This is a genomic window from Streptomyces sp. NPDC047971 (genome assembly GCF_040653355.1).
GTDB lineage: Bacteria > Actinomycetota > Actinomycetes > Streptomycetales > Streptomycetaceae > Streptomyces.
Map to the genome: position 1 here is coordinate 57,672 of NZ_JBEZNW010000005.1, position 57,671 is coordinate 115,342.

Sequence of the window (57,671 nt, forward strand, 5' to 3'; positions counted from 1 at the left end):
CGCGCTCCAGGGCTCCCTCGCCGCGCTGCACGACCCCGAGCAGGCCTCCGCCGCGCGCGTCGTCCACGAGCTGGCCTGGGCCCGGGAGATGATCGCCCGCGAGGACGCCCTGATGAGCGCCGTACAGGCCGCGGGCCGGATGGATCCCGCGCAGTACCGCGAGTTCACCGGCTCCGCCCACACCCAGCGCCGGCTGCTCGCCACGGCCGTGGACGACCTGCGGTCCGAGGACGCCGCCGCGTACCGCGGGGTCCTGACCGGCGCAGAGATGCGCTCCCTGCGGACCGTCGAGGACCGGATCCTGGCGGCCGGCGGCGCCACCGCGGCCAGGACGGCGACCGAGGCCGCCCGCTGGCAGGAACCGGCCCGTGCCGTCCTGGAACAGCTGGGCGCGGCGCAGGCGGAGGCGAGCACGGCCGCGGTCGAGCGCGCCGACCCCCTGTCCTTCGCCGTACTCGGCGGCTCCGGCATCGCCGTCGTCCTGGGCCTCGTCGGTGTGCTGCTCTCGCTCCTCATCTCGGTCCGCATCGGCCGGGGACTCGTCGGCGAACTCACCGACCTGCGCGACTCGGCCCTCACCCTCGCCGACCGCGAACTGCCCGAGACCATCAGGCGGTTGCACGCCGGCGACTCCGTCGACCTCGACGACGTCGCCCCGCGCCGCGAGCACCGGGACGACGAGATCGGACAGGTCGGCGCGGCGCTTGCCGCCGTCCACCGGGCGGCCGTCGAGTCGGCGGCGGAACGAGCCCAGGTGCTGCACGGGATCTCCGGCGTCTACGTCAATCTGGCCCGCCGCAGCCAGGCCCTCCTCCACCGTCAGCTCACGCTGCTGGACACCATGGAACGCCGCAACGAGGACCCGGTGGAGCTGGAGGACCTCTTCCGGCTCGACCACCTCACCACCCGGATGAGGCGGCACGCCGAGAGCCTGATCATCCTCTCCGGCGCGGCGCCCGGCCGGGGCTGGCGCCGTCCCGTCGGCATGATGGACGTGGTCAGGGCCGCCGTGGCCGAGGTCGAGGACTTCGGCCGGGTCGAGGTCCTCGACGTCCCGCCCGTACGGCTGCACGGCGCGGCCGTCGCCGACCTCACCCATCTCCTCGCCGAACTCGTCGAGAACGCCACCGCCTTCTCACCGCCCCACACCAAGGTCCGGGTGCGGGGCCAGCGGGTCGGGTCGGGGGTCGTGCTGGAGATCGAGGACCGCGGCCTGGGCCTGAGCCCCGAGGGTCTGGCCGAGGCCAACCGCCGGATCGAGGACACGGGCCGGATCGATCTGCTCGACAGCGGGCAGCTCGGACTGTTCGTGGTGAACCGTCTCGCCCACCGGTTGGACGCCCGCGTGGCGCTGCGCCCGTCGGTGTACGGAGGCGTCGTCGCCGTGGTCCTGCTGCCGACGGCCCTCCTCGGCGAGGACGCGCGGGACGCGGAGCCGGAGGAGACCGGCACCAGGTCAGGACTTCCGCACCGGCGCCCGCCGGGGCGGCATGCCGTCCGTCCCCAGGTCGTCCGCGACGCCCCGGGGACGGACGCGGGGGCGCCCCGTCCGGCGCCCCCGCACCCGGGAGCGCCCGCGGAGCCCCCGGCGCCGCCGCGGCAGGCGGCGCCCGTGGTCGCCGCCGAGTACGCGCCGCTCCCGGCACCCCTCGTACCGCCGCACCCCGTAGCCCCTCCGGCGTACGCGCCGCCCGTGGCGCCGGGGCCCCCGCCCTCCGCCGCGGATCCGGCTCCCGGGCCGGCGTCCGGCGGCAAGGCTCCCCTGCCCCGCCGCGCCCGCCGCCGTGACCTGGAGGGGCAGGACACGCCCGAGACGTACGAGCCGCCGACGGAGCACGGTCCCCGCTCCCCGGAGCAGGCGCGCGCCACCCTCGCGTCGTTCCGCGCCGGCTGGGCGCGCGGCACGGGGGACCGCCCGACGCGGCCGGGTCCGACGGGCGAGGACAAGCCAGAACGTGAAGGAGAGAGCCGATGAACGGCAACGGCAACCTGTACCGGTCAGGTGACCTCGGCTGGCTGCTGGAGGAACTGGTCACCCACGTACCGGAGATCAGACATGTGATCGTGCTGTCCGGCGACGGACTGCCGGTCGGCACCTCGGCCCGGCTGAACCGGGACGAGGCCGAGCGGTTCGCCGCCATCGCCTCCGGGTTCCACAGCCTGGCCAAGGGAACCGGCCGGCACTTCGGCGCCGGCGGTGTCATCCAGACCCTGGTGGAGCTGGAGGACGGCTTCCTGTTCGTCGTCGCGGCCGGAGAGGGTTCCTGTCTCGCCGTCTTCAGCGAGGCGAGCGCCGACGTGGGCCTCGTGGCCTACGAGATGGCCCGGCTGGTCAAGAGGGTCGGCGCCCATCTGGGCACCCCGGCACGCGATGCGGCGGCCGCCACGTCACGCGTCGATGAGTGACGACGACCGACGCTGGTACGACGACGAGGCCGGCCCGCTCGTCCGCCTCTACGCGATGACCTCGGGCCGCGCGCGGCCCGCCGGCGGAGAACGCTTCGACCTGATGACCCTCGTCCACGGCTGCCCGCCGCCCGAACGGGCCCCGCTGCTCTCGCCCGAGGAGGCACTGCTCCACCGCCTCTGCGCGTCGAGGCCGCAGGCCGTGGCCGACATGGCCTCCGACGCGGAGCTGCCGCTCGCCGTCGTACGGGTGCTGCTCGGGAACCTGCTGCAGGCCGGTCTCATCCGCGTCACTCCACCCGTCCCTCCCGCCCGACTTCCCGACCCGCGCATCCTCAGGAGAGTGATCGATGGACTCCGAGCCCTCTGACGTCCCCTTCCTCGCCCTGAAGATCCTCGTGGCCGGCGGATTCGGGGTCGGCAAGACCACCCTGATCGGATCGGTCAGCGAGATCCGGCCGCTGAACACCGAGGAGACCCTGACCGAGGCCGGCCGCCCGACGGACAGCCTCGACGGCGTCGCGGAGAAGCGCACGACCACCGTGGCCCTGGACTTCGGACGCATCACGCTCTCCGACGACCTGGCGCTCTACCTCTTCGGCACGCCCGGACAGAACCGCTTCTGGTTCCTGTGGGACGAACTCGCCCGGGGCGCGCTGGGCGCGGTGGTCCTCGCGGACACCCGCCGACTGGTCGATTCCTTCCCCGCGATCGACTACTTCGAGCGCCGTCGGCTGCCGTTCGTCGTCGCGGTCAACTGCTTCGACGGCGCCCGGGACTACAGCGAGCAGGAGGTGGCGTACGCCCTCGACCTGGACCCGGGGACTCCGGTGGTGCTGTGCGACGCCCGCGAGCGCGAGTCGGGCAAGGACGTCCTGATCTCCCTGGTGGAGTTGGCCGGCCGCCAGGTGTGACCCCCGGACGCGGGGCTCGAACGTGCGGGGCGCCCGGAGTCGGCGCCGGACGCCCCGCACTCCCACACCACCCCGCACCCGGGTGTCAGTCGACGTCGGCCCGCGTCGTGCCCATCTTCAGGCCGTCGACCCAGTGGACCGACTCGACGCCGACGATGGTGGAGCCGTACGAGCCCCAGCGGGGCACGTTGCCCTTGAGGTCCCAGGTCCTGGCGTTCTGGCGGTCGACGACCAGCTGGCCGTTGACGTACAGCGCGAAGGAGCCGCTGGTGGAGGTCCGGGCGTCGATGCCCAGTTCGATCTTGTTCCAGGTGCCCGGCGTCCAGGCGACGCTGCCGGCGGAGATCCACTGCTCGCCCGGGGCGACGTACCAGATCTTCAGGCGGCTGTCCTCGACCTTCATGATCACCGGGTAGTTCTGCTCCTGCTCCTCGGCGGTTCCCCAGGACTTCCACTGGAAGACCGTCTGGGCGTTGCCAGTCTTGGTCATGGACTCCCAGCCGAACCAGTACGTCCTGCCGGAGGTCAGCGTGTGGCCGGCGACGCCGTGGCCCTCGCACCGCTCGGAGCCCACCGCCTTGGTGAAGCCGAAGATCTTCCCGCGGCCGTCGGCCCAGTCCGGCTGGTACACGTACGACGGGGAGTCGCAGAGGATCGAGTCGAACACGGCGGTGCCGCCGTTGTCCGCGTCGCCGTTCCACTCGACGGTGGCATGCGCGGGTGTCGCCAGGACGAGGGAGAGGGCCGCGGCGAGGGCCGTGGGGACGAACAGCCGCCCGCGCCGCGGACGGCTGCCCGAGCGGGAGAAGAGGGCGAGGCGGGAGGTGCCCGGGGCGACGCTGTGCTGCATGGAATCCTCCGGTGGGGAGAGGGCGGATGGCCGCGGGAGATGCGCGTCCCCGTGCGGATGTGGGGGCGGGAGCGCGCGGCCGCGCGGGGGAGTCGCGCGTCGTCGGTGCGGAGCCGACGACGCGCCGTCGGCCGGTCGGCCGGTCGGGTGCGGGGGAGGGCGCCGCCCTGGACGCGCGGGCGCGGGCCCGGCGGCGCCCCCCCCGTGCGGGGGTCAGCCGAGGCGGACGGTGATCCTCTGAGGCGCGCCGGCCTGCCCGGTGAGGTCGCCGAAGACGAGCCTCAGAGACGAGCCGGTGGTCGCCGCGGTGACCGTGCCGGGCTTGGAGAGCACCGTGCTCACCCGGCGGTTCCAGACGACCTCCAGTGAGGTGGCCTGCCGTGCGGGGTCCGAGACGACGACGGTGGCCGTGCCGTTGCGGTGCTCCCGTACGAGGACGGAGGCGGGGGCGCTCGCGCGGACCTTGTCGACGGTGCCCGCCGCCCAGAAGTTCACGGCGGTGAGACCCAGCTTCTGGACGCGCACCCCTTGCTGGTCGGTGGAGTTGGCGAGGATCCGCAGCCACCCCCGGTCGCAGGCTCGGTGTGCGGTGGTGGCGGCGCTCGCTCCCGGCAGCAGCACATAGGCGTAGTCACCGTCGGTCGGATCGACGCCGTGGTCGGTGAAGAGGGTCAGGTAGCGGCGGGTGACCGGGTCGGGGGAGCCGCCCGTGTTGATGTCCCGCCAGGAGCCGGTGCGCTCCTCGCGCACCGCGGTGAGCTCGGCTCCGCCGGGGAAGACATAGCCGGCCTGCCCGGCGATGTGGGCCCACTCGGCGTCGCCGAAGGCGGCCGTCCAGCCCTGCGTCACGGGCTGCGTCCTGCCGTCGACGGTGAGGACCGGCGCGCCGGTGGCGCCGAGGGCGCGGTTGTCGACGGTCGTCTCGACGGCGTGGCCGTCCGTGGAGGTGATGCCGGCGCCGAGGCAGACGATCGAGTCGTCGAGGCAGAACCAGGACTTCTTGGCGTTCATCGTGCTGGAGATGCCCTTGAGGTGCTGGCCGATGGCGGCGTACTCGCCGTCCGTGGTCCCGCCGACCCAGGCGGCGTCCGGCATGGGCTGACCCCAGTTGCCGCCCTCGCCGTCGGCGAGCGGCTTGCGTGAGGCGGTGATGCCGGGGAGACGGTACGGGTCGACGGTGGGCCAGTAGGCGTCCGAGTACTGCTCCAGACCGAAGTCGCCGCCCCACCACGAGAGCCACCCGGCGCCGGTGTGGTAGCCGCGGGCGTGCTCCCCGTTGCCGAACTCGTAGTGGGCGATGCGGCTGGAGGCCATGGAGATCGAGGCGGCCCAGTCGCGCCTGCGGTGGGTCGCTCGTGCCATGTTGTGGAACAGCCGGTGCTCCACCGGCTCGGGGGCGGCCTTGACGGAGGTGTCGTCCTGCAGGGCCTGCAGGAGCGATGCCCTGATCAGGCTGAGACCGGGGTTCTTGAGCGCGGGGTAGTAGTAGTCGCGCTGCAGCCAGCCCTTGACCATCGCCCGCCAGCGGGCGTTCTCCTCGGGGCTCGCCCCCTGGCCGACGAGGAGGATGGTCGCCATCAGGCCGTGGGCGCGCTGGTGTTCGTCGGTGCCGATGCGGCTGATGCCCCGGCTGCTGACGTTGTCCATCATCAGACCGTTGTAGATGAACGGTGCGACCGCCTTCTCGATCGTGTCGAGGAAGAGCTGGGTGCCCGGGTCCGTCACTTCCCAGCTCGAACCGCGCAGCAGGGCGAGCAGTCGGCCCACACCGTCGTGCAGTACCGCGCCGTACCCGCCGATGTAGGGGACGTTGCGGTGCTGGACGAACGAGCCGTCGTCGTAGAAGCCGTCGCCGGAGGTGACGTAGGGGAACACCGGGGCCAGCGCCTGGGACGCCAGCGCGATCCTGCCCGCGTCCTTGCCGACGATCCCGCGCAGGATCACTCCGCGGCACAGGTCGACCCGGTTGGCGCCGGTGCTGGTGCCCGTGTACGAGGCGAAGACCGAGTCCGGCACGAACGCGTCGACGGCCCGGCAGTAGGCGGCGATCTGCGCCGCCGACAGGTGGTCGTACATCAGCACGCAGGTGTCCATCAGCGCCTGGGGCGCGCCGATCTGCCAGTTGTACCAGTTGCCGTACCGCGCGGTGGTCTCGTTGTAGACCTCGGCGTAGAGGTGGTCGAGGCCGGTGAGGACGGCGTCGCGGAGTCCGGCGTCCCCGGTCAGCCCGGTGCCGGGCTGCGCGTACGCCTCGGCCATGGTGCGCAGCCGGTTGTAGCTGTCGTTCATGACCGCGGAGAAGGCGTACGACTCCGCGTCGAGGTCGGGCTCCGGGTCGGTCCAGACGCGGCCGGGCCAGAGCGAACCGCTCGCCCGCGCCATGGTCGCCCGGTAGCCGGCCGCGGTCGTGCCGAGGTTGCCGAGGATGGTGCGGTACGGCTCGGCGGTGGGGCTGAAGCCCGTGCCGAGGATGAGGTCGCGCCACTTGCCGCGCAGCGCGTCGAACTCCGTGTCGAGGGCCGACGCGTCGACGGCCCGCAGGGCCTCCGAGGCGTGGGACGGGTGGGCGAGGGCGCCGGTCAGTCCGAGGGCGAGCGCGCCCCCACCGGCGGCGTGGAGGAAGGTGCGGCGACGCCAGGGAGATGGCATGGGAGACGACCTTTACGGGAGGAGCGCGTCGTTGCCTCGGCGCTGTCGCTGGCTCGTAAGCGTGGGGTTTCTAACACGCTTAAAAGCAAGAGAGCAACGGTTTGGACAAGAACCGCCATCATCTATCTCTTCAACAAGAAAACGACAGAAACGATCGCCGGGTGGCTACACTGCGCCTGAACTGGGATGTCGCACGAGGGGAGCGGGGAAAGTGCACGCGGAACACAGGCACCAGGCGATCCTGCGCAGGCTGCGGGAAGAGGGCTCCCTGCGGGTCAGCGACTTCGCCGCCGAACTGGGCGTCTCCCCGGTCACGATCCGCCGGGACGTGGAGGCCCTCGCCGACCGCGGCCTGGTCGCCCGCGTGCACGGCGGGGCCATGCTCCCCGAGACCTGGGCGGAGACCGCGCCCGCCGAAGTGGATCCGGCCGCCCCGGCTCGCGGCCGCGAGCGCGTCATCGGCCTGATCGTGCCGTCCGCCGACTACTACTACCCCGAGGTCATCAAAGGCGCCCGCGAGGCCGCGACCGGCCACAACGTCCGGCTGGTGCTGGACATCTCGGGATACGACGCGGACGAGGAGCGCACACAGGTCGAGCGGATGATCGCCGACGGCGTCGACGGCCTGCTGGTGGTTCCGACCGGCCCGCGCGGCTGGTACGAGCAACTGCCCGTTCCCGTCGTGATCGTGGAGCGCCGGCCCGAGGCGGACGAGGCCGCCGGGATCGACCACGTCGTCTCCGACCATGTCCACGGGGCGCGCCTGGCCGTGCGGCACCTCGCGGAGGCGGGCCGCACCCGCCTCGCGCTGCTCGTGCGGGGCACGAGCCCGACCGCGCAAGGGATCATCGAGGGTTTCGAGGCCGGCGTGCGCGCGGCCGGGCTCGAAGCCCCCCTCCCGGCATCCGTCCTGGACACCGCCGGCGCGCGCCCCGGAGAACCGGGGAGCGGCGACCCGGTCGAGGCGCTGCTCGACGCCGCGGCGGCCGGCCGCGTCGACGCCGTCGTCGCCCATCCGGACAACGAGGCGCTCGCGCTGCTGAGGAGGCTGCGCGCCCGGTCGGTGCAGGTCCCGGGCGACGTGGCGATCGTGGCGTACGACGACGAGGTGGCCGGACTCGCCGACATCCCGCTGAGCGCCATCGCCCCGGCGAAACACGAAGTCGGCGCGTCCGCCGTGGAGTTGCTGGTGCGCAGACTGGCACAGCCCGACGCTCCCCGGCACCGGCTGTTCGTGCTCCCGCGGCTGCGGGCGCGCTCGTCCAGCGGCGGCTGACGCGGCCGGCCCTCCTGCTTTCCCGTCCCCGGAAGGCCCGGTCGGGGTGGCCTCCGGCGTAGGTCCGGTCGGGGTTCGCTTCTCGTGCGTCGCCCGGGTCGGGGTGATGTCCTCCGGCGTCAGTCCGGGCCGCCCGCCCTGGGGCCGGGCTCCTGGCGCCGGATCCGGGCGAGGACGACGACGGCGTCGTCGGTGGGCGCGTCCGGCAGCAGACGCTCCAGGATCCCGTCCGCCGTCTCCTCCAACGTGCCGGTGGCGCCGGCGAGTTGTGATCGCAGAGCGGCCACTCCCTCGTCGATGTCGACGCCGCGCGCCTCGACCAGGCCGTCGGTGTACAGCGCGAGGGTGTCGCCGTCGTGGAGCTCGATCTCCGTCGTACGGAAGGGCACGTCGCCGACGCCCAGCGGCACCCCCAGCACCTCGTCGATGGACTCCACGGTGCCGTCGGCCCGGCGGCGCAGCGGCGGCAGGTGACCCGCGTTGGCGATGCGGGCCAGGCCCGTCGTCGGGTCGTAGCGGATGTAGAGGCAGGTCGCGTACGCGATGCCGGCGTCCTGGGCGCAGGCGTCGAGTTCCGTGAGGAGACTGTCGGGTTCCAGGTTCTGGCGGGCCAGCGCCTTGGCGGTGATGCGCAGGCGCCCCATCGCCGCCGCCGCCGGCACGCCGTGCCCCATCACGTCACCGACCACCAGCGCCACCCGGCCGCCCGGCAGGTCGATCACGTCGTACCAGTCGCCCCCCACCTCCGTGGCGTGACCGCCGGGCAGGTAGCGGTGGGCGACCCGCACGGCCGGGCTGCTCGCCAGGGCGGTGGGCAGCAGCTCCCGCTGGAGGGTGAGCGCGATGTCCTGGACCCGGCTGTAGAGCCGCGCGTTGTCCAGGCACAGCGCGGCCCGCGAGGCGAGCTCGCCCGCCAGGCTGAGGTCCTGACCGGTGAAGACGGGGCGGGAATCGGAGCGGCCGAACATGGCGATCCCCTGCACGGTGCCCCGCGCGATGAGGGGCGCGATGAGCAGACAGGTCAGACCGCTGTCGATCAGGAGCCGGGCGCGGGCCTGGTGGATGACCGTCCGGGTCATGAAGTCGGCGTTCACGGGTACGCAGACGGGCCGGCCCGTGGTGAGAGTCTCGTGGATGCTGGAGCCGGGCGGATAGGTCACCCGCTCCAGGCCGCCGACCAGCTCGGGGGCGGGCGGCGGGAGGCAGGTGCCGGCCGCGATCCGGCGGGTCACCAGCACCGATTCCGGATCGAACACCTCGCGTTCGTCCTTCCACTCCACGACCTCCACCACGGAGGCGTCGCAGAACTCGGGCACGACGGCCTCGACCAGTTCGCGGGCGGTGACGTTCACGTCCAGCGTCGTACCGACGCGGTTCGCGGCCCGGTCCAGCAGCGCCAGCCGCTGCCGGCCGGCGGCCGCCTCCACGATGGCCTGCTCGCGGTCGGTGACGTCCACGAGGAGACCGCCCAGGCCGGGGCGCGTGCCGACGGCCCGGCTGAGGGGGAAGAAGCTCACGGAGCGTACCTGGTCACGGTCGGGGCGGCCCGGGGTGCGCAGGACGACGAGGGTGCTCACGACGGGCCCGCCCCCGTCGGCGACGGCCCGCAGCATGCGCTGGTACTCGCCCCCGTCGGAAGTGATCATGAACTCTTCCATGGTCCGGCCGATGTGATCCTCGACGGGGATCCCGTCCATGTCGGCCAGGGCCTGGTTGAGATGGACGTAGCGCAGGTTCTCGTCGAGCATCACCAGGCCGATCGGGCACGTCTCGAAGAGCGCGTCGAGAAAGGCGAGGTTGGTCTTCACCCGGTCGAGCCCCTCGCTCTCGCTCGCCAGCCCCAGGATGACGGAGCCTCCCTCGGCCCCGGTCACCGGGAAGACCCGGAACCCGCAGTCGAAGACCCTGCCGTCCCGGTGCAGCGTCGGCACGCGGGTGCGCCAGTAGCCCAGCGTGCGGCCGCGCTCGGCGAGGCGTTCCGCCGCGCCGGCCCCGTCGAGGGGAGCGGCGGGAAAGAGGAGGGCGGCCGGCCGGGACAGGACGTCCACGGCCCGGTGACCGAAGAGCCGCTGGGCACCCGGCCCCCAGTAGCAGATCCGGCCCTCCTCGTCGATGCCGAGCACGGCCACGGCCACGTGCTCCAGCAGCGTCCCGGGCTCCGACCAGAGAGGTCCGGGAGCCTGCTCGTCCGGCGGTCGACCCCCCGGTCGAGGCGAGGACACCGGGCCCCCTTTCCGGAACGGACGGCGGGCGAGCGCGCGACGCACCCGCGGAGCGGGACTCTCACGTCAATTCTGCCCGCGCTCCGTGGTTCGGACATCAGGAGTCGGGATCGGAGCCCGCGAAGGTCCGTCATGGCCCCGCAACGCGCGGCGGCCGGAACCCCCGGACGCAACGCGCGGCGGCCAGGACACCTGTCTGTGTCCCGGCCGCCTCACGACGCGTGCCTCACCCGATCTCGACGAGGAGGTCGCCGCCTTCCACCTGCTGGATCCTGCTGATGGCCAGGCGGGACACCCGCCCGCTCCTCGGAGCGGTGATCGCCGCCTCCATCTTCATCGCCTCGATGGTGGCCACCGTCGCACCGGCCTCCACCTCGTCGCCCTCGGCGACGGCCAGCGTCACCACACCGGCGAACGGCGCGGCCACATGCCCCGGGTTCGCCCGGTCCGCCTTCTCGGTCACCGGGAGGTCGGCGGCCGCCGCGTCGTCGCGCACCTGGATCGGCCGCAGTTGGCCGTTCAGGGTGGACACCACGGTGCGCATGCCGCGTTCGTCGGCCTCGCCGATGGCCTCCAGTTCGATGAGGAGCCGTACGCCGGGCCCGAAGTCGACGGTGTACTCCTTCCCGGGGCGCAGCCCGTAGAAGAAGTCCTTGCTGTCGAGCACGCTCGTGTCGCCGTACGCCTGACGGTGCGCCTCGTACGCCTTCGTCGGACCGGGGAACAGCAGCCGGTTCAGCGTCGCGCGCCGGTCCTTGGCCAGACCGGTCCTGTCCTCCGCGGTGAGCTCCCGCATCGGCTTGGGGCCCGCGCGGCCCTCCAGCGCCTTGCTGCGGAACGGCTCCGGCCAGCCGCCCGGAGGCGTGCCCAGCTCGCCGTGGAGGAAACCGACGACCGAGTCGGGGATGTCGAAGCGGTTCGGCGCCGCCTCGAAGTCCTCGGGCGCCACCCCGGCACCCACGAGGTGCAGCGCGAGGTCGCCCACCACCTTCGACGACGGCGTGACCTTCACCAGCCGGCCCAGCATCCGGTCCGCGGCGGCGTACGTCGACTCGACGTCCTCGAACCGGTCGCCGAGACCGAGCGCGACGGCCTGCGTGCGCAGGTTGGAGAGCTGCCCGCCGGGAATCTCGTGGTGGTAGACGCGTCCCGTCGGCGAGTCGAGACCCGCCTCGAAGGGGGCGTAGACCTTGCGGACGCTCTCCCAGTACGGCTCCAGATCGCCGACCGCCTGCAGGTCGAGGCCGGTGGGCCGGTCGGAGTGGTCGGTCGCGGCGACGATCGCCGAGAGCGACGGCTGCGAGGTCGTACCGGCCATGGAGGCCACCGCGCCGTCCACCGCGTCCGCCCCGGCCTGGATCGCCGCGAGGTAGGTGGCCAGCTGACCGCCCGCGGTGTCATGGGTATGGATGTGCACCGGCAGGTCGAACTCGCTGCGCAGCGCGGAGACGAGCCTGGCCGCGGCGGGGGCCCGCAGCAGGCCCGCCATGTCCTTGACCGCCAGCACGTGCGCGCCGGCGTCGACGATCTTCTCGGCCAGCCGCAGGTAGTAGTCCAGGGTGTACAGCTTCTCCGCCGGGTCGGAGAGGTCGGAGGTGTAGCAGAGCGCGACCTCGGCCACCGCCGTCCCGGTCTCCCGTACGGCCTCGATGGCGGGACGCATCTGGTCGACGTCGTTGAGCGCGTCGAAGATCCGGAAGATGTCGATGCCGGTGGCGGTGGCCTCCTGCACGAAGGCGTCGGTCACCTCGGTCGGGTACGGGGTGTACCCCACGGTGTTGCGGCCGCGCAGCAGCATCTGCAGGCAGATGTTCGGCACGGCCTCGCGCAGGGCCGCCAGGCGCTCCCACGGGTCCTCCGCGAGGAAGCGGAGCGCGACGTCGTAGGTGGCGCCGCCCCAGCACTCCAGGGACAGCAGCTGAGGCAGGTTGTGCGCCACCGCGGGGGCGACCGCCAGCAGATCCTTGGTCCGCACCCGGGTGGCGAGGAGCGACTGGTGGGCGTCACGGAACGTGGTGTCGGTGACCCCGATGGTCGGCGACTCGCGCAGGCTCCGGGCGAAGCCCTCGGGGCCCAGCGCGAGGAGCTTCTGCCGGGAGCCGGCGGCCGGCTCACCGGCGGACAGCGCGGGCAGCTTGCCGGCCGGTGAGGCCAGCTCGGGCCGAGGACCGTGCGGCTTGTTCACGGTCACGTCGGCGAGGTAGGTCAGCAGCTTGGTGCCGCGGTCGGCGGAGTGACGCGCGGTGAGCAGGTGCGGACGCTGTTCGATGAAGGCCGTCGTGACGTGTCCCGCCTGGAAGTCCGGGTCGTCGAGCACCGCCTGCAGGAAGGGGATGTTCGTGGACACGCCCCGGATGCGGAACTCGGCCACCGCGCGCCGGGCCCGGTCGACCGCGGTCCCGAAGTCCCGGCCCCGGCAGGTCAGCTTGACCAGCATCGAGTCGAAGTGGGCGCTGACCTCCGTACCGGCATGGGTGGTGCCGCCGTCGAGCCGGATGCCGGAGCCGCCGGGGGAGCGGTACGCGCTGATCATGCCGGTGTCCGGGCGGAAGCCGTTGGCCGGGTCCTCGGTGGTGATCCGGCACTGCAGGGCGGCGCCGCGCAGGACGACGGACTCCTGCGCCAGGCCGAGGTCGGCCAGCGTCTCGCCCGAGGCGATCCGCAGCTGCGACTGCACCAGATCGACGTCGGTGACCTCCTCGGTCACCGTGTGCTCGACCTGGATGCGCGGGTTCATCTCGATGAAGACGTGGTTGCCGTCGCGGTCGAGCAGGAACTCCACGGTGCCCGCGTTGCGGTAGCCGATCCGCCGGGCGAAGCGCACGGCGTCGTCGCAGATGCGCTCCCGTACCTCGGGGTCGAGGTTCGGGGCGGGAGCGAGTTCGATCACCTTCTGGTGGCGCCGCTGCAAGGAGCAGTCGCGTTCGAACAGGTGGATGACGTTGCCCTCGGCGTCGGCGAGGATCTGCACCTCGATGTGGCGCGGGTCGACGACGGCCTTCTCCAGGAAGACCGTCGCGTCGCCGAAGGCCGACTCGGCCTCGCGGGCCGCCGCCTCGATGGACTCGCGCAGGGTCGCCGGGTCCTCGACCCGTCGCATGCCGCGCCCTCCGCCGCCGGCGACGGCCTTGACGAACACCGGGAAGCCGATGTCCTCGGCGGCGGCCACCAGCTCGTCCACGTCGGTGGAGGGTGCCGAGGAACCCAGCACGGGCACGCCCGCCTCCCGGGCGGCGGCCACGGCCCGCGCCTTGTTACCGGTCAGCTCCAGGGTCTGCGCGTCCGGGCCCACGAAGGTGATGCCCGCCTCCTCGCAGGCGCGCGCGAGTTCCGGGTTCTCGGACAGGAATCCGTACCCCGGGTAGACGGCGTCGGCACCGGCGAGGCGGGCCGCCCGGATGATCTCCTCCACGGAGAGGTACGCCCGCACCGGATGTCCGGGCTCACCGATCTCGTACGCCTCGTCGGCCTTCAGACGGTGCAGTGAGTTGCGGTCCTCGTGGGGGAAGACGGCGACCGTGCGCGCACCCAGTTCGTAGCCGGCGCGGAACGCGCGAATCGCGATCTCCCCGCGATTGGCCACCAGTACCTTGCGGAACATCATGATCCCTTCACCCTGCCGGTGATGAGCAACGGGTCGCCGGCATCTCCCCGCGTACCCAGTGCCCAGGGAGGCACTCGCCCGCGTCGCGCCCTGCTCGTTTCGGCAACGCTAAGGGCTGCGCCGTGGCCTTCTGAAGGTCCCACGACAGTGACATGGATCATCGCGACGCGGCTGTCTGTGCCATGCGTGGAGGGGGTATCCGCCCGGGCGCCCGTGACCGTCGGTCCGGGGCGGTGCCGCAGAGCGGCGCGAGTGCTCTGCCGACGGCGGAAGAATCCTTTTCCCATCATGCAACCCATTCGGGTGATATTTGACTGTCCCCATATTTTTCAGTGCCTATGATCCACCGTTGTGACAGAGAGTCAGTACGCCCGGGTCGCCCAGGACTCGGCTGATGTGGTCATCCTCGGGGCCGGCCCGGCCGGCCTGGTGCTGGGCAACCTCTTACTTCGCGACGGCATCGACTGTGTCGTCCTGGAACGCGCGGGACGCGAACATGTCGAGAACCGGGCGCGCGCCGGCTTCCTCGCCGCGAACACGGTGCGGATCCTGGAGCGCCACGGTCTGGACGAGGGAGTGCGCAGGCGCGGGCGGGAGCACAGCGTCTGCGAGTTCCGCACCGAGGACGGCCGTTTCCGCCTGGACTACCGAGAGCTCGGCCGGGGCGAGCCGCACACCGTGTATCCCCAGCACGAGCTGGTCGCCGACCTGCTGGCCCGGTACATCGACGCCGGGGGGCGGATCCGGTTCGGCACCGAAGCGGTCGCCGTGTCCGACGCCGACGGTCCCACCCCCACGGTGACCGTGCGGGACGAGGACGGGCGCCCCGGACAGTGGCGAGGACGGTACGTCGCCGCCTGCGACGGCCGCCATGGGGCGGGACGGCGCTCGCTCCCGCCCGGCGCGGCCCGCCACCACCGCGACCACGGAGTGTCCTGGCTCGGCCTGCTCGCCGAGGCGCCCCCGAGCCTGGACGCCGTCGGCTACGCGACCCACCCCCGCGGGTTCGCCGGGCACATGGCCCGCTCCGCCGAGATCACCCGCTACTACCTGCAGTGCGAGCGCGGCACCCGGGCGGAGGAGTGGACCGAGGACCGGGTCTGGGACGAACTCGACCTGCGCATGCGCGCGACCGAGTACGGGCCCCTGCTGCGGGGCCGGATCGTCCAGCGCGCCGTCGTCGACCTGGAGTCCGACGTGCTCGAACCGCTGCGTCACGGCTCGCTGTTCCTGGTGGGCGACGCGGCCGCCCTCATCAGCCCGTCCGCCGCGAAGGGCGCCAACCTCGCGGTGCTGGAGGCGGAGATCCTGGCCCGGGCCCTGAGGGCCGACCTCGCCCACGACGACCCCGAGCCCCTCGCCTCGTACTCGGATCGCTGCCTCGCCCACATCTGGCGTGCGCAGGAGTTCTCGCACTGGATGATCCGTCTCCTGCACGACGACCCGGGCTCGGAGGACGCCTCTCTCTTCCAGCGACGTCTGCGCCACTCGCGGATCGCCTCGCTGCGTGCCTCGCGCACCCAACAGGACTGGTTCGCCGAGAACTACGTCGGCGTCTGACCGGCCCTCGCCTCGCTCCTCCCCTCGCCTTTCGTCCCGTTCCTCCGGGCCACGCCCCGGGCCGACCGTGCCTTCGCGCGGCGTGCTCCGGTGGCCGGGCCCGGGCCTCCCCCTTCACCCACGGACAGGGAATGCATTCCGACCATCCCTTCACCATGCCCGCGGCCACGCCCACGCCCGCGGCCACTGCCACGAACGCCATGCCCGTGACCACCTCGACGGCGCGCGCCGCCGGCGACGCGGAACGGCTCGGCGCGACAGCGGCGTTCGTCCGGGAACAGGACACCTCCGTCCTGCTCTCCCGCGTGCTGCCCGGCCTCGACGGTCCCGAACTGCGGGCCCTGACGGACCAGTGCCGCTTCGCGCACGCCGCCGTGCTGGTCTTCCCGCCCGACGAGCCGACGCTGCGGACGGAACTGACCGCTTGCGGCCTCGCCGACACACGGGCGCAGCCGAGCGTCGTGGTCCGCGAACGCCTCGCGGCACGTCACCGCCGCAAGCCCGAGGATCTTGACGTAAGGATTCTCCGTCCCCTGGTCCGCGGCCCCGCCGGAGAGCCTCGGGCGGTCGAGGTGTTCGCGCTGACGGTGCCCCCCGGCTCCGAACTGTCCGGGATCGCCGCCGAGGAACGCCGTCTTGACCGCGAGGCGCACCTCGCCTTCGACGTCGTACGCCCCGATCCGCTGGTCCTGCGCGGGTTGTTGGCGAGCTTCGCGCGGCACGGCGCCGCCGCCGACGGAGGCGGCTACAACCCGCACGAGGACGGCACGGTCTTCTACTTCACCGCTCCCGCCGACACGAAGACCGCTTACCGGCGGGTCGAGCTGTACGCGAGCGGAGACCACCGGGACGTACTGACCGAGCACCTCGGCCGCGCCCACGCCCCGGTGGGCCCGGCAGGACAGACCGACGCGTCAGGGCCGGGGGAAACGCTCCTGTGGCTGCTGACCGGCGCCTGGACGACCCAGGCGCTGGCGGCCTGCGCGACGCTGCGGCTCCCGGAGGCCATGAACCGCCACACCGGGGTCGACAGCGCGGAGCTGGCCCGGACCGTCGGCGCCGACCCCCAGGGCCTGGCGACCCTGCTGCGGTACCTCGCCATGCTGGGCGTGGTCCGTGAGGGCCCCGACGGATTCCGCCTCACCGGCGTCGGCGCGCTCCTCGACGAGGACGCCCCGGGCTCGATGCGACCACTGGCCCTGATGTACGGCGGCCCCTTCTACCAGTCCTTCGCCCACCTGACCCACACCGTACGCAGCGGACGCCCCGGCTTCGAGCACCTCTACGGCGAGAACCACTTCGACCACTTCGCCCGCGATCCCGAACTCGCCGCGCTCTTCGACCGGTCCATGGTGTCGAGCGCCGCCATGTTCGACGCCCTCCCCGCGCACCCGGTCCTGACCGCCGCCGCCACCGCCCCCGGACGCCCACGCACCGTGGTCGACATCGCGGGCGGCACCGGAGAGCTCCTCGGCCGCGTCCTGACCGCCCATCCCACCCTGCGCGGCATCCTCCTCGAACGCCCCCAGGTCCTCGCCGCGGCGCGCACGTACCTGGCCGCCACCGGCGTCGGCGGGCGATGCGACTACCGGGCGGGCGACTTCGCGGACGTACCCCCGGGCGGCGACGTCTACATCCTCTCCCGGGTCCTGCACGACTGGGACGACGACCGCTGCCGGACCATCCTGCGGCACTGCGCCGAGGCGATGCCCGAACACGCGGACCTGCTCATCGTCGAGCGCCTGCTGCCGGACGGCGCCACCCCTTCGCTCGCCACCGCGTGGGACCTCCACATGATGTGCAACACCGGGGGCCGTGAGCGTACGGCCGGCCACTACGCGGGACTGCTGGACGAGCACGGCCTCGAACTCGTCGGCCACACCCCGCTCGCGCTGGGCGCCCACGCCCTGCACGCCCGCAGGCGCTGACGCGTCGGCCTGGAGGGGGCTTCGGAGCTCCCCCTCCAGGCCGACGGGCCGAACCGGGCCCGGAGCCGATGGCCCCGGGTCGGTCCGTCGCCGGTCGTCGCGCGCCCCGACGCTCGTCCGGAGTGGCCTCCTATCCCAGCCCGGCGGGCAGGCGGTCGAGGATCGCCACGAGGTCCGTGCCCGACGGCAGCGTGCCGAAGGCCAGGCCCCGGTCGCCGGCCAGCCGGGAGGCGCAGAAGGCGTCCGCCACGGGAGCGGGGGCGTGCCGTACGAGGAGGGAGCCCTGCAGCACCAGCGCGAGGCGTTCCACCATGCGCCGGGCGCGGAGTTCGGCGTCCTCCGGTCGCGCCAGCTCACCGCGTACCTCCCGCCACGCGGCGTCGAGACGGGCGTCGGCGCCCGCGGCCGCCTCCACCTCGGCACGGAACGCCTCCAGGGACTCCGGCTCCCGCAGCAGCGCGCGCAGCACGTCGAGGGCGTTGACGTTGCCCGATCCCTCCCAGATGCCGTTGAGCGGCGCCTCCCGGTAGAGCCGCGGCATGCCCGACGCCTCGTCGTAGCCGTTGCCGCCCAGGCATTCCAGGGCCTCGGCCACGGCCGCCGGCTGGCGCTTGCACACCCAGTACTTGCCGACCGCCGTGGCCAGGCGGAGGAACGCCCGCTCCCCGGCGTCGCCGCGCTGGGCGCGGTCGGTCGCACCCGCGACCCGCAGGGCGAGGGTGGTGGCCGCCTCCGACTCCAGGGCCAGGTCCGCGAGGACATTGCGCATCAGCGGCTGGTCGATGAGCTTCGCGCCGAACACCGAGCGGTGGCGGGCGTGGTGCGCGGCCTGCGCGAGGGCGGCGCGCGTGCCGGAGGCGGAGCCGAGGATGCAGTCCAGGCGGGTCATGGTGACCATGTCGATGATCGTCCGCACCCCCTTGCCCTCGGCGCCGACCAGCCAGGCCACGGTGTCGTCGAACTCGGGCTCGCTGCTGGCGTTGGAGCGGTTGCCCAGCTTGTCCTTCAGCCGCTGGATACGGAAGGTGTTGCGGCTGCCGTCGGGGAGCACGCGCGGGACGAGGAAGCAGGACAGGCCGCCCGGCGCCTGGGCGAGGACGAGGAAGAGGTCGTTCATCGGGGCGCTGGTGAACCACTTGTGCCCGCGCAGCCGCCAGCTGCCGTCGGCCGTCGGCATGGCCGTCGTGGTGTTGGCGCGGACGTCGGTGCCCCCCTGCTTCTCGGTCATGCCCATCCCCGCGAGGAGTCCGCGCTTGGCGCCGGGCGCCTTCAGAACCGGGTCGTAGGCGCGGGCGGTCAGCAGCGGCTCGTACTCCTTGGCCAGTTCGGGGGAGTGGCGCAGGGCCGGCACCGCGGCGTACGTCATCGACACCGGACAGCCGTGTCCCGCCTCGGCGGAGCTCCACACCATGAAGCCCGCGGCGCGTGCCACATGGGCGCCGGGCCGCTCGTCGGCCCAGGGCGCGCCGGCCAGCCCCTCGCTGATCGCGACGTCCATCAGGGAGTGGTACGAGGGGTGGAAGTCGACCTCGTCGACACGGTTGCCGTAGCGGTCGTGGGTGCGCAGCACCGGCTCGTAGCGGTTGGCCTCCTCGGCCCAGCGCTGGACCTCCGCGCTGCCGGTGCGTCGGCCGATCCGGTGGAGGTCGTCGAGGTACCACTCGGCGCCTTCCCGGCGCACGCCCTCCAGCAGGACCGGGTCCTCGGCGACGTCGTGGCCGACCAGCGGCGGCGCCTGGTTGGTCACCTCGTGGGTGCGGGCGGTGGGGTCGCTGACCGGCCGGGAGTCGGCGGTGGTGGTCATGAGCGTGTCCTTCGGAGTCGTCGGGACGAGGGGCGGAGCCGTGAGGAAGGGGTGCGGTCGGGTCGGGGTGCGTCGGGAACGGCCGGTCAGCCGACCGGCGTTCGTCCCGCGCCCAGGCAGCGCAGGGACATCGCGGTGAGTTCGGCGACGAGCTGGTCGGGGTCCCCCTCGGAGCCGCCCAGCGGGTCCACCAGCACCTCGCCGATGGCGCCGGTCAGGGCGGCCGCGGTGACCTCCGGGTCCTGTGGGGGCAGCGCGCCCGAGGCCACCCCCTCGCTCACGACCTCGGCGAACAGGGTCCGGTACCGGCGCCGGAAGTCCAGGCGCTCGGCACCGACGGCCGGCTCGGCGGGCGCCGCGAGCAAGGCGTAGGCCAGGCCGCGGCGTTCGAGGGACCGCCGGGCGAACACCTCCACGCCCCGCGCGAGTCGCTCGACCGGATCGCCCGGGCTGCGGAGCACCTCGCCCAGCACCTCGACCTCACGGCCCGAGGCGCGCCGGAACACCTCGACGGCGAGCGCCGCCTTGGACGGGAAGTGCTGATAGACCGAGCCGGCGGCGATCCCGGCCGCGGCGGCGACGGCGGTCACCGACGCCTGTGCCCAGCCCACATCGGCCACGACATCGGTGGCCTGCTGGATCAGATGCTCCCGTGCGCTGCTGAGCCGAGCCAGCTCGGCCGGGGTCTTGCGGTACGCCATACAAGCAGTGAATCACCGTTCAGACCTTCACGCCAGAGGGCGGGCACACCCCGGCGGGAAGGATCAGGAGCGCGTGAGGCCCCTCGGTGCCCCGCGACCCGACGGCCCGCCGTGCGCACGGCGCCCCGTCGGGTCGCTCCGCCGGATTGGATGATCATCGTCGGCGCCCGTAGGGTCGGGTCATGGTCGACGAGCAGGTGGGTCGGGGCGGCGGGCGGGGTCCCGGGCGGCCCCGGGAGGAGCGGGTCACCCGGGCGGTGCTGGACGCCGTGGTCGAGCTGGTGGCCGAGCAGGGCATGGGGGCGGTCACGATGGACGCGGTGGCCGCCCGGGCCGGGGTCAGCAAGCCGTCGATGTACCGGCGTTGGCCGACCAAGCAGGACCTCGTCCTCGCCGCCGCCGAGTCGCGCGTCGGTCCGCTGTCCGTTCCGGACATGGGGGACTTCCGCGCCGAGCTGCGCGCGGTGCTCACGGCGCGTCTGGAGGCGTACCGCACGCCGGGCGTCGACCGGCTGCTGGCCGGTGTGATCGCCACCGCGGCCGACCCGGGCGGCGATCGCGGGGCGTACGGCGAGTACACCGCGCGGGTCGCGCGGGAGACGCGGAACATCATCGAGCGCGGGATCGTGCGGGGCGACGTCCGTCCCGGCATCGACGTGGACGCGGCGGTGACGCTGGTCGCCTCCTCGCTGGTGTTCAGGATGGTCGCCGAGCAGCGCATGCCCGACGAGCGGCTGGTGGACTCGGTGGTGGACCTCATGGGCCGCGCCATCGGCGTCACCGGCTGACGACCTTCCCCGGCGTGCCGGTCGCGCCTTCGGCGTCACCGGCTGACGGGCCTCCGTGGCGTACCCGGTCGCGCCCTCGGCGTCACCGGCTGACGGCCTCCCCGCGTACATCCGGCAGGTTCCCGGGCCCCTAATTCGTTACCGCCAGTTTTGAATTTATGGTCCGCACCCCTTGCCGACGCGCGACCACATATCAATACTGCCGGTATCGAATTTTCGAGCCGTTCGGAGGGACCATGGACGCCACCGTCGCCGCCCCCAAGCCCGTACTCGACAAGCCCCTGATGCACTACGGGACACGTGTGCTGGACCGGGTGTCGCCCGGCACCCCGGAGACCCGCTACGAGATCGTCGAGATCACCCCGCTCACTCCGCACTTCGGTGCCGTGCTCGGCGGGGTCGACCTCACCCAGGAGATCGGCGAGGCTCTCGCCGAGGAGCTGCGGCAGGCCCTGCTGGAGTGGAAGGTGATCTTCTTCCGCGGTCAGGCCGGGTTCACGGCCGAGCACCAGCTCGCGCTGGCCGGACTCTGGGGACCGCCGGAGCCCAATCCGTTCTTCCCCGGCACCGAGCACGTCGGGGTCTCCCGGCTCGCCAAGGACGCCAAGGCCCAGGGGAACAAGAACATCTGGCACAGCGACCACTCCTTCATGGCCAACCCGGCCCTCGGCTCGGTGCTGCGCGCCATCGAGGTCCCGGCCGCCGGCGGAGACACGATGTGGGCGGACATGGGAGCGGCGTACGACAACCTCCCGGAAGAACTGCGGGAGCGGATCGAGAACCTCACCGCCGTGCACGACTGGGAGCCCAGCTGGGGCGCGCTGATGAACGACGAGCAGAAGGCCGCCTTCCGCAGGAACTGGCCGCGGGTGGAGCACCCCGTCGTCGTGCGGCACCCACGCAGCGGCCGCAGGACGCTCTACGTCAACGAGCCCTTCACCACCCGCATCGTCGGCCTCTCGGACGCCGAGAGCCGTGAGCTGGTCGACGAACTGGTGCTGCAGGCCCGCATCCCCGAGTACCAGGTCCGCTTCCACTGGGAGGCCGACTCGATCGCCATCTGGGACAACATCGCCACCCAGCACTACGCGATCAACGACTACTACCCGCGGCGCCGGGTGATGGAGCGCATCGCGATCGAGGGCGTCCCCCTCTCCTGATCCCGCGCGTTCCCGGTCCGGGGCCGGCCGCCGGCCCCGGAGCACCGATCACCGCCCTCCCTTGCCGTCCCTTCTCGCACCCCCGCCCTCCCCGCCCGGCGACGACGCCGGCCGCACCCCTCCGGAGGATCCGTGTCCGCCGCTGGCACCACGTCGAGGCAGCTCGGCGATCCGACGCCGGCCGACCGCGCCACCAGGTCCCGTGCCTGGACCGTCACCGGTCTGCTCGTCGTCTTCATGATGATCAACTTCGCGGACAAGTCCGTCCTGGGACTGGCAGCCGACGAGATCCGCGCCGATCTCGGCCTCAGCGCCACCCAGTTCGGCTTCGCCAACAGCGCTTTCTTCCTCCTCTTCTCGGTCGCCGCCGTCGTGGTCGGCATGTACGCCGACCGAGTGCGGCCCAGCACGGTGATCCTGATCATGGCGCTGCTCTGGTCGGTGGCCCAGGTGCCGCCCGCCATCGGCGGCGGGCTGGCCGTGCTGATCGGCTCCCGCGTGATGCTCGGTGCCGCGGAGGGCCCCGCCTTCCCGGTCGCCCAGCACGCCGCGTTCAGCTGGTTCCCCGACCACCGGCGCAATCTGCCCGGCGCCCTGGTCACCCTCGGCATCACCCTCGGCGTGATCACCGCGGCCCCCGGACTCACCTGGATCATCGACCACCACCACTGGCGCACGGCCCTGTGGGTGCTCGCCGCCGTCGGACTGGTCTGGGCGGTGGTCTGGCACCTCCTCGGCGGGACCGGGACGTACCGCACCACCGACGCGGCGCCGCGCGACGCGGCCGGGACCGGACCCTCCGAGGCCGCCGGCGAGCCGGTGTCCTACCGGCGCGTCTTCGCCACCCGGACCTGGCTCGCCGTCACCGCCGCGTACTTCACCTGCTACTGGGGCGTGGCGCTGATGCTCGTCTGGCTCCCCTCCTACCTGCGCAACGGACTCGGCTACTCCTCCGCCGAGGCAGGTCGCCTCGTGGTCCTCCCGTGGGCGATGGGCGCGGTCGTCCTGCTGGCGCAGGCGGGTGTCACCGGATGGCTGATGCGGCGCGGGGTCAGTACCCGGTGGGCGCGTGGTGGCGTCGGCGGTGCGGCCCTCGGCCTGGGCGCCCTCGCCTGCCTCGGCGTACCCCTGGTGGACGGCACCGGCGCCAAGACCGCGTTGCTGGCCATCGGATTCGGCCTCGCCGGCTCCTACGCGGCGGTCGCGGCCACCACCGTCTCCGAACTCGCTCCGCCCGCCCGCGCCAGCGGTGCCCTGGGCGTGATGAACGCCGTGGTCACCACGGCGGGGCTTGCCGCTCCCGCCGTCGTCGGAGTCATGGTGGACAGTCAGGGCGCGGCCGGCTACCAGAACGCCGTGGTCATCACCGGCGTCCTGCTCCTCGTCGGCGCGCTGCTCTCCGCCACCCTCGTCGACCCGTCCCGCGACAGGGCCCTGCTGCGCGCCTGATCCCCTGCGGCGGGCGCGGGCCTCGGGCGGCGCGACAGCGCGCCGCGAACCGACGAGCCGCGCCCGCCCACACTCCCTCCGGACCCCACCTCGACCAGGAGTTGAATCCGCATGACCTCCGTATCCGCCGTCGACACAGCGTCGTTGGACCGCGCCGTCGCCGAACTGCGCGCAGGCGCCGGAACATGGGCGGCCACGCCGCTCGCCGAGCGCACGGCCCTGCTGGAACGTACGCTTCCGCGGATCGCCGAGCGCGCCGCCGCCATGGTCGCGGACGCCGCCGCGGCCAAGGGCTTCGCCGCCGACTCCCCGTGGGCCGCCGAGGACTGGATCGGAGCCCCGTGGGCCCTCGCCCAGGGAATCAGTGCCCAACTGCACGTCCTGCGCCGGATCGCCGCGGGCCGACCGCCCGTCGACCCGCGCTCCGTCCACGAGCGCGACGGGCGCGCCGTCGTGGACGTCTTCCCCGCCACCGCCTGGGACGCGCTGCTGCAGAACGGAACGACCGCGCAGGTGTGGACCACCCCCGGCACCACGGCGCGACAGGTCCTCGACCGGGCGGCGGGGGAGTACCGCGGACGCGCCGGCCGGCCGGCCGTCGCGCTGGTGCTGGGCGCCGGCAATGTCGGGGCCATCACCCCGCTCGACGTCCTGCACAAGCTCTACGCCGAGGGGCAGACCGTCATCGCCAAGATGAACCCGGTCAACGACTACCTCCGCCCGCACTTCGCCCACGTGTTCGCCGAGTTCGTCGACCGGGGCTGGGTGCGATTCGTCGACGGAGGCGCCGACGTCGGCGGCCACCTCGCCGCGCACGACGACGTCGACACCATCCACGTCACCGGCAGCGAGCGCACCCACGACGCGATCGTGTGGGGGACGGACGAGCGGGCCGACGAGCGCCGCCGCGCCGACACCCCCCTGAACGACAAGCCCTTCACCAGCGAACTCGGCGGTGTCACGCCGTGCATCGTCGCGCCGGGCGACTGGAGCGCCGCCGACTTCCGGTACCAGGCCGAACACATCGTCACCAGCAAGATGAACAACTCGGGCCACAACTGCGTCGCCAGCCAGATCCTCGTCCTGCCCCGCGACTGGGACGGCGGCGACCGGCTGCTCGGCGAGATCCGCCGGGTGCTCCGGGAGCTGCCGCCGCGTGCCGACTACTACCCCGGCGCGGGTGACCGGCTGGACGCCGTCCTGGCCGCGTACCCGCGGGCGGAGGCGCTCGGTGACGGGACGTGCCGCCTCCTCGTCCCCGACCTCACCGCCGAGGACGACCTCCTGCTCACCGACGAGGTCTTCGGCAGCGCGCTCGGAGTCGTCCGGCTTCCGGGGGCCGACGCCGACGCCTTCCTCCGCGAGGCGGTGAGCTTCGCCAACGACAGGCTGCCCGGCACCCTGGGCGCCACGCTCATCGTGGACCCCAGGACCGAGCGCGCCCACCGCGCCGCCGTGGACTCGGCGGTCGCGGAGCTGCGCTACGGCACCGTCGGCGTCAACGCCTGGTGCGCGATCGGATTCCTGCTGGGGTACACGCCCTGGGGCGCCCACCCCGGCCACACCCGGCAGGACATCGGCAGCGGCATCGGCTTCGTGCACAACGCGTACCTGCTGGAGGACATCGAGAAGACGGTGCTGCGCGCGCCGTTCGCGCCCGCCCCCCGCGGCCTGTTCACCGGCTCGCCCTCCCTGGCGCCGCGCCCGCCGTACTTCGTGACCAACCGCACCGCCCTGACGACCCTGGAGCGGCTGACCCGCTTCACCGCGGCACCCTCCGTCGCCAAACTCCCCGGTCTCCTCGCCTCCGCCCTGCGCGGCTGACACCACCGTCCCGAGACATCCCTCGAACCGAAGGCCGACCCATGAACCTCGCCGAGATCCTCCACCGCGCCGCCGCCGAGCACGGCTCCCGCACCGCCGTCGAGCTGGGCGCCGACACCCTCACCTACGCCGGACTCGACGCCGCTGCCGGCCGGTTCGCCGCGCTGCTCACCGCCCGCGGCGTGAACCCGGGCGACCGGGTGTGCGTGATGCTGCCCAACACCCTCGACTTCCCCGTGCTCTACTACGGCATCCTGCGCGCCGGCGCCGTCGTCGTCCCCATGAACCCGTTGCTCAAGCCCCGGGAGATCGCCCACTACCTGCGGGACTCCGGCGCTGTGCTGCTGTTCGCCCACGAGATGTGCGCCGCCGACGCGGTGCGGGGCGCCGAGGGCACCGCGGCGACCGTGCTCCCGCTCTCCGCGGACACGCTCACCGAACTCCTGGCCGACCATCCGGAGCGGGCCGGCAGCCCGGCCCGCGCGGACGACGACACCGCCGTCCTGCTCTACACCTCCGGGACCACCGGCTCCCCGAAGGGCGCCGAGCTCACCCACGCCAACCTGCTGCGCAACGCCGAGATCAGCGCGCGCTCCCTGTTCCGCCTCACCTCCGAGGACGCCATCCTGGGCTGCCTGCCGCTGTTCCACGCGTTCGGCCAGACGTGCGCGATGAACGCCGCCGTCGCGGCGGGCGCCCGGCTCACCCTGATGACCCGGTTCGACCCGGCCGATGTGCTGCGGATCGTCCACGAGCGGGGCGTCACGATCTTCGCCGGGGTGCCCACCATGTACGCCGCGCTGCTCGCGTCCCGTACCGCGCGGCCCGAGGCGTACGACACCGCCGGCCTGCGCATGTGCGTGTCCGGCGGCGCGTCCCTGCCGGTGGAGGTGCTGCACGGGTTCGAGGAGGCTTTCGGCGTCCCGGTCCTCGAAGGGTTCGGCATGTCCGAGACCTCGCCCGTCGCCTGCTTCAACCACCTCGACCGCCCGCGCAAGGCCGGCTCGGTGGGCACCCCGATCGAGGGCGTCGAGCTGCGCCTGATCGATGTGCACGACGGCGTCGGGGAGTTGTGCGTGCGCGGCCACAACATCATGAAGGGCTACCTCGGCCGCCCGGAGGCCACCGCCGAGGCGCTCCAGGACGGCTGGCTGCGCACCGGCGACCTCGCCCGTGTCGACGAGGACGGCTACTACTACATCGTCGACCGCAAGAAGGACCTCATCATCCGCGGCGGCTTCAACGTCTACCCGCGCGAGGTCGAGGAGGTGCTGTACGAGCACCCCGCCGTCGCCGAGGCGGCCGTCGTCGGCCTGCCCCATCCGACCCTCGGCGAGGAGGTCGCGGCCGCCGTCGCGACCCGCCCCGGGACCGCGGTGACGGCCGAGGAGCTGCGGGAGTTCGTACGGGAGCGGGTGGCGCCCTACAAGTACCCGCGGGAGATCAGGCTGGTGGAGGCGCTGCCGAAGGGCGCCACGGGCAAGATCCTCAAGCGGGAGATCGGTTTCGGCGACGCGTGACCGGTGACGGTCGAGGCCCTGCGCGGCCGGACGCCGTCGCCCCCGGCCGTCCGCCGGGGGCGGCGGCGTTCGCGTCCCCGGGGCCGTGGCGCTCGATCCCGCACACGTGATCCGGCCCGAGGAGCGCGGGCGGAGCAAAAGTTGAGAGTTGTTCACTTTCCATTGACAGGGCGGACCCCGGGGCCCGAAAGTGCCGTGTGCGACCAGCACCCGGCGACCGAAACGAGCCCCCATGACAGCGCCCGTACCCGCGTTCCCGGCCGACTTCCTCTGGGGAGTCTCCGCCTCCGCCTTCCAGATCGAGGGCTCGCTCACGGCCGACGGCCGCGGCCCCTCCAGCTGGGACGCCTTCACCGCGGAACCGGGACGCGTCAAGGACGGCTCGCACGCGGAGGTGGCCACCGACCACTACCGGCGCTATCCCGAGGACGTGGCGCTGATGGCCCGACTGGGCGTCGGCGCCTACCGGTTCTCCGTCTCCTGGTCCCGCGTCCTGCCCGACGGCCACGGCCCGGTCAATGACAAGGGGCTGGACTTCTACGACCGGCTCGTCGACGAGCTGTGCGCCTCGGGGATCGCCCCGGTGCCCACCCTCTTCCACTGGGACACCCCCCTCGCCCTGGAGAAGCGGGGCGGCTGGCTCGACCGGAACACGCCCCAGCGGTTCGCGGACTACGCCTCCGTGGTCGCCGAGCGGCTCGCCGACCGCGTGCCCATGTGGATCACCATCAACGAGCCCGCCGAGGTCACCCTCCTCGGATACGGCCTCGGTGAGCACGCCCCCGGCCGGAGTCTCGTGTTCGACGCCCTGCCCGCGGCCCACCACCAACTCCTCGGCCACGGGCTGGCGGTACAGGCCCTGCGCGCCTCGGGCGCCCGCCGGATCGGCATCGCCGCCTCGCACAGTCCCGTCTGGGCCGCCGGTGACGGCGACGACGACCGGGCGGCCGCCGAGCTGTACGACACCCTCACGAACCGTCTCTTCGCCGACCCCGTCCTCACCGGCGCCTACCCCGACGAGGGCCTGGCCTCGCTCCTCCCCGGCCCGGTGGCGGAGGACCTCAAGACGATCTCGGCCCCCCTGGACTGGTACGGCATCAACTACTACAACCCGATGCTCGTCGGCGCCCCGCGACCGGCCACCGACGCCGACACCTCCTTCGGCGGCATCGAGATCCCCGCGGACCTCCCCTTCGCTGTCCGGCAGATCGAAGGACGCGAACTCACCGACTTCGGCTGGCCGGTGGTCCCGGAGGGACTGCGCGAACTGCTCGCCACCATGCGCGAGCGCTACGGCGACCGCCTGCCGCCCCTCTACATCACCGAGAACGGCTGCTCGTACGGCGACGGCCCCGACCCCGAGACGGGGCGGATCGACGACGCCCGCCGCATCGCGTACCACGACGGCCATGTGCGCGCGCTGCACCAGGCGATGACGGAGGGCGCCGACGTACGGGGGTACTTCATCTGGTCGATCCTCGACAACTTCGAGTGGGCGGAGGGGTACCGGCAGCGGTTCGGGCTCGTCCACGTCGACTACGAGACGCTGGCGCGGACGCCCAAGGCGTCGTACGCCTGGTACCGCGACCTGATCAAGAGCGGCAGATGACCACTGAGGGAACGGCGGCGGGGGGAACCGCGGCAGAGCCCGCCCCCACGTCCGGCACCTCGGTCGGCGCGCGGTGGGTGAGCGCGCTGTCACTCGCCAACCTGGGCGTCTGGGTCGGCTGGTTCGGCCCCCTGCAACTTCTCCTGGCACGCCAGGCCGAGCAGCTGACCCCCGAGCACAAGACCGCCACCCTCGCCCTGGTGACGGGGGTGGGGGCGGCCGTGTCGATGGTCGCCAACCCCGTCTTCGGCGCGCTCTCCGACCGGACGACGGCGTCCGTGGGCCGGCGCATCCCCTGGGTGGTCGCGGGAGTGGCGGGCGGGGCGGCCGGGCTGCTCGTCCTCGCCGGGGCGCGGAGCGTCACGACCGTGATCGCCGGATGGTGCCTGGTCCAGCTCGCCCTCAACGCCGCCTTCGCCGCGCTGACCGCGGCCGTCCCCGACCAGGTGCCGCGGCGGCAGCGCGGCCTGGTCGGCGGCTGGCTCGGCGTCTCACAGGTCGGCGGCATCCTGGTGGGTACCGCGCTGGCCACGGCCGCGGGCGGGGTGAGCGCCGGATACCTCGCCTGCGCGGTCTTCTCGGTGCTCGCGGCCGTCCCGTACGTCCTCATGCGGCGCGACACCCCGCTCGCCGTCGCGGCCCGGCCGGCCTTCCGGTGGCGGACGTTCCTCGGCGGCTTCTGGATCGACCCGCGCCGCCACCCCGACTTCGGGTGGGCCTGGCTCACCCGGTTCCTGATGAACCTGTCGTACTCCATCAGCACGATGTACCTGCTCTACTACCTCACCGACGCCGTGCGCTACGAGGGCGACGCGGACAACGGCGTACTGATCCTCACCGCGCTCAACGCGCTCACCCTGCTGTCCACCGTGGTGATCAGCGGCATCCGGTCGGACCGCAGCGGCCGTCGGAAGCCCTACGTGATCTGGTCGGGTCTCGTCATCGCCGCGGCCACCCTGCTGCTCGCCGTCTGGCAGACGTGGACCGGCGCGGTCGTCGCCTCGCTGGTGCTCGGCCTCGGCTTCGGGGTGTACACGGCCGTCGACTTCGCCCTGCTCACCGACGTGCTGCCGGCGGAGGCGGACCGTGGCAAGGACCTCGGTGTGATCAACATCGCCAACGCCCTGCCCCAGGTACTGGCCCCCGTGGTCGCGGCCCCGGTCGTCACCCACTTCGGCGGGTACACCGCCCTGTACGCCCTCGCGGCCGCACTCGCCCTCGCGGGCTCCGTCCTGGTCCGCCGCATCCGCGCGGTCCCCTGAGGCGAGTGCCCGCGGACTCCTGGCGTCGGCCCCGATGTCCCGCGGGTCGTGGGTCCGGCCGAGCCGGTCGTCGTCCCGCGCACCTCGTGAGTGCTCCGGAAACGACGGGAAAGGCGTCCGGTCGACGCCGTACGGCCGGTTGCCGCCTCGGAAATGACGCGGGAGAAAGTGGAGTGCGCACGGAGGAACCAACGGCGGAATCGATGCCCGGCGGATTCCCCGTTCGCTACCGCGGCTGGGCGATGTCCCGGGCCTGCTGGGCGATGTTCTCCAGCACCACCTTCGGCTCGGCCGAGGGCGCGACCGCCTTGCCGATGTTCCGCTTGATCGTATTGCTGATCTGAAGCCAGGACGGGTCGTTGACCGGGTACAGCTGGGCGGTGCGCAACGCGGTCAGGAACTGTTCCGCGCTGGGATCCGTCGAGGCGTAGCGGGACGCCTGCGTGGCGGAGACCGTCGACGGCAACAGGTGGTAGCGGCCGGCGAACTCGCTGAGGTTCTTGTCCTCGTAGACGAAGTCCAGAAAAGAACCCACCAGTTGGCGGTTCCCGTCGCGCTTGAAGGCCATCATCCAGTCGGCGACGCCCGCCGCCGGCGGGGCCTCCCTGGCGTCCAGCGTGTCCGACACCGGCATGGTCAGGGTGCCCACCTTCACACCCTTGGCCCGCGCCTCGTGCAGGAGCGAGGGATAGCCGTTGACCATGCCGACGTCACCGCGCACGAAGGCGGCGAAGGCGTCCTGCCGGTTGAGCTCGGCCGGCGGGACCGGACCGGTCAGACCCGGCACGACCAGGTTCTCCTTGATCCAGCGGAAGGTCTGCGTGTTCCGCTCGGACGCGATGCTGTACCGGCCGTTGGTGTCGGTGTATCCGCCGCCGTTGCTCAGCTCCCAGATCAGCGCTTCGGCATGCGCCTCCTCGGGACCGAGCGGCAGCGCGTACGGGTAGAGCACGCCCTCGTCCTTCAGGGCGACGGCCGCGTCCTTCAGGTCCGACCACGTCTTCGGCGGCTCCGCGCCGGCCTCCTCGAACAGCTCCTCGTTGTAGAAGAGCAGCCGGCTGCTGGCCACGAAGGGCAGGCCGTAGAGCGTGCCGTCGACCGAACCCGCGTCCGCGAGCGGCGGCAGGAAGTTCGCCTCCGCCCGGATCGACAGCACCTCGCTCGCGGCGTAGAGGCGGTCCTGCGCGGCGAAGTCGGAGTAGGCGCCCATCAGCGCCACGTCAGGGGCGTTGCCCTCCTCGACCATGCGCGTGACCTCGCGGTCGACGTCGGCCCACGGGTAGAGCGTCACCTCCACCTTCTTGCCGGGATTGGCGGCGGCGAAGGCGGCGGTCACCTTGTCCCAGTACGCCTGGGAACTCGTCGCCGGACCGGCGCCGTACTCCGGGGCCACCAGGCGCAACGTCGTCCCGTCACTCCCGGACGAGCCGCAGGCGGTGACGAGGCCGCCCAGGAGCCCGATTGCGGCCACGGAGGCGGTCATGCCGAAGAGTCTTGGTCGCACGGATCTTTCCTCTTGCTCTTTTTGGACAGTGCGCCCGGAATTCTCTCCTGGTCAGAGACGAATTGCGCCCCCTACCGGCGGGTTATGGCCATAGCTCCAACCGGGGCGAATTCGCATGGTGTCTTTCGATATACCGGTGCTTCACCGGACACGCGTAGAACCCTCCACCCTGTCCAGGGCGACTCCGATGCGGAGCATTGACGCACGGACGGGCGACACCACGCCGTCACCGCCGCCGGCGCTCGGACGGTCGCGCCCCGGCCCGGTGACCGCGGCGCGGCCGCGCTACGCCTCGCCGAACAGGGCGCTCGCCCGGGCGGCCCTGCGCGTCCCGGCCGGATACGGCAGCTGCCCGGCCAGCGCCCGCGCGCGCGTCAGCTCCCGCACGCCCTCGGTCGGCCGGGCGAGCCGGGACAGCGTCGTCCCCAGGGCGATCCGCGCCTCCACCTCGACGAGGCGTTCCCCGGTCCGTTCTGCCCGGGCCACCTCGGCGCGTGCGAGCCGCAGCGCGGCTTCCGCGCGCCCCGACAGGAGCTCCGCCCAGGCCGCCAGCACCGGCGCCTCGCCGGTGTGTCCCCCCAGGGCGCGCAGCGCGTCGTCCGGACGACGCGCGTGCAGCGCGAGTTCGGCGCGTGCCGTGCGGACCTCGTGCTCCGCCTGCCGGTCCCCGACCGCGCCGGCCGCGGCCTCCGCACGGTCCAGGAGGACCGTGGCCTGCGACGCGTCTCCGGAGAACATCGTCACGCGCGCCATGGTCGCGAGTGCGTACGGAAGGCACCACGCGTCATACGCCTCCGCGCCCGCCACGGCCTGCTCGGCGAGGGCGCGGGCCGGCTCGGGTTCCCCCAGCAGCAGCCGCAGTTCGGCGAGGTTCAACCGCTCGAACGCGGCGGCGGTCGGATCACCGGACCGTTCGGCCAGGCCGAGCGCGCGGGACCCGATGTCGACGGCCTCCCACAGCCGGCCGGCCCGCCGAGCGTTCTCGCGGAGCGTCGACAGGACCGAGCCGAGCAGGGTCGGGTCGCCGTACGCCTCGGCCGGTGCCAGGGCCTGGTCGCCCGCCTCCCGTGCCTGGTCGAAGCGGCCCGCGAGCCCCAGATTGGCGGCCTGCAGGGCGAAGGCGCGGGCCACCAGCCCCTGTCCGCGCGCTCCCGGGACGTTCCGAGCCGCCGCCAGGGCCTGGCGGGCCGCCTCGGCTCCGGCCCAGTACCGCCCCTGGACACAGCGGACGACCGCCAGGGCGAGGAAGTGGGCCGCGGCGGGTTCCGGCGCGGTGTCCGCCGTCACGGGGTGCTCCCGCAGCGTGCGGCGGCCGGACTCGGGCGCGCTCGTCTTGACGAGCGTCTCGGCGAGCAGTGCCGCCGCCAGCACGGCGTCGTCGTGGGCGCCGCGCCGCTCGAACTCGGCGAGGGAGAGCCGCACGGTGGCGGCGGCCTGTTCGAAGTGGCCCATTCTGCGCAGGACATGGGCGTGGGCGAGCCGGGCCCGGGCCGCGTCGACATCGAGCCGGGCCACCAGATCCCGGTAGTAGCGGTCGGCCGTGTCGTTCGCGTACAGGGCAGCGGCCCGCTCGGCCGCCAGCCGCAGGTACTCGGCCGCACGCGGGTCGTCGGCGCGGGCGAAGTGCGAGGCCAGGGTGTCGACGGCGTCGGGGCGTCGTCGCCGCACCGCCTGCGCGAAGGCGGCGTGCAGCTGCCTGCGGCGGACGACGGCGAGCTGCTCGTAGCAGGTCAGCCGGACCAGCGGATGCCGGAAGGCCATGCCCGCCTCGGGCCGCCCGGCCACCACCACCTGCCGTTCCTCGACCAGCGAGGCGGCGATGGCACGTTCCAGGGCGTCGGTCGCCGCGGCGCCGGACACCGGCGGATGCAGCCCGCGCTCGGCGACGTCGAGCAGTTCGGACAACGCGACGTCACCGCCGGCCACCGCGAGCGCCTCGACGATCCGGCGCACGTCCGTGTCGAGGCGGGTGAACCGCTCGGCGACCAACTCCCGCACCCCCACGGGGGCGCTGCCCGACTCACCACGGGCCGGACCACCGGCCGGACCACGGGCCAGCTCCAGGGCGAACAGCGGGTTGCCGAGGGAGAGTTCCCACACCCGGTCGGCCCGCTCGCCACGGCCGAGATCCGCGCCGGCGTCGCGCACGACCGACAGGCACGCCTCCCTGTCGAGGCGTCCCAGTTCCTCGCGCACGGCCAGGTGCTGGCGCTGCAGCGAGGCCACGATCGAGCGGCGCCGGTCGCCGTCGGGAAGCTCCTCCTCGCGGTAGGTCCCCAGGAACCGCAGAGCCGCTCCGCGCTGGACGGCCCGCCGGGCGAGATGGCCGAGCAGCTGGCACGAGCCGGTGTCGGCGGCATGCAGGTCGTCGAGCACCACCAGCACCGGGCGCACCGCGGCCAGGTCGCCGAGCAGCGCCGCACTCGCCCGGAACAGCCGGTCCCGCTCCTCCTCGGGGCTGCGCACGCCGGACGTGCCCACCTGTCCGAGCGACGGCAGGAAGGCGGCCAGTTCGGGGTACTCGGCGCCGACCCGCGCGCGCTCGGAGGCACTGTGCTCGGCGAGCCAGCCCTCGAGAGCCTCGGCGAACGCCCCGTACGGGGTGTGTCCTTCGGCGTCCTGGCCGCCGCCCCACAGGACGGCGGACCCGGCCGCGGCGGCCCGCCGCGCCACCTCGCCCACCAGCCGGGTCTTGCCCACGCCCGCCTCGCCGGTGAGCAGGGTGACCGGCGGGCCGCCCGCCGCGAGAAGCCGGTCGAGCCAGTCGTCGCGGCCTCGCAGCGGAGGCTCCGCGCTCCTGGCCCGCAGCGGAGCCGGGAGCGGCGGGGCGGCCGGGACGGGAGCGGGCGCGGCGGCCAGCGCCGCCCGGTGCAGCCGCTCCGTCTCCGGCCCCGGCCTGATCCCCAGCGTCGTGTCGAGCACCTCGCGGCACACGTGGTACTGGTGCACGGCGCGTCGACGCAGCCCCTGGCGCAGCCAGGCGTCGATCAGGACGCGGTGGGCCAGCTCCTCGGCCGGGCTGATCGCGAGGACCTGCTCGGCCGCGGCCGCCGCGTCGGCCGCGGCGCCCCGTTCCAGGTGCGCCTCGGCGAGCGCCAGCAGGAGTCGCTCGCGCAGCAGCCCGAGCCGGCCGCGCCGGTCGTCGGCCCACGGGGCGAAGCGGTCCTCAGGGAGCATCTCGCCCGTGAACCGGTCGAGGGCGGCGGTCAGCCGGTCCGTCCCGCCGTCGGCGAGCGCGGTGCGGGCCGCGGTCTCGGCGTCGTCGGCGTCGATCCAGACGGTCGCCGGGTCGAGGCGCAGGAGTCCCCCGTCGGACACCAGGTAGGAGGAGGCGGCGCGGGGGGCCAGTTCGGGTTCGAGGGCGTGCCGGGCGGCGTGCAGGGCGACCCGGAGACTGCCCGCGGCGGCCTGGGCGTCGGCGTCGGGCCAGCAGATCTCCATGGCCTGTTCGCGGTGGAGCCGGTGGCCGGGGACGACGGCGAGCAGCTTCACCAGAGCCCGGGCCCCGGGCCGGGGCCAGCGTTCGGGGAGCGCGGGACCACCGTCACGCGTGGCCCTGAACCCTCCGAAAAGGTGCAGACGCAGCAGCGGAGCACCGGCTTCGCTCCGGGTCGTCCGACGTGCGCTCATGAGGGCGTCACTCTAACCGAGGACGCCGTGGACCCCCTGGGCGCACCAGGGGGTCCACGGTTCGGCCGGTCACTCCGCCCGTGTTCAGGAGAGCTTGTACGTCTTCACCTGGTGGATGCCGTTGTCGGTCACCAGGTAGCCGCCGCCGAACTCCTCGGCCATGCGGTCCATCCCGTTGTCGTCGCTGTTCAGCGACAGCACCTCGTCGACGCCGTCCCCGTCCAGGTCGCCCGCGAAGTGGTTCCGGGCACCCATGAGGGCGCCGATGCTTCCGACCGAGGGCGCCCAGGTGTCCTCGGACTCGAAGATGCTCGGGTCCCAGAGGTACAGGCCGGCCTCGGAACCGGCGACCAGGAGTCGCCGCCCGCCGGGGCCGGTCAGGAAGCCGCCACCGTACGACTGTGGGCTGACACCCTGCTTCGTGTCGTCACCGTTCGCCCGGAAGCGCCGGAACGACGCCGTGCCGCCCTGGTACAGCACCCCGTCCTCGGCGAAGAAGCTGAAGTGCGTCCACAGACCGCCCGAGGTCCAGGTGTGCAGCACCTCGCCGGTGCGGCCGTCGCGGATCTCGAAGTGGTTCTGCGGGCTGAGGGCGTCCGAGTCCCACGTGATGGGTGCGGTGACGGCCCATGTGTAGACGACCGCGTGCCCGTCGGCGTAGGGGATCTCCTCGGAGGCGAAGACGCCCGCGTTGGGGATGACCGTGCGGATGCCGCCGACGGCGGTGTTCGGGGCCTTCGGCGCGTCGGCCCAGCGGGTCCTGCCGTTCCTGGCGTCGAGCCCGACCGCGCCCGTCACGGGCGAGGTCAGGTCGAAGGCGTGGAGGCTCGCGTACGAGGCGTACACCCGTCCGTCGCCCACCGAGGCGTCGGCGAAGCGCACGGCGCCCGCGCTCTTGGGCGCGCTGTACGTCCACAGGGCGCGTCCGTCGCCGCGGTACGCGCGCAGCGCGTCGGTCGGGACGAGGATGTCCAGCGCGGCGTCGCCGTCCAGGTCGGCCAGCTGGGCCGACCTGACGAACTGGCCGCCGCCGTCGATCGTGGCGCGCGTCCTGCCGGTCCTCCCGTCGAGGACGACCGTCGCCGTGTCGGCCGCGACCACGATCTCGGTCCTGCCGTCGCCGTCGACGTCACCGGTCTGGATGTCGTGGACCGCGCCGGGCAGGGTGGCCTGCCACAGCTTCTCCGGCTTGCCGCCGTTCACCAGCGACGGGCCGGAGTAGGCCCACACGCCGTTCGACGAACCGCCCATGACCAGGTCGGTCCTGCCGTCCTTGTTCAGATCCGCGCCCTTGGCGAGGCCGATGTCGCCCCGCAGGGGTGTGACCTGCTCCGCCTTGCCGTTGCCGAGCCTGTACGTCCGGATGTTCTCCGACTGGTCCACCACCCGTACGTGCGTGCCCCGGCCGTCGCTGTAGACGTCCTGGTACATCGGCGCGGCGGCGACGCCCTTCTGCTGCCACGTGACGGTGCCCTTGCCGGAGAACACGGTCAGGGACCCGTAGCGCGAGCCGCCGCGGTTGCCGGCGCCGTCGATCTCGCGGTCGTCCTGGGCGGAGGTGACCAGCATGCCGTCGGCCACCTCCAGTCCCCAGACGCCGGCCCCGTCCTTGCCGTTGGCGGAGTCCCGCTTGATCGTGTTCGACCAGAGCGGTGTGCCCGGGGCGGAGCCGTCGACGACACGGACGGTGGAGGCGTTGATCCACAGGTTCTCGTCGAGCGAGGACTCGGCGACCGCGTACTCGTCACCGGACCTGCCGGTGAGGTCGCCGACCGTCAGGGCGGTGGGGACCACGTTGTCCCGGCCGTCCAGGGTGGCACGGTCACCGGACTTCAGCGTGTAGGCCGCGACCTCGTAGCGCACGGCGTCGGTGGCGTCCGCCTGCTCGATCGCGACGAGCCTCTCGCGGCCTGCGTCCAGGCGCAGTTGACGGCTGTAGAGTGGGCTGTCCGTCTGCCAGGCGACCGAGCCGTCCGTCACGTCGAGGACGAGGGTGCGTCCGCGGGCGGCGACGCCGGTGGCCTTGCGCAGGTTCCAGGAGACGGCGACCCTGCCGTCGCCGAGGTCCTGGATGTCGCCCCAGTTCGCCCGCCGGGCTTCCCCGGTGTCGTACGTCCAGGTCTGCGACGGGGTCAGTCCGCCGTCCGCGGACGAGAAGCGGATTCCGGTCAGGGTGGCCGTGGCGTCGGCCGGGACCTTGGCGTCGCCGCTCATCCGGGGCGCGTCGGCGATGAGGAGCGTGCCGTCGACGATCGTGACCATGGAGGCCCGGTTGAAGAGCTTCGACCAGACCGTCGTACCCGTCCGGCCGTCGAGCACCGTCACGAACGTGCCGGTGCTGAGCGACGAACCCGGAGACGAGAAGGGACGGGGATACGGGTTCGTGCCCACCTGCGCCGAGAAGACGAAGTCCGGGACGCCGTCGCCGCTCAGGTCACCGGCCGCGTAACCGGAGTCCGAGTTGGCGGAGAAGGGCGAGACCGCGTTGTAGCCCATCAGGATCTGTGCCGGGTACGGCTCGACCCGCCACACCTGGAGCGGCTTGACCTGCCAGTCCGTGAAGAGCGAACTGCTGGTGCGGGCCCACACCTCGGCGCCGTCGGCGGTGTGGCGCTGCACGTAACCCATGCTGGTGACCGAGAAGTAGTCGCCCTTGTCGCCGATCGGCACGGTGGCGCCCATGCCGCGCACGCCTTCCAGCGTGGATGTCGCGGTCATCGTGACCTTGGTGGCCGGATCGACGTCGGCGGACGCGTCCAGCCGCGCGCCGTCGGCGGAAGCCGTGTCGGCGGCGCCGCCGGCCGGCTCGGTGTTCGCCTCGGTGGTGTCCTCGGCCTTCTCGTAGGGGTCGAGGGCCACATGGGCGGCCAGGGTCTCGGCCTCGGCGCTGGTCAGCTTCATCGCCGAGCCGCTGTCGTCGGAGGCCAGGGCCTGCGGGGCGGCGGTCAGGCACAGGCCCGCCGCGACCAGGGCGGACGCGAGCCGCGGGGCCCGCCGGGGGTGGTGGGCGGTCATCACTTGGCTCCTCGGGTGAAGCGGACGGCGGTGCCCGCGGTCAGGACCGGCTGGTTGTACGCGTACTGCAGGGCCTCGGCGCCGGACTGGTCCGCGATGCCGACGGTGGCGCCCGCGCCCTTGTCGGCGACCGACCGGTACTGCAGGGTCACGGCCCCGTCGGCCTCGTGGAAGACCACCTCGAAGGTGGAGCGGCCCGAAGTGCCGTTCGCGTAGGCGGCGTCGTTCCAGACGATGGCGAAGGTGCGGCTGCCCGCGGTGCCGTTGACGGCCGTCTGTACGGAGGACTTCCTGTCCACCGTCAGGTCGTCCCACAGCGGGGCGATGACGCCCTTGACACCGTTGACGCCGGTCGTCGGCAGCGCGGTGTTGTTGTAGTCGCCGACCCGGGAGGACAGGAAGTTCACCAGCCCGTCGGTGGTGACGGAGACGGAGGTGTAGGAGACGCCGTAGTGCTGCACGGGGAAGGGCAGCGCGACGGTGGCGGAGTCCTCGTCACCGGACAGGGCGACCTTCTTCGTGCCCGCGATCCACGCGTACGCGGCGGGTGCGCAGGAGTTGCCCGAGCCGTCGGTGCGGTGGGGGAGCCGTACGTTCATCGTCAGGTCCGTGGAGCCGACCTGAGCGGTGCCGGTGTGGACGCCGTTGCACAGGACCGGGGCAGCGGGCTTCACCGTCAGGCGGTAGGAGCCCTCGGCGACCTCGGCGAAGGAGTACCGGCCCTTCGCGTCGGTGGTGACGGCGTCGAGCGGGACGCCGGCGAGCTCGACCCGCGCACCCGTCAGCGCCTTGCCGGTGACGTCGACGACGGTGCCGGAGACCATGTGCGCGGGGACCGCGGTCAGGGCGATGTCCTGCGTGAACGTCTGGCTGTCGGCGAGGACGACGCCGGTCGCCGAGCCGGTCGCGTAGCCGTAGCCGCCGAACGTGAAGGAGTACGTGCCGGCGGGCAGCGGCAGCCGGTAGGCGCCGTCCGTGCCGGTGGTGACCGTACGGGTGGAGCCGGCGGTGTCGGCCGCCGTGACGGTGACGCCGGGCAGCGCCGAGCCGGTGGCCGCGTCCGTGACCGTGCCGGTGACGGTGGCCGCGGTGTGCGGAGCCCTGTCGACGGAGGCGAGGATGTCGAGCTTGCCCTCGCCCCACACGTTGTTCATGCCGGCGGTGCCGCCGCAGTGGGTGTCGTCGACGTCGCGTGCGCCCTCGCCGAGGAGCGCGCGGGTCCCGTCGATGTCGCCGATCAGCGAAGGGGCGGCCGACCACAGCAGGGCCACGGCCCCGGCGACGTGCGGCGTGGCCATCGACGTACCGTTCGAGCTCCGGTACGTCGAGCCCGGCCAGGTGGAGCGGACGTCGACACCGGGCGCGGAGATGTTCGGCTTCGCCGAACCGTCGACCAGCGAGGGCCCGAATCCGGAGAACGAGGCGATCCTGCCGGTGGAGTCGTAGGCGCCGACGCCGTAGGAGGGAGCCTGGGAGCCCGGCGCGTGCGCGGTGGAGCAGGTTCTGCCGTCACCGTCGTTGCCCGCCGCGAACGCCTCGAAGATGCCCGCGGCGTTCCAGGCTTCGACGATGTCCTGGTAGAACGTCGTGTCGCCGCCGCCCCAGGAGTTGTTGACGATGTTCGGCGCGAGGTCCGGGCGCGGGTTCTGCCCGTTGTGGTCGGTCGGCGCGAGAATCCACTGGCCCGCCGCGAGCAGGGACTCGTCGGAACAGGAAGAGGTCTCACAGCCCTTGGCGGCCATCCAGGTGGCGTTCGGCGCCACGCCGATGCCGTTCGCGCCGACCATGGTGCCCATGGTGTGGGTGCCGTGACCGTTGTTGTCGCACGGGACACCGGTGGCGCCGCACTCGCCGGTCGGGTCGTAGAAGTTGTAGTCGTGCGAGAAGGAGCCGTCGCCCTTGTTGCCGCGGTAGTTGGCGACGAGATCGGGGTGGTCGTACTGCACACCGGAGTCGATGTTGGCGATGACGATGCCCTCGCCCCGGTCGTCGTACTGCTTCCAGACGTCGTCGGCGTTGATGTCGGCGACACCCCACTCCGGTGTGCCCTCGGCGGCGGTGCCGTCCGTGGCCGTCCGGGAGGACGAGGTCCTTCCGTCGGCCGCCGCGACGCCGTCGAGGTGGTAGGTCCGCGTCGGGACGATCGAGGCGACGTCGGCGCGTTCCGCCAGCTGGTTCACCAGCTTCTCGTCGCCCGTGACCTTGACGGCGTTGGCGATCCAGAAGTCCTGGTGTCCGATCCTCCTCGTGTCGAGGAAGGAGCGCAGCGCACGCTGACTGGTCTCCGCGTGGGCGCGCAGCTCGCCGTACGCGGCCTCGGCCTTGGCGGCATGCGAGCGCTTCTTCCCGGCGGCGGAGAGGTCCGCCCGGTCCTTGAGCAGGACGAAGAAGGACGCCTGACCGCCGCCGTCCACGGCGTCCAGCACGGTGGCGTCGATCTTCGGGGACGGCGGGGCGGCGGCCGCGGGTGTCGGGGCGGTCAGCAGTGCCGCCGCGGTGAGGGCGGCCGCCGCCAGGACGGCGTGTCGACGCCAGGGGGGTTGGGGCAGGTGCATCGGGGGTTGCTCCTCCAGGAACGCTTCGGGGGAGCCCGACGCTAGGCAGGCGCCGTTACTCGGGCATTACAGCGCCCGGCCCGGGTCCCGGGCGCTCACCGGAACGCGTCGGCGCCCGGGCCGGTGAGCGCCGAAGTCCGGCGCCGCTCCCTCGCCGGACGCACCCGTGAGGGCGGCCGGTGCCACGGGTCCGGCCGTACCGCTCGGGTACGCGACGGCCGGGACCCGTGTGGTCACGTCGCGGGGAGGCCCAGCTCGGCTGCCAGGCGGGCGCGGTGCCAGGCCGGCGGGCCGAAGAGCTGGGCCGAGCCGTGCGCGCGCTTGAAGTAGCGGTGGGCGTCGTGCTCCCAGGTGATGCCGATGCCGCCGTGCAGCTGGATCATCTCGCCCGCCACCGCCGAGAACGCCTCCGAGCAGGCCGACTTGGCCCCGGCCGCGAGGCGGGCCAGGTCCGGGGAGTCGGCGGCCGCCGCGAAGGCGGCGCCGAGCGCGGCCGAACGCGCCGATTCCACCAGGACGTACGCGTCCGCGAGGCGGTGCTTCACCGCCTGGAAGGAGCCGATGGGCCGGCCGAACTGGATCCGCTCCCGGGCGTAGGCGAGCGTGAGCTCCAGGCAGCGCGAGGCGGCTCCGACCTGCTCGGCGGCGAGCGCCGCGCAGGCCAGGTCCAGTGCTCGCGACAGCACCCGGCCGCCGTCACCCTCCGCTCCGACGAGCCGGGCCTCGGCCCCGGTGAGCACCACGCGCGCCTGCGGACGGGTGGAGTCCATCGTCACCGACGCCTCGCGGTGCACGCCCGTGCCGTCCGCGGACACCTCGAAGAGCGAGACTCCCGCTCCCGATCGGGCCGCCACGAGCAGCACCTCGGCCGTCGCACCGTCCAGGACGTGCTCCTTCGCGCCGGTGATCCGCCAGCTCCCGCCGGGCCCCGGGGCGGCCTCGGCCCGCACGGCGGCCGGGTCCCAGGAACCGTGCTCGGCCCAGGCGAGGGCCCCCACCACGGAGCCCGAGGCGAGTCCCGGCAGCAGGCGCGTACGGGCCGTCTCGTCGTCGGCCGTGAGCAGGGCCTGCACCACGAGCACCGCGGAGCCGAGGTAGGGGACGGGACTCAGCTCCCGGCCCAGTTCCTCCATCACCACGCCGACCTCGCGGGCTCCGCACCCCGCCCCGCCGTACTTCTCCGGGACGGCGAGCCCCGCGACCCCGATCTGCCCCGTCAGCGGCCGCCAGGCCGCGTCCCCCGCATGTCGTCCGAGTACGCCCCGCACCGCGGCCCGCAGCTCTTCCTGTTCCTCCGTCAGCCTCACGCTTCTGCTCCTTCTCGTTGTCGGGCCCGGTCCGCGCCGCTCAGCGCGCGAGGACCCGGGCCCGGCAGGCGGCGGGGGTGCCCCAGGCGTCGCGGAGGGGACGGGCCTTGCGGATCCACAGGGCCAGGTCCAGCTCCTCCGTGTAGCCGACGGCCCCGTGGAGCTGCAGGGCCGTGCGGGCCGCCGCGTACGCGGCCTCGCCCGCCGTGACCTTCGCCGCGGCGATCTCGGCGGACGCGTGGTCCGCTGCGCGCGCCAGGGCCAGCGCCGCGGACGCGACCAGGGGCTGAGCGAACTCCAGGGCGATGAGCGTGTCGGCCAGGCGGTGCTTGACCGCCTGGAACGAGCCGATGGGGACGCCGAACTGGGTGCGCTGCCCGACGTACTCGACGGTCCGGTCGAGGAGGGCGCGGCCGAGGCCGAGGGACTGCGCGGCGGTGGCCAGCGCGGCGACATCGGCGGCGTGCGCGGCCGCCGAGGCGACCGCCGGGCCCCGTGCCAGGACGGTGCCGCCGAGCGGACGGGCAAGCCGGCGCGCGGGGTCGGCCGAGGGCTGGACCGGTCCCGCGGCCCGCGCCAGGCGTACGGTGTCGCCCTCGACGAGGAGTACGGCGTCGGCGGCGTCCGGATCCAGGGCGTAGGGGCCGCCGACGGCCGGAAAGCAGAGCGAGACGACGGCCTTCCCGGCGGCGATCTGCGGCAGCCAGGCCGCTGCCCCCGCGTCCCCGAGACGGTCGAGGAGAGCGGCGGCCGCGACGGTCTCCACCAGCGGGCCGGGCACCGCGTGCCGGCCCAGCTCGGTGAAGGCGACGGTCAGTTCGACCGGGAGCGGTCCCAGGCCGTCGTGCCGTTCCGGTACGGCGAGGGCGAAGACTCCGGCTTCCGCGATCCGCGTCCAGAGGGTGCGGCCGAGCGCGGTGTCCCCGGTCGCCCAGGCCCGTACCGCTCCGGGGGTGTCGGCCGCGGTGAGCATGGAGCGCAGGGAGCGGGCGAACTCCCGCTGTTCGTCGTCGAGGAGGAACCGCATCACCGGCGTCCCTTCGGGAGGCCGAGCAGCCGCTCGGCGATGATGTCGCGCTGGATCTCGTTCGTGCCGGCGTAGATGGGGCCGGCGAGGGAGAAGGTGTGGCCCTCGGCCCAACCCCCGTGTGCGGGTGCGTCCTCGGCCTCGTCGGACAGTTCGCCGTACGGTCCGAGGAGGTCGAGGGCGGTCTCGTGGAGCGCGATGTCGAGTTCGGACCAGAAGACCTTGTTGAGGCTCGACTCGGCGCCGATCGTCCCTCCGGCGGCGATCCGGGAGGCGTTGGCGTAGGTGAAGAGGCGGTAGGCGCGGGCGCCGATGACCGCGTCGGCGACCCGGTCGCGCAGGGAGGTGTCGGACGGGTCGGCGTTCTCCCGCCACAGCCCGGTCAGGCGTTCGGCGGCGGCGGTGAAGCGGCCCGGGCTGCGCAGGGTCAGCCCCCGTTCGTTGCCCGCGGTGCTCATCGCGACCCGCCAGCCCTGTCCCGGCTCGCCGATCACGTCCTCGTCGGGCACGAAGACGCCGTCGAGGAAGAGTTCGGCGAAGGCGGGCTTGCCGTCGAGGCGCCCGATGGGCCGTACGGTCACCCCGTCGGCGTCCAGCGGGAACATCAGGTAGGTCAGGCCCTGGTGGGGTCTTCCGGCGGAGGGGTCGCTGCGGAACAGTCCGAAGGCGCGGTCGGCGAAGGCCGCCCGGGACGACCAGGTCTTCTGGCCGCTCACGAGCCAGCCGCCTTCGGTCCGTTCGGCCGTGGAGCGCAGCGAGGCGAGGTCGGAGCCCGATTCCGGCTCGGACCATGCCTGGGCCCAGACGACCTCGCCGCCGGCCATGGCGGGCAGGACGCTGGCGCGCTGTTCGGCGGTGCCGTGCTCGAAGAGGGTGGGGGCCAGCAGGTTGATGCCGTTCTGGCTGACCCGGCCGGGGGCGCCCGCCGCGTAGTACTCCTCCTCGAAGATCAGCCACCGGAGGATCGACGCGCCCCGGCCGCCGTACTCCTCGGGCCAGGAGACCACCGACCAGCGGTCCGCGAACAGGGTCCGCTCCCACTCCCGGTGAGCGGCGAAGCCCTCCTCCGTCTCCAGGGAGGGCAGGGGGGAGCGGGGTACGTGGGCGGCGAGCCAGGCGCGGGCCTCGGCCCGGAAGGCTTCCTCCGCCGCGGAGAAGTCGAGGTCCATCAGGCTCCCGCCTCCTGGGGATAGGGGGGTCGCTCCGCGGAGTGCCGCCGCATCGAGCGAATGTCCATGCCGCCCAGGGCGTCGGGGGCGGTCTCGACGTTGTGCGCGTGCGCCAGGTGGTGCAGCCCGAAGACCGAGTCCATGCCGGTGTGCAGACCTTGCAGGTCCTCGGCCTGGTTGACGGCGCGCTTGGTGAGGGCCAGGCCCATGCGGGGCATCTCGGCGATCCTGGCCGCCAGTTCCATGGTCCGCTCGGTCAGCTCCGCCGTCGGGACGACCCGGTTGACCATGCCGACCTCGTAGGCGCGGCGGGCGCCCATGCGGTCGCCCGTGTACAGGAACTCCTTGGCGATGCGCGGTGGCATCACCCAGGGGTGGGCGAAGTACTCGACGCCGGGGATGCCCATGCGGACCACCGGGTCGGCGAAGAACGCGTCCTCGGCGGCGACGATGAGGTCGCACACCCAGGCGAGCATCAGGCCGCCGGCGACGCAGGCGCCCTGCACGGACGCGACCATCGGTTTGGGCAGTTCGCGCCAGCGCCGGCACATGCCCAGGTAGACCTCGGACTCGCGGGCGAAGCGGCTCTCGGCGCCCCGCTTGTCCGAGTGGTCCCACCAGAGTCCGGCCCTGCGGTCGAACGGCAGGTGGGCGTCCCGCTCGGGGGTGCCTATGTCGTGTCCGGCGGAGAAGTGCTTCCCCGCTCCGGCGAGCACGACGACCTTGACCTCGTCGTCGTCGGCCGCGCGGTAGAAGGCGCGGTCGAGGGCGTAGGTCATCGCGGAGTTCTGGGCGTTGCGGTAGTCGGGCCGGTCCATCGTGACGAAGGCCACCGGGCCTTGGCGTGCGTAGCGGACAGGTTCCGTGGATGCGGTGCGGGCAGCGGACATCCGCCCTCCTTCCCTAACAAGTGTTTGGTAGGTTAACGTACGGCCATGAGCAACGTCGAGGAGTTCCGCAGAGAGGTGCGCGGCTGGCTGCGGACCCATCTCACGGGGGAGTTCGCCGCCCTGCGCGGGCGCGGCGGACCCGGGCGGGAACACGAGGCGCACGCCGAACGCCTCGCCTGGGAACGCCACATGGCCGGCGCGGGGTGGACCTGTGTCGGATGGCCCAAGGAGTACGGAGGCCGGGGCGCCACGCTGGAACAGCAGGTCGCCTTCCACGAGGAGTACGCCCTCGCCGACGCCCCCGCCCGCGTCAGCCACATCGGCGAACAGCTCCTCGGGCCCACCCTCATCGCCTTCGGCACACCCGCCCAGCGCGAGCGCTTCCTCCCGCCGATCGTGGCCGTCGAGGAGCTGTGGTGCCAGGGCTACTCGGAGCCGGACGCGGGTTCGGACCTGGCCAACGTCCGGACCCGCGCCGAGCGGGAGGACGGGGGAGAGTGGGTGGTCACCGGGCAGAAGGTGTGGACCTCACTCGCGCACGAAGCCGACTGGTGCTTCGTCGTCGCCCGCACCGAGCCCGGGTCGACCCGCCACCGGGGCCTGTCCTACCTCCTCGTCCCCCTGGACCAGCCAGGTGTCGAGATCAGGCCGATCGTCCAGCTGACCGGGACCTCGGAGTTCAACGAGGTGTTCTTCGACGGGGCCCGCACCCACGCCTCCCACGTCGTCGGCGACCCCGGCGACGGCTGGCGGGTGGCGATGGCCACCCTCGGCTTCGAGCGGGGCGTGTCCACCCTCGGCCAGCAGGTCGGCTTCCGACGCGAGCTGGAGGCCGTCATCGAGCTGGCCAAGCGCAACGGCGCGGCCGCCGATCCGCTCATCCGCGACCGGATCGCCCGTGCCTGGATCGGCCTGGAGACCATCCGGTGCAACGCCCTTCGCATGCTCGGCGCAGTGGCGTCCGGGGCGCCCGGTCCCGAGGCGTCCATCGGGAAGATCTTCTGGGCCACCTGGCACCGGGAGCTGGGCGAGCTCGCCATGGACGTCTGCGGCGCCGCCGGCATGCTGGCCGCCGGCGAGCCCTACGACCTCACCGACTGGCAGCGGCTGTACCTCTTCTCCCGCTCCGACACCATCTACGCCGGCTCCAACGAGATCCAGCGCAACATCATCGCCGAGCGCGTCCTCGGCCTGCCCAAGGAGGTCCGCCCGTGACCACCCCCCACACACCTCCGGCATACGTGCCGGGCCACGGCCTGCTCGCCGGCCGCACCGCCGTGGTCACCGCCGCCGCGGGGGCGGGCATCGGCGGCGCGACCGCCAGGCGCCTCCTGGAGGAAGGCGCGCGGGTCGTCGTCTCCGACGCCCACGCCCGCAGGCTGACGGAGTCCGAGGCCGAGCTCGCCGCGGAGTTCGGCGCCGACCGCGTCGCCGCCCTGGCCTGCGACGTCACCGACGAGACCCAGGTCGCCGCCCTGTTCGACCTGGCCGTGGAGCGCCACGGACGCCTCGACATCGTCGTCAACAACGCGGGCCTCGGCGGCACCGCCGAACTCGTCGACATGGTCGACGAGCAGTGGGACAAGGTCCTCGACGTCACCCTGAACGGAACGTTCCGCTGCACCCGCGCCGCGCTGCGCCGGATGAAGGACGCCGGCGCCGGGGGAGTCGTCGTCAACAACGCCTCGGTGATCGGCTGGCGCGCCCAGAAGGGGCAGGCCCACTACGCCGCCGCCAAGGCCGGCGTGATGGCCCTCACCCGCTGCGCCGCCCTGGAGGCCGCCGCGTACGGGGTCCGGGTCAACGCCGTCTCCCCGAGCCTGGCCATGCACCCGCACCTGGTGAAGGTCACCTCCGCGGACCTCCTCGCCGAGCTCACCGAACGCGAGGCGTTCGGGCGCTACGCGGAGCCGTGGGAGGTGGCCAACGTGATCGTCTTCCTGGCCAGCGGCTACTCCTCGTACCTCACCGGAGAGGTCCTCTCCGTCAGCAGCCAGCACGCGTGAGCCGAGGCCGGCGGACAGGAGGAGCGCCATGGTGAACCCGGCGCCCGCGCGACGCGAGGCGATCCTCGCCGTCGCGGCCGAGGTGTTCGCCGCCCAGGGGTACAACGCCACCACGGTCCGGGAGATCGCCGACGCGGCGGGCATGCTCGCGGGCAGCCTCTACTACCACTTCGACTCCAAGGACTCGATGCTCGACGAGATCCTCTCGTCCTTCCTGACGGAGCTGTGGGACGGGTACGACGCCGTCCTCGCCGCCGGGCTCGGCCCCCGGGAGACCATCGAGGCCCTCGTCACCGAGTCCTTCCGGGAGATCGACCGGCACCGCGCCGCCGTCGCCATCTTCCAGAAGGAGTCCCGGCACCTCCAGGACCAGCCGCGCTTCGGCTACCTCGTCGACTCGCAGCGCGGGTTCGAGAAGGCCTGGCTGGAGACCCTGGAGCGCGGGGTCGCCGCGGGAGTCTTCCGGGCCGACCTCGACGTCCGGCTCACCTACCGCTTCGTGCGCGACACCGTGTGGGTCGCCGCCTCCTGGTACCGGCCGTCCGGCCGGCACGGCCCGGAGGAGATCGCCCGCCAGTACCTGTCGATGGTGCTGGAGGGCATCGCCCTCCGTACATGACCTGACAAAATAGACATCGTAGAAGGAGCGACCATGGCCGAGGCATACATCGTCGAAGCGGTGCGGACCCCGGTCGGCAGGCGGAACGGCGGGCTGTCCGCCGTCCACCCGGCCGACCTCGGAGCACATGTGCTCAAGGCGCTGATGGAGCGCTCGGGCGCCGACCCGGCCGCCGTCGAGGACGTCGTCCTCGGCTGCCTGGACACCGTCGGCCCGCAGGCCGGCGACATCGCCCGCACCTGCTGGCTCGCCGCCGGACTGCCCGAGGAGGTGCCCGGCGTGACCGTGGACCGGCAGTGCGGCTCCTCCCAGCAGGCCCTGCACTTCGCCGCACAGGGCGTCCTGTCCGGCACCCAGGACCTGGTGGTCGCCGGCGGCGTGCAGAACATGTCGATGATCCCCATCGCCTTCGCCAGCCGCCAGGCCGCCGACCCGCTCGGACTGACCGACGGTCCCTACGCCGGCTCCGAGGGCTGGCGCGCCCGCTACGGCGACCAGCCGGTCAACCAGTTCCACGGCGCCGAGCTCATCGCCGCCAAGTGGGACATCTCCCGACGGGACATGGAGGAGTTCGCCCTGCGCTCGCACCTGCGGGCCGCCCGTGCCATCGACGAGGGCCGCTTCGACCGGGAGATCGTCGCCTACGGCGACGTCACCACCGACGAGGGCCCGCGCCGCGACACCACGCTGGAGAAGATGGCCGCTCTGAAGCCGCTGGTCGAAGGCGGCCGGCTGACCGCCGCGGTCTCCTCGCAGGTCTCCGACGGGGCCTCGGCGATGCTGATCGCCTCGGAGCGCGCCGTACGCGAACACGGACTGACCCCCCGCGCCCGGGTCCACCATCTGTCGGTGCGGGGCGAGGACCCGATCCGCATGCTGTCCGCGCCCATCCCGGCGACGGCGTACGCGCTGAAGAAGGCCGGGATGACGCTCGACGACATCGACCTGGTGGAGATCAACGAGGCGTTCGCGTCGGTCGTCCTCGCCTGGCTGAAGGAGACCGGCGCCGACCCGGAGAAGGTCAACGTCAACGGCGGCGCCATCGCCCTCGGTCACCCGCTCGGTGCGACCGGCACCAAGCTGACGACCACGCTGCTGCACGAACTGGAGCGCACCGGCGGCCGCTTCGGCCTGCAGACGATGTGCGAGGGCGGCGGCCAGGCGAACGTGACGATCATCGAGCGTCTCTGACGCTCCGGGGGCCACCGGCAGCTGCCGCCCTCCGGCACTCCCCGCCCTCCGGCACTCCCCGCCCTCCGGCACTCCCCGCGCTCCTGCGCTCGCCTCGGTCGTCCGCCCCCGACTCCGAGGTGCGCGACGTCGTGCGATTCGGGTGATCGCGCGCCCGTGGTGCACCATGTCGAGGGCCCCAACGGCGGGGCCGGGACCGGAGGAGGCATGCATGCTGGAGTGGAGACCGATGGGGGGAGGGCCCCGTCCCGTCCCCGGCCCGGCCGCCACACCGTCGGTCTGGGCCGTCACGTCGGCCGGAGCCCTGGCCCTGGTCACCGCCTTCAACCTCCTCGACCACCAGGGCGACCCGACCCTCGATCTCATCGCCCTGTCGGTGATCGCCGCGCTCGTGAGCACGGGAGCCCGCCTCACCGCCGCACCCGGCACCGCCCTGCTGTGCTGGGTCATTCTCAACGGCTTCGCCATCCCGCCCATGGGCCGGCTCTCCTGGACGGCACCGCACGATGCCGGACGCCTCGCCTGCCTGTTCGCGGCGGCCGTCATCGGGACGGCCGCCGCCCGCCTCGCCCACGCCCGCGCCGCCTACCGCAGACTCACGCCGTGAGCGCTGCGGCGCGCCGACCGTCCGTGACGGCGCGGCGTCGGGCGTGGCGGTTCAGCCCGCCGCAGGCAGGGCGTCGAGGGTGGCGCGTGCCTCGGCCATCAGGCGGTCGACGAGTTCGGCGCAGGACGGCAGATCCTCGATCACCCCGGCGACCTGCCCCGAGGCCATCACCCCGAGATCGGTGCGGCCGTCCACCATGGACGCCTTGAGCATCACGGGGGTGTTGGCGGCCAGCAGGATCTGACTCCACGTCAGATCCTTGCCGTGCTTCATCGCCAGACCGTCGCGGACCATCTCCGCCCAGGTCATGCCGGACTCGCGGCGGAACGCCGCGGCATGCCGCACCGCCCGCAGCAGCGAGGCCGCGCGGCCCGAGCGCTCCAGCGCGTCGACCAGCTCCGTGCGCAGCATCCGGTGCGGGAGTCCGTCCACCTTCGTGGTGACGGTGACGTCCTTCACCGTCGCGGCGAGGTAGCGGGCCTGCACCGTGTCGGGGACCGTGCTGTCGGAGGTGAGCAGGAAGCGCGTGCCCATGGCGATCCCGGCCGCGCCGTAGGCCAGGGCCGCGACCAGACCCCGCCCGTCGTGGAAGCCGCCGGCCGCGACGACCGGGATGTCCACGGCGTCCACGACCTGCGGCAGCAGAACGGTGGTGGCGACGCTGCCGGTGTGGCCGCCGCCCTCGCCGCCCTGCACGATCACCGCGTCGGCGCCCCAGGCGGCGACCTTCTCGGCGTGCCGTCTGGCGCCGACGGAGGGGATGACGACGACCCCCGCCTCCTTGAGCCGCTCGATCAGCTCGCGGGACGGGGCCAGCGCGAACGAGGCCACCCTCACCCCCTCGTCGATGATGATCCGCACGCGCTGCGCCGCGTCCCCGGCGTCCGCACGCAGATTCACGCCGAACGGCGCGTCCGTACGGGACCTGACCTCGCGCACCGCGGAGCGGAGCTGTTCGACGGTCATCGTCGCCGAGGCCAGGATTCCGAGCGCCCCGGCGTTGGCGGTCGCGGAGACCAGACGGGGACCGGCCACCCACCCCATGCCGGTCTGGACGACGGGGTGGCGCACCCCGACCAACTCGGTGAGCGCGGTGGGGATGGTGATGTCGCTCATGAGCGGACCTCGCGGTCGCGCAGCCCCTTCGGATCGATCTCCTCACGGATCAGTCGCAGTTCCTCGGCGGTGGGCTCGCGGGTGTACGGCACGTCGTCGGGGACGGTCAGCGCGAAGCCGGTCGCCTCCGTGACCTGTTCGACGGTGACGCCGGGGTGGAGCGAGCGCAGGCGCATGGTGCGGTCCGGGGTCTCGAAGTCGAAGACGCCCAGGTCGCTGATGACATCCGGGAGACGGTGGTAGCGCGTCGCGGAGGGGCCGGCCGCCGCGGCCCGGTCGTAGCCGACGCCGCAGACCATGTCGACCCGCTCGACGAAGACACGCGTCGAGTGCTTGGGGACCCAGTAACTGGTCGGGTTGTTCAGGGTGTTGACGGGAGCCCCCCGCACGCCGAGGAGCTGTCGCGTCGGCCGCTCCCACTCGCCGATGCAGCTGATGTTCTGGTTGCCGTACCGGTCGAGCTGGCTCGCGCCCATCATCACGTGCCGACGGCCGGTGGCGACCAGGGCCAGGTGCTGTCGGTACGGGAGCCAGCCCTCCACGACCCGGGGAGCGCCGCCGACGGCGGGCACGTCGCCGATGAGGAGCGCCTCGCCGTCGGTGAGCAGCAGGTCGGGGGAGAAGGTGAGTTTCGCGAGCCGGGCGCCGATCATCGGGACGGTGCCCATCGGGCTGGCCAGGACCTCTCCCGCGTCACGCCATGCCTCGGCACAGGCGACGACGCAGTACTCGGCCCGCGTCGCCGTCAGGGTCGTGTCGGTGCCGCTCATGCTTCCTCCTCGTGGAACGCCGCGACCGCGGCCTGGTAGGCGTCCTCGTCGCCGGACAGGAACCGGGCGGTGAAGGACCGCCACGCCTCCGGGTCCCGGGCCGCGGCGACGTAGGCGCGCTGGAAGGTCTCGTCCCGGTCGTGGTCGGGGGCGCAGGAGGTGAAGTGCGCGCCGTTCGGGGTCTCGACGACACCGTCGACGAAGGCGCGCTTGACCAGCAGCGACTGCGGTCCCGCGTCCTTGAGCAGCTCCGAGGTCTCCACGATCCGCTCGCAGGAGACGTACGCGCTGTCGGCGGCCTCGCAGAACAGGTCGTCGAAGTAGGGATCGGCACCCAGGTACTGGCCGTTGCCGTGCGCGTCGGCACGGTTGAGGTGGACCAGCGCGGCGTCGAGGCGCAACGCGGGGACGGCGACGAGCTCCTCGCGGTCCCCGTACGGGGAGGTGACCGTCCGCAGCGACGGATTGACGGTCATCACGTCCGAGGCGAGCCCGGCCCGGATGGGCATGAAGGGCAGCCGGTGCACGGCGGCGGTCAGGCCCCACATGACCATGGCCTCGTCCAGCTCCACCAGCTCGAAGGCGCCGCGCTGCCGGGCCGCGCCGAAGTGCGGCTCCAGCGGGACGGAGTCGAGCGTGGCGAAGGCCGCGACGAGCTTGCGGATCTTTCCGGCGGCGGCCAGCAGCCCGACGTCCGGGCCGCCGTACGAGACCACCGTCAGATCGGTGACGTCGGACCGCAGCAGGGCCCGTACCAGTGCCATCGGCTTGCGCCGGGACCCCCATCCGCCGATGCCGATCGTCATCCCGCTCCGGAGCCTGCCGACGACCTCGTCGGCGGTCATCGTCTTGTCCCTGCTCACGACTGCTCCTTGTCCGTGTCGAGGGCGGCGCGCCCGCCGGCCGCGCCGTCCTTGCCGAAGGTGTCGCGGACCCGGTCGGCGACACCGCTGAGGTTGGCCTCGAAGGTGAATCCCTGCTCGAAGCGGTAGCTCCGACGGACGTCGACCGGATCGATCCCGTTGATCGCGGCCTTGGCGAGCCGGATCAGCTGCCCGTCCTTGGCGGCGATCTCGCGGGCCAGTTCCAGCGCCGCGTCGAGCAGCCGCTCGCGCGGGACGACCCGCCACACCGAGCCGTGCCGGTGCAACTCCTCGGCGGTGACGGTGCGCGAGGTGTAGTACAGGGCCCGCATCAGCTGCTGGGGGACCAGCCTGGCCAGGTGGGTGGCCGCGCCGAGCGCCCCCCGGTCCAGCTCGGGCAGGCCGAAGGTCGCGTCCTCGGAGGCGACGATCGCGTCGGCGTTGCCGACCAGGCCGATGCCGCCGCCGAGGCAGAAGCCGTGCACGGCGGCGATCACCGGCACCTCGCAGTCGTAGACCGCGGCGAAGGCCTCGTAGCAGCCCCGGTTGGCGCCGATGAGGGCATCGTGCCCGGTCGCGCGCTGGATCTCCTTGATGTCGACGCCGGCGTTGAAGCCGCGGCCCTCGGCGGTGAGCACGACGCAGCGCACCTCGGGGTCGGCGCCCGCGGCCCGTACCGCGGCGGCGAGGTCGTACCAGCCCTGTACGGGGAGGGCGTTGACGGGTGGGAAACCGACGGTGACGACGGCGACGCCGTCGTCCGGGGCGGAGGTGGAGACACCCATGAGCAGATCAGCTACCTTTCCACCAAACGTTTGTTAGGTGGAAGATAGCAGCGGTTCGCACGCTGCGGGAGGTGTCCATTGGCAGTCACCATCGATCTGTCGGGCTCCGTCGCCGTCGTCACCGGCGGCACACGGGGCGTCGGCGCCGGGATCACCAGGGCTCTGCTCGAAGCCGGCGCGGAGGTCGTGACCTGCGCCCGCAGGCCCCCCGACCAGCCCGTCGAGGCAGCAGGCCGCACGGCCGGATTCCTCCCCGTCGACCTGCGCGACCCGGCGGCCGTCACGGACCTCTTCGACCGGGTGCGAGCCGACCACGGGCGGCTGGACGTCCTGGTCAACAACGCCGGAGGCACCCCGTTCCGGCTGCTCGGCGACGGAGAGGCCGAACGGCACGCCCGGGTCCTGGAGCTGAACCTGATCGCCCCGCTGACCGCCTCCCTCGCCGCGTACGAGGTGATGCGCCATCAGGAGGGGGGAGGGGTCGTCATCATGGTCGGCAGCGTCAGCGGCACCCGCCCCTCACCCGGCAGCGCCGCGTACGGAGCCGCCAAGGCGGGCCTGGAGAACCTCGCCCGGTCCATGGCGGTGGAATGGGCGCCGCGGGTGCGGGTCAACACGCTCGTCCTCGGCATGGTGCGCACCGAACTCTCCCACCTGCACTACGGGGACGAGGACGGCATCGCCGCCGTCGGACGCACCGTCCCGCTCGGCCGGCTCGCCGAGCCCTCCGACATCGGCGACGCCTGCGTCTTCCTCGCCTCCGACCGCGCCGCCTACATCAGCGGCGCCAGCCTTCCCGTGCACGGGGGCGGGGAACGCCCCGCGTTCCTCGACGCGGCGACGGCGAACCACTGACGACCCACTCATCGCTCGACGAAAGGAATCGACCATGACAGGACTGTGCGACGGACGGGTAGTGATCGTCACCGGCGCGGGCCGAGGTCTCGGCCGGGCACACGCGCTCGCCTTCGCCGCTGAGGGAGCCAAGGTCGTCGTGAACGACCTCGGAGTCGGCCTGGACGGGACCGGAGGAGGCGGAGGACCCGCCCAGCAGGTCGTCGACGAGATCACGGCGGCCGGGGGAGAGGCGGTCGCCCACGGCGGCGACATCGCGACGACGGCCGGCGCCGAGTCGCTCGTGGCCACGGCGCTCGACGCCTTCGGCCGCCTGGACACCCTGGTCAACAACGCCGGCTTCCTGCGCGACCGCATGCTCGTCAACCTCGACGAGGACGACTGGGACGCCGTCATGCGCGTCCACCTCAAGGGCCACTTCCTTCCCCTCAGGCATGCCCTCGCGCACTGGCGGACGGAGGCCAAGGCCGGCCGCACGCCCGAGGCGCGCGTGGTCAACACCAGCTCCGGCGCGGGCCTGCTGGGCAGCGTCGGCCAGGGCAACTACGCCGCCGCCAAGGCGGGGATCGTCGGCCTGACGCAGGTCGCCTCCGCCGAGGCGGCCCGCTACGGCGTCCAGGTCAACGCGATCGCCCCCGCCGCCCGCACCCGGATGACCGAGCGGACCTTCGCCGAGACCATGGCCGCCCCCGAAGGGGCCGGCTTCGACGCGATGGCCCCGGAGAACGTCTCCCCCCTCGTCGTCTGGCTGGGCTCAGCCGCCTCGGTCGGGGTCACGGGACGCGTCTTCGAGGCCGAGGCCGGCCGCATCACCGTCATGGAGGGCTGGCGCCCCGGCCCGACGGCGGACAAGGGGGCCCGCTGGACCCCGGCGGAGGCCGGGGAGACGGCACTGAAGCTGCTCGCGGAGTCCGAGCCGCCGCAGCCGGTGTACGGGGCCCGCTGACCCGTCCCGCGCACCCCGCGCCCCCACCCCCGTGTCGCGGGGGTGGGGGCGCGCCGGTTTCGGGGTGACCACCCGGGCACGGCCCGGCGGCATCGCCGCGGCCCCCGCCTCGCGACGGGCCCCCGGCGGCGTTTCCCGCTCACCGGGAACGGGCGCTCCCCGGGGTCACCGGCACCGGCCTAGCCTCGCCGGACAGCCCCGACCCCCCGCAGGAGGGACCCGCCATGCTCACGGACCGCCAGAGAGACGAGGCGGCCGAGCTGTTGCGCTCCGCCGAACACGGTGTCACGCCGATCGCCCCGCTGACCGAGGCGTTCCCCGGCATCGGAACCGAGGACGCGTACGAGATCCAGCTCGTCAACGTCCGGCACCGTCTCGCCGCCGGGGCGCGGGTGCACGGACACAAGGTCGGCCTCTCGTCGCCGGTCATGCAGCGGATGATGGGCGTCGACGAACCGGACTACGGCCATCTGCTCCACGACATGGAGCTGCGGCCCGAGGTACCCGTCCCCGTCGCCCGCTACTGCCACCCGCGCGTCGAGGTCGAGGTCGGCTTCGTCCTCGGCGACGACCTGCCGGGCGAGACCTGCACCCCGGCGGACGTCCTCGCCGCCACCGAGCGCGTCGTGCCCGCACTGGAGCTGATCGACAGCAGGATCCGCGACTGGCGGATCACCATCGCCGACACCATCGCGGACAACGCCTCCTCCGCCGGATACGTCATCGGGGAGGGCCGGGACCCCCGCGAGCTCGACCTCACGGCGATCGACGCCCGGCTGACCGGCGACGGCGAACTCCTCGCCGAGGGGCGCAGCGACGCCGTGCTCGGTGATCCGGCCGTCTCCGTCGCCTGGCTCGCCCGTACCGTCGCCCGCTTCGGCGTGCCCCTGAAGAAGGGACACGTGGTGCTGCCCGGCTCGTGCACCCGGGCCGTCGACGTCAGGGCAGGGGCCACCTTCACCGCCGAGTTCACCGGTCTGGGCTCGGTCTCCCTCTCGTTCATCTGAGGTGATGATGACCATCAGGACCAAGGCGACCGCCGCCATCGTCGGATCCGGCAACATCGGGACCGACCTGCTCCACAAACTCCAGCGCTCCGCGTACGTCGAGCCCCGCTGGATGATCGGCGTGGACCCCGACAGCGAGGGTCTCGCCCGCGCCGCCCGAGCGGGCCTGGAGGCCAGCCACGAAGGAGTCGACTGGCTGCTCGCGCAGGACGAGAAGCCCGACATCGTCTTCGAGGCCACCAGCGCCCACGTCCACCGGGCCAACGCCCCGCGCTACGCCGAACTCGGCATCAAGGCCGTCGACCTGACTCCCGCCGCGGTCGGCCCCGCCGTCGTCCCGCCGGCCAACCTCCATGAACACCTCGACCGGCCCAACGTCAACATGATCACCTGCGGCGGACAGGCCACCATCCCCATGGTGTACGCGGTCTCGCGCGTCGTCCCCGTGCCGTACGCGGAGATCGTCGCCTCGGTGGCCTCCGTGTCGGCGGGCCCCGGCACCCGCGCGAACATCGACGAGTTCACCCGCACCACCTCGCGCGGCATCGAGACCATCGGCGGCGCCGAGCGCGGCAAGGCGATCATCATCCTCAACCCGGCCGAGCCGCCCGTCATCATGCGCGACACCGTCTTCTGCGCCGTTCCCGAGGACGCGGACCGGGCCGCCATCGCCCTCTCCGTCAAGGAGACCGCGGACCAGGTCGCCGCCTACGTGCCCGGCTACCGGCTGCGCGCCGAACCGCAGTTCGACGATCCGAGCCCCGAGAACGGCGGGATGGCGCGCGTCGCGATCTTCCTGGAGGTGGAGGGCGCGGGCGACTACCTCCCGCCCTACGCCGGAAACCTCGACATCATGACCGCCGCCGCCACCAAGGTCGGCGAGGAGTTCGCCAAGGCGCTCCTCGCCCCGGGCGCGTAAGGAGCACACCCATGCCCTACTCGGACACCCTCGACATCCGCGTCACCGACTCCTCGCTGCGGGACGGCTCGCACGCCACACGGCACCAGTTCACCGCCGACGACGTACAATCCGTCGTCGCCGCCCTCGACTCCGCCGGCGTCCCGGTGATCGAGGTGACGCACGGCGACGGCCTCGGCGGCTCCTCGTTCAACTACGGCTTCTCCAGGACGCCCGAACAGGAACTGATCAAGGTCGCCGTGGACACCGCGCGGCGGGCGCGGATCGCCTTCCTCATGCTCCCCGGACTCGGCGTCAAGGACGACATCAGGGCCGCCCACGGCAACGGCGCGAGCATCTGCCGCATCGCCACCCACTGCACCGAGGCCGACATCGCCGACCAGCACTTCGGGCTCGCCCGGGAGATGGGTCTGGAGACCGTCGGCTTCCTGATGATGGCCCACTCCACGACACCCGAGAAGCTGGCCCGGCAGGGCCGCGTCATGGCGGACGCCGGCTGCCAGTGCGTGTACGTGGTCGACTCCGCCGGCGCCATGGTCATGGACGACGTCACCGCCCGGGTCGAGGCCCTGGTGACCGAGCTCGGCGCGGACGCCCAGGTCGGCTTCCACGGACACGAGAACCTCGCTCTGGGCACCGGCAACTCCATCGCCGCCATCAAGGCCGGGGCCCTGCAGATCGACGGCTCCACCCGCCGACTCGGCGCCGGCGCCGGCAACACCGCCGTGGAGGCCCTGGTCGCCGTCTGCGCCAAGATGGGCATCCGTACCGGCATCGACGTGCTGAAGATCATCGATGCTGCCGAGGACGTGGTCCGCCCGGTCATGGACGACGAGTGCCGACTCGACCGGCTCGCCCTCCTGATGGGCCACGCCGGCGTCTACTCCAGCTTCCTCAAGCACGCCTACCGGCAGGCCGAGCGCTACGGCGTCTCCGGCGCCGAGATCCTCCTGCGCGCGGGCGAACGCCGCCTGGTCGGCGGCCAGGAGGACCAGCTCATCGACATCGCCGTGGAACTCGCCGCACAGAACTGAACCCACAGAAAGAGGAGGGACGAGATGACTGCTCTCAACGACGAGGTCAGGGTCATCGAGACGGGCAGGCCGCCGGCGCGCTTCGCCCGCGGCTGGCACTGCCTCGGCCTCGCCGACGGCTTCAAGGACGGGAAGCCGCACGAGATCGAAGCCTTCGGCACCAAGCTGGTGGTCTTCCAGGGGCAGGACGACGGGCAACTGCACGTCCTGAACGCCTACTGCCCGCACATGGGCGGCAACCTCGCCCAGGGCAGCGTCAAGGGCGACACCGTCGCCTGCCCGTTCCACGACTGGCGCTGGTCGGGCAACGGCCGCTGTGCCGGCGTCCCC

The 57,671-nt window shown here is 73.0% G+C and carries 43 protein-coding genes (2 of these 43 cut by a window edge); 25 read left to right on the forward strand and 18 right to left on the reverse strand.

The genetic code is table 11. The annotated features are described in order from the left end of the window. The 4 genes in view from AB0D99_RS07050 to AB0D99_RS07065 are tightly spaced (each overlapping or abutting the next) and all read left to right on the forward strand, a layout consistent with a single transcriptional unit that may run on beyond the window. Positions 1-1,975, forward strand: partial view of an ATP-binding protein gene (locus AB0D99_RS07050; RefSeq protein ID WP_362357811.1) — the 3' portion only. 482 nt of this gene lie to the left of the window's left edge; the window shows 1,975 of its 2,457 coding nt (coding positions 483-2,457); the start codon falls outside the window, past its left edge; its stop codon occupies positions 1,973-1,975. Next, complete coding sequence (locus AB0D99_RS07055) at positions 1,972-2,406, forward strand: roadblock/LC7 domain-containing protein (RefSeq protein WP_362357813.1); 435 nt, start codon at positions 1,972-1,974, stop codon at positions 2,404-2,406. The genes AB0D99_RS07050 and AB0D99_RS07055 overlap by 4 nt, the downstream gene beginning before the upstream one ends. Further along, the gene (locus AB0D99_RS07060) at positions 2,399-2,776 is read left to right on the forward strand and encodes a DUF742 domain-containing protein (protein WP_362357815.1); all 378 of its coding nucleotides are present in this window, start codon (positions 2,399-2,401) and stop codon (positions 2,774-2,776) included. Before AB0D99_RS07055 ends, AB0D99_RS07060 begins: the two co-directional genes overlap by 8 nt. Continuing rightward, positions 2,757-3,320, forward strand: a complete 564-nt coding sequence (locus AB0D99_RS07065) for an ATP/GTP-binding protein (RefSeq protein WP_362357817.1) — start codon at positions 2,757-2,759, stop codon at positions 3,318-3,320. The genes AB0D99_RS07060 and AB0D99_RS07065 overlap by 20 nt, the downstream gene beginning before the upstream one ends. A gap of 85 nt (positions 3,321-3,405) precedes the next feature. On the opposite strand, the gene AB0D99_RS07070 is transcribed toward AB0D99_RS07065, so the two are convergent. Together AB0D99_RS07070 and AB0D99_RS07075 are read right to left on the reverse strand one after the other, a co-directional pair. Then, on the reverse strand, positions 3,406-4,170 hold the full coding sequence (locus AB0D99_RS07070) for a heparin lyase I family protein (RefSeq protein ID WP_362357819.1): 765 nt from the start codon (positions 4,168-4,170) through the stop codon (positions 3,406-3,408). Between the two features lie 213 nt (positions 4,171-4,383). Then, complete coding sequence (locus AB0D99_RS07075) at positions 4,384-6,819, reverse strand: polysaccharide lyase 8 family protein (RefSeq protein WP_362357821.1); 2,436 nt, start codon at positions 6,817-6,819, stop codon at positions 4,384-4,386. A gap of 211 nt (positions 6,820-7,030) precedes the next feature. Here AB0D99_RS07075 and AB0D99_RS07080 point away from each other — a divergent pair, with 211 nt between their 5' ends. Then, positions 7,031-8,095: a substrate-binding domain-containing protein gene (locus AB0D99_RS07080; protein WP_362357823.1), complete on the forward strand. Its 1,065-nt coding sequence runs from the start codon at positions 7,031-7,033 to the stop codon at positions 8,093-8,095. 119 nt (positions 8,096-8,214) lie between these two features. Here the strand turns inward: AB0D99_RS07080 and AB0D99_RS07085 are convergent, their stop codons facing one another. Then, positions 8,215-10,317 carry a SpoIIE family protein phosphatase gene (locus AB0D99_RS07085; protein WP_362357825.1) on the reverse strand — a complete coding sequence of 701 codons (2,103 nt, stop codon included), beginning with the start codon at positions 10,315-10,317 and terminating at the stop codon, positions 8,215-8,217. A gap of 226 nt (positions 10,318-10,543) precedes the next feature. Next, complete coding sequence (locus AB0D99_RS07090) at positions 10,544-13,918, reverse strand: pyruvate carboxylase (RefSeq protein WP_362358160.1); 3,375 nt, start codon at positions 13,916-13,918, stop codon at positions 10,544-10,546. A 354-nt stretch (positions 13,919-14,272) separates the two neighbouring features. Here AB0D99_RS07090 and AB0D99_RS07095 point away from each other — a divergent pair, with 354 nt between their 5' ends. Next, positions 14,273-15,481 (forward strand): 4-hydroxybenzoate 3-monooxygenase, encoded by a 1,209-nt coding sequence (locus tag AB0D99_RS07095; RefSeq protein WP_362357827.1) that lies wholly within the window; start codon positions 14,273-14,275, stop codon positions 15,479-15,481. 131 nt (positions 15,482-15,612) lie between these two features. Beyond that, positions 15,613-17,409 carry a methyltransferase gene (locus AB0D99_RS07100; protein WP_362357829.1) on the forward strand — a complete coding sequence of 599 codons (1,797 nt, stop codon included), beginning with the start codon at positions 15,613-15,615 and terminating at the stop codon, positions 17,407-17,409. Between the two features lie 130 nt (positions 17,410-17,539). On the opposite strand, the gene AB0D99_RS07105 is transcribed toward AB0D99_RS07100, so the two are convergent. Both AB0D99_RS07105 and AB0D99_RS07110 read right to left on the reverse strand, forming a co-directional pair. Further along, positions 17,540-19,213: an acyl-CoA dehydrogenase family protein gene (locus tag AB0D99_RS07105; RefSeq protein ID WP_362357831.1), complete on the reverse strand. Its 1,674-nt coding sequence runs from the start codon at positions 19,211-19,213 to the stop codon at positions 17,540-17,542. Positions 19,214-19,299: 86 nt separating this feature from the next. Then, positions 19,300-19,914 carry a TetR family transcriptional regulator gene (locus tag AB0D99_RS07110; protein WP_362357833.1) on the reverse strand — a complete coding sequence of 205 codons (615 nt, stop codon included), beginning with the start codon at positions 19,912-19,914 and terminating at the stop codon, positions 19,300-19,302. A gap of 182 nt (positions 19,915-20,096) precedes the next feature. On the opposite strand from AB0D99_RS07110, the gene AB0D99_RS07115 reads away from it, so the two are divergent. From AB0D99_RS07115 to AB0D99_RS07145, 7 genes are all read left to right on the forward strand, one after another. Further along, the gene (locus tag AB0D99_RS07115; protein ID WP_362357835.1) at positions 20,097-20,702 is read left to right on the forward strand and encodes a TetR/AcrR family transcriptional regulator; all 606 of its coding nucleotides are present in this window, start codon (positions 20,097-20,099) and stop codon (positions 20,700-20,702) included. Between the two features lie 236 nt (positions 20,703-20,938). Further along, complete coding sequence (locus AB0D99_RS07120; protein ID WP_362357837.1) at positions 20,939-21,862, forward strand: TauD/TfdA family dioxygenase; 924 nt, start codon at positions 20,939-20,941, stop codon at positions 21,860-21,862. Positions 21,863-21,994: 132 nt separating this feature from the next. Then, complete coding sequence (locus tag AB0D99_RS07125; RefSeq protein WP_362357839.1) at positions 21,995-23,311, forward strand: MFS transporter; 1,317 nt, start codon at positions 21,995-21,997, stop codon at positions 23,309-23,311. A 111-nt stretch (positions 23,312-23,422) separates the two neighbouring features. Further along, positions 23,423-25,135, forward strand: coding sequence for an aldehyde dehydrogenase family protein (locus AB0D99_RS07130; RefSeq protein WP_362357841.1), 1,713 nt, complete (start codon positions 23,423-23,425; stop codon positions 25,133-25,135). 41 nt (positions 25,136-25,176) lie between these two features. Next, entirely contained in the window at positions 25,177-26,655 is a 1,479-nt protein-coding gene (locus AB0D99_RS07135; RefSeq protein WP_362357843.1) for a long-chain fatty acid--CoA ligase, read from the forward strand. Positions 26,656-26,887: 232 nt separating this feature from the next. Then, entirely contained in the window at positions 26,888-28,264 is a 1,377-nt protein-coding gene (locus AB0D99_RS07140; RefSeq protein WP_362357845.1) for a GH1 family beta-glucosidase, read from the forward strand. Then, positions 28,261-29,526 carry an MFS transporter gene (locus tag AB0D99_RS07145; protein WP_362357847.1) on the forward strand — a complete coding sequence of 422 codons (1,266 nt, stop codon included), beginning with the start codon at positions 28,261-28,263 and terminating at the stop codon, positions 29,524-29,526. The genes AB0D99_RS07140 and AB0D99_RS07145 overlap by 4 nt, the downstream gene beginning before the upstream one ends. 226 nt (positions 29,527-29,752) lie before the next feature. Here AB0D99_RS07145 and AB0D99_RS07150 read toward each other — a convergent pair whose 3' ends face one another. The 8 genes from AB0D99_RS07150 to AB0D99_RS07185 form a co-directional block, all read right to left on the reverse strand. Beyond that, positions 29,753-31,009, reverse strand: a complete 1,257-nt coding sequence (locus AB0D99_RS07150; protein WP_362357849.1) for an extracellular solute-binding protein — start codon at positions 31,007-31,009, stop codon at positions 29,753-29,755. 306 nt (positions 31,010-31,315) lie between these two features. Next, on the reverse strand, positions 31,316-34,660 hold the full coding sequence (locus AB0D99_RS07155) for an AAA family ATPase (protein ID WP_362357851.1): 3,345 nt from the start codon (positions 34,658-34,660) through the stop codon (positions 31,316-31,318). An 84-nt stretch (positions 34,661-34,744) separates the two neighbouring features. After that, the gene (locus tag AB0D99_RS07160; protein ID WP_362357853.1) at positions 34,745-37,675 is read right to left on the reverse strand and encodes a VCBS repeat-containing protein; all 2,931 of its coding nucleotides are present in this window, start codon (positions 37,673-37,675) and stop codon (positions 34,745-34,747) included. Beyond that, a complete protein-coding gene (locus AB0D99_RS07165) occupies positions 37,675-40,230 on the reverse strand; it encodes a S8 family serine peptidase (protein WP_362357855.1) in 2,556 nt (851 codons plus the stop codon). Before AB0D99_RS07165 ends, AB0D99_RS07160 begins: the two co-directional genes overlap by 1 nt. Positions 40,231-40,463: 233 nt before the next feature. Continuing rightward, on the reverse strand, positions 40,464-41,537 hold the full coding sequence (locus AB0D99_RS07170) for an acyl-CoA dehydrogenase family protein (RefSeq protein ID WP_362357857.1): 1,074 nt from the start codon (positions 41,535-41,537) through the stop codon (positions 40,464-40,466). Between the two features lie 40 nt (positions 41,538-41,577). Continuing rightward, the gene (locus AB0D99_RS07175; RefSeq protein ID WP_362357859.1) at positions 41,578-42,564 is read right to left on the reverse strand and encodes an acyl-CoA dehydrogenase family protein; all 987 of its coding nucleotides are present in this window, start codon (positions 42,562-42,564) and stop codon (positions 41,578-41,580) included. After that, positions 42,564-43,733: an acyl-CoA dehydrogenase family protein gene (locus tag AB0D99_RS07180; protein ID WP_362357861.1), complete on the reverse strand. Its 1,170-nt coding sequence runs from the start codon at positions 43,731-43,733 to the stop codon at positions 42,564-42,566. Before AB0D99_RS07180 ends, AB0D99_RS07175 begins: the two co-directional genes overlap by 1 nt. Beyond that, a complete protein-coding gene (locus AB0D99_RS07185) occupies positions 43,733-44,623 on the reverse strand; it encodes an enoyl-CoA hydratase (protein ID WP_362357862.1) in 891 nt (296 codons plus the stop codon). The genes AB0D99_RS07180 and AB0D99_RS07185 overlap by 1 nt, the downstream gene beginning before the upstream one ends. Positions 44,624-44,668: 45 nt before the next feature. On the opposite strand from AB0D99_RS07185, the gene AB0D99_RS07190 reads away from it, so the two are divergent. The 5 genes from AB0D99_RS07190 to AB0D99_RS07210 all read left to right on the forward strand — a co-directional run bounded on the left by AB0D99_RS07190 (position 44,669) and on the right by AB0D99_RS07210 (position 49,046). Next, complete coding sequence (locus AB0D99_RS07190; protein ID WP_362357864.1) at positions 44,669-45,838, forward strand: acyl-CoA dehydrogenase family protein; 1,170 nt, start codon at positions 44,669-44,671, stop codon at positions 45,836-45,838. Continuing rightward, positions 45,835-46,629, forward strand: coding sequence for an SDR family oxidoreductase (locus AB0D99_RS07195; protein ID WP_362357866.1), 795 nt, complete (start codon positions 45,835-45,837; stop codon positions 46,627-46,629). The genes AB0D99_RS07190 and AB0D99_RS07195 overlap by 4 nt, the downstream gene beginning before the upstream one ends. Before the next feature lie 28 nt (positions 46,630-46,657). Continuing rightward, entirely contained in the window at positions 46,658-47,248 is a 591-nt protein-coding gene (locus AB0D99_RS07200; protein ID WP_362357868.1) for a TetR/AcrR family transcriptional regulator, read from the forward strand. Positions 47,249-47,281: 33 nt separating this feature from the next. After that, the gene (locus tag AB0D99_RS07205) at positions 47,282-48,439 is read left to right on the forward strand and encodes an acetyl-CoA C-acetyltransferase (protein ID WP_362357870.1); all 1,158 of its coding nucleotides are present in this window, start codon (positions 47,282-47,284) and stop codon (positions 48,437-48,439) included. Positions 48,440-48,650: 211 nt separating this feature from the next. Further along, entirely contained in the window at positions 48,651-49,046 is a 396-nt protein-coding gene (locus AB0D99_RS07210; protein WP_362357872.1) for a hypothetical protein, read from the forward strand. A gap of 51 nt (positions 49,047-49,097) precedes the next feature. On the opposite strand, the gene AB0D99_RS07215 is transcribed toward AB0D99_RS07210, so the two are convergent. From AB0D99_RS07215 to AB0D99_RS07230, 4 genes are read right to left on the reverse strand one after another with little or no spacing between them, the layout of a single operon-like run. Next, a complete protein-coding gene (locus AB0D99_RS07215) occupies positions 49,098-50,162 on the reverse strand; it encodes a nitronate monooxygenase (protein WP_362357874.1) in 1,065 nt (354 codons plus the stop codon). Continuing rightward, on the reverse strand, positions 50,159-50,932 hold the full coding sequence (locus AB0D99_RS07220; RefSeq protein WP_362357876.1) for a CoA-transferase: 774 nt from the start codon (positions 50,930-50,932) through the stop codon (positions 50,159-50,161). Before AB0D99_RS07220 ends, AB0D99_RS07215 begins: the two co-directional genes overlap by 4 nt. Beyond that, positions 50,929-51,777 (reverse strand): CoA-transferase, encoded by an 849-nt coding sequence (locus tag AB0D99_RS07225; protein WP_362358161.1) that lies wholly within the window; start codon positions 51,775-51,777, stop codon positions 50,929-50,931. Before AB0D99_RS07225 ends, AB0D99_RS07220 begins: the two co-directional genes overlap by 4 nt. A 14-nt stretch (positions 51,778-51,791) precedes the next feature. After that, entirely contained in the window at positions 51,792-52,580 is a 789-nt protein-coding gene (locus AB0D99_RS07230) for an enoyl-CoA hydratase family protein (RefSeq protein ID WP_362357878.1), read from the reverse strand. Between the two features lie 78 nt (positions 52,581-52,658). On the opposite strand from AB0D99_RS07230, the gene AB0D99_RS07235 reads away from it, so the two are divergent. The 6 genes from AB0D99_RS07235 to AB0D99_RS07260 all read left to right on the forward strand — a co-directional run. After that, the gene (locus tag AB0D99_RS07235) at positions 52,659-53,435 is read left to right on the forward strand and encodes an SDR family oxidoreductase (RefSeq protein WP_362357881.1); all 777 of its coding nucleotides are present in this window, start codon (positions 52,659-52,661) and stop codon (positions 53,433-53,435) included. Positions 53,436-53,469: 34 nt separating this feature from the next. Next, complete coding sequence (locus tag AB0D99_RS07240) at positions 53,470-54,381, forward strand: SDR family oxidoreductase (RefSeq protein WP_362357883.1); 912 nt, start codon at positions 53,470-53,472, stop codon at positions 54,379-54,381. A gap of 224 nt (positions 54,382-54,605) precedes the next feature. Beyond that, positions 54,606-55,388, forward strand: a complete 783-nt coding sequence (locus AB0D99_RS07245; RefSeq protein ID WP_362357885.1) for a 2-keto-4-pentenoate hydratase — start codon at positions 54,606-54,608, stop codon at positions 55,386-55,388. Between the two features lie 7 nt (positions 55,389-55,395). Then, positions 55,396-56,307, forward strand: coding sequence for an acetaldehyde dehydrogenase (acetylating) (locus tag AB0D99_RS07250; protein WP_362357887.1), 912 nt, complete (start codon positions 55,396-55,398; stop codon positions 56,305-56,307). 11 nt (positions 56,308-56,318) lie between these two features. Continuing rightward, positions 56,319-57,341, forward strand: a complete 1,023-nt coding sequence (dmpG, locus tag AB0D99_RS07255; RefSeq protein ID WP_362357890.1) for a 4-hydroxy-2-oxovalerate aldolase — start codon at positions 56,319-56,321, stop codon at positions 57,339-57,341. Positions 57,342-57,365: 24 nt separating this feature from the next. Continuing rightward, positions 57,366-57,671, forward strand: the beginning of a protein-coding gene (locus AB0D99_RS07260; RefSeq protein ID WP_362357892.1) for a Rieske 2Fe-2S domain-containing protein. 849 nt of this gene lie beyond the right edge of the window; 306 of the gene's 1,155 nt are visible here — the first part of the coding sequence; it begins with the start codon at positions 57,366-57,368; its stop codon lies off the right edge, out of view.

What these genes read in the sequence shown, in the direction of transcription:
- AB0D99_RS07055 (WP_362357813.1), top strand. Translation starts at nt 1,972, where the DNA reads ATGAACGGCAACGGCAACCTGTACCGGTCAGGTGACCTCGGCTGGCTG.
- AB0D99_RS07060 (WP_362357815.1), top strand. Translation starts at nt 2,399, where the DNA reads ATGAGTGACGACGACCGACGCTGGTACGACGACGAGGCCGGCCCGCTC.
- AB0D99_RS07065 (WP_362357817.1), top strand. Translation starts at nt 2,757, where the DNA reads ATGGACTCCGAGCCCTCTGACGTCCCCTTCCTCGCCCTGAAGATCCTC.
- AB0D99_RS07070 (WP_362357819.1), bottom strand. Translation starts at nt 4,170, where the DNA reads ATGCAGCACAGCGTCGCCCCGGGCACCTCCCGCCTCGCCCTCTTCTCC.
- AB0D99_RS07075 (WP_362357821.1), bottom strand. Translation starts at nt 6,819, where the DNA reads ATGCCATCTCCCTGGCGTCGCCGCACCTTCCTCCACGCCGCCGGTGGG.
- AB0D99_RS07090 (WP_362358160.1), bottom strand. Translation starts at nt 13,918, where the DNA reads ATGTTCCGCAAGGTACTGGTGGCCAATCGCGGGGAGATCGCGATTCGC.
- AB0D99_RS07100 (WP_362357829.1), top strand. Translation starts at nt 15,613, where the DNA reads ATGCATTCCGACCATCCCTTCACCATGCCCGCGGCCACGCCCACGCCC.
- AB0D99_RS07105 (WP_362357831.1), bottom strand. Translation starts at nt 19,213, where the DNA reads ATGACCACCACCGCCGACTCCCGGCCGGTCAGCGACCCCACCGCCCGC.
- AB0D99_RS07110 (WP_362357833.1), bottom strand. Translation starts at nt 19,914, where the DNA reads ATGGCGTACCGCAAGACCCCGGCCGAGCTGGCTCGGCTCAGCAGCGCA.
- AB0D99_RS07115 (WP_362357835.1), top strand. Translation starts at nt 20,097, where the DNA reads ATGGTCGACGAGCAGGTGGGTCGGGGCGGCGGGCGGGGTCCCGGGCGG.
- AB0D99_RS07120 (WP_362357837.1), top strand. Translation starts at nt 20,939, where the DNA reads ATGGACGCCACCGTCGCCGCCCCCAAGCCCGTACTCGACAAGCCCCTG.
- AB0D99_RS07130 (WP_362357841.1), top strand. Translation starts at nt 23,423, where the DNA reads ATGACCTCCGTATCCGCCGTCGACACAGCGTCGTTGGACCGCGCCGTC.
- AB0D99_RS07135 (WP_362357843.1), top strand. Translation starts at nt 25,177, where the DNA reads ATGAACCTCGCCGAGATCCTCCACCGCGCCGCCGCCGAGCACGGCTCC.
- AB0D99_RS07140 (WP_362357845.1), top strand. Translation starts at nt 26,888, where the DNA reads ATGACAGCGCCCGTACCCGCGTTCCCGGCCGACTTCCTCTGGGGAGTC.
- AB0D99_RS07145 (WP_362357847.1), top strand. Translation starts at nt 28,261, where the DNA reads ATGACCACTGAGGGAACGGCGGCGGGGGGAACCGCGGCAGAGCCCGCC.
- AB0D99_RS07150 (WP_362357849.1), bottom strand. Translation starts at nt 31,009, where the DNA reads ATGACCGCCTCCGTGGCCGCAATCGGGCTCCTGGGCGGCCTCGTCACC.
- AB0D99_RS07155 (WP_362357851.1), bottom strand. Translation starts at nt 34,660, where the DNA reads ATGAGCGCACGTCGGACGACCCGGAGCGAAGCCGGTGCTCCGCTGCTG.
- AB0D99_RS07160 (WP_362357853.1), bottom strand. Translation starts at nt 37,675, where the DNA reads ATGACCGCCCACCACCCCCGGCGGGCCCCGCGGCTCGCGTCCGCCCTG.
- AB0D99_RS07165 (WP_362357855.1), bottom strand. Translation starts at nt 40,230, where the DNA reads ATGCACCTGCCCCAACCCCCCTGGCGTCGACACGCCGTCCTGGCGGCG.
- AB0D99_RS07175 (WP_362357859.1), bottom strand. Translation starts at nt 42,564, where the DNA reads ATGCGGTTCCTCCTCGACGACGAACAGCGGGAGTTCGCCCGCTCCCTG.
- AB0D99_RS07180 (WP_362357861.1), bottom strand. Translation starts at nt 43,733, where the DNA reads ATGGACCTCGACTTCTCCGCGGCGGAGGAAGCCTTCCGGGCCGAGGCC.
- AB0D99_RS07185 (WP_362357862.1), bottom strand. Translation starts at nt 44,623, where the DNA reads ATGTCCGCTGCCCGCACCGCATCCACGGAACCTGTCCGCTACGCACGC.
- AB0D99_RS07190 (WP_362357864.1), top strand. Translation starts at nt 44,669, where the DNA reads ATGAGCAACGTCGAGGAGTTCCGCAGAGAGGTGCGCGGCTGGCTGCGG.
- AB0D99_RS07200 (WP_362357868.1), top strand. Translation starts at nt 46,658, where the DNA reads ATGGTGAACCCGGCGCCCGCGCGACGCGAGGCGATCCTCGCCGTCGCG.
- AB0D99_RS07205 (WP_362357870.1), top strand. Translation starts at nt 47,282, where the DNA reads ATGGCCGAGGCATACATCGTCGAAGCGGTGCGGACCCCGGTCGGCAGG.
- AB0D99_RS07210 (WP_362357872.1), top strand. Translation starts at nt 48,651, where the DNA reads ATGCTGGAGTGGAGACCGATGGGGGGAGGGCCCCGTCCCGTCCCCGGC.
- AB0D99_RS07215 (WP_362357874.1), bottom strand. Translation starts at nt 50,162, where the DNA reads ATGAGCGACATCACCATCCCCACCGCGCTCACCGAGTTGGTCGGGGTG.
- AB0D99_RS07220 (WP_362357876.1), bottom strand. Translation starts at nt 50,932, where the DNA reads ATGAGCGGCACCGACACGACCCTGACGGCGACGCGGGCCGAGTACTGC.
- AB0D99_RS07225 (WP_362358161.1), bottom strand. Translation starts at nt 51,777, where the DNA reads ATGACCGCCGACGAGGTCGTCGGCAGGCTCCGGAGCGGGATGACGATC.
- AB0D99_RS07230 (WP_362357878.1), bottom strand. Translation starts at nt 52,580, where the DNA reads ATGGGTGTCTCCACCTCCGCCCCGGACGACGGCGTCGCCGTCGTCACC.
- AB0D99_RS07240 (WP_362357883.1), top strand. Translation starts at nt 53,470, where the DNA reads ATGACAGGACTGTGCGACGGACGGGTAGTGATCGTCACCGGCGCGGGC.
- AB0D99_RS07245 (WP_362357885.1), top strand. Translation starts at nt 54,606, where the DNA reads ATGCTCACGGACCGCCAGAGAGACGAGGCGGCCGAGCTGTTGCGCTCC.
- AB0D99_RS07250 (WP_362357887.1), top strand. Translation starts at nt 55,396, where the DNA reads ATGACCATCAGGACCAAGGCGACCGCCGCCATCGTCGGATCCGGCAAC.
- dmpG (WP_362357890.1), top strand. Translation starts at nt 56,319, where the DNA reads ATGCCCTACTCGGACACCCTCGACATCCGCGTCACCGACTCCTCGCTG.